The sequence below is a fragment of the Xanthomonas sp. NCPPB 2933 genome (assembly GCF_056725225.1).
The window spans coordinates 3,511,553-3,569,223 of record NZ_CM161518.1; the positions used below are offsets into that span (position 1 = coordinate 3,511,553).

A 57,671-nucleotide genomic window follows, 5' to 3' on the forward strand; every position below is an offset into this window, starting at 1 on the left:
ACCAGCATCGCCTGCGCGAAGTTGAGTTCGAAAACGGCCTTCAGATGCGGAATCAGAATGTCGTTGAGGCAGGTGAGAAAGCCCCACATGAAAAAGATCGTGGTGACGACCGACAACGCAACGCCGTTGTTGACCGGCGCCTTGTTGCCGCTTGGCACAGTGGATTGCGTGGAAAGGGAAACCATAGGAATTGCCTGGTCAGCGGCCTGAGGCCTTGGTGGGGGAATGAGCGGGGAAATCGGAATCGCCTGGGGGATGATGCGTCAGCACGGATGGCGAGCAGGCGCTGCTCGCGCGGATGTTCAATGCGACTGCGGCCGTCAAGCGCTGCGATGCGCGCTCCGGGCTGCCAATACGCTGCAGCACCAGCTGCGCGGCTTGCCTGCCGCGCGCACGCGGATCTGCGGCCAACGTAGTCAATGCCGGTGTAAACAAGGCGGCTTCGGCGATGTCGTCGAAGCCGGTCACTGCAAAATCGCGGCCCGGCACGATGCCGTGCATCGCCAGCGCGGCCATCAAGCCCAGCGCAACGCTGTCGTTGTAGCAAACCGCAGCGGTTGCAGCGTGGTCGGCGCCATCGAGCATGCGCGCGCCGCACAGCGCGGCGTCCTGACGATTCGGTGCGGATTCGACGTAGTGCACGGTAAAGCCAGCATTCGTCATCGAGCGGGTGTAGCCAGCGCGGCGCTGGCGGCAGGAACTGGATTCGGCATGGCCACCGAAAAACACGATGCGCCGATGGCCCTGCGCGATCAGATGCTCGCAGGCCAGAAACGCACCCTGTTCGTTATCCAGCGCCAGCAGATCCCACTGCGCGCCCTCCACTTCGCGGTTGAACAACACCACGTTGTGCTGGCGCCCCAGCACCTGATTCAGTGCCTGGGCCTGGCTGCCTTCGGCCGGCGACAGGATGATGCCGGCAGGCGTGTGCTCCATCAGCGAGGTCAGCACCGCCTGCTGGCGCTGCGTGGATTCGCCGGTGCTGCCGAGCAAGGTGACGTAGCCGGCCGCACCCAAGGCCTCATCCACACCTGCAGCGAACTCGGCGAAGAATGGATTGGACAGATCGTTGATGACCAGCGCGATGCTGGACGAGGTGCGGCAGCGCAGATTGGCCGCGGCACGGTTGTAGACGTAGTTCTGCCGATCCAGCTCGGCCTCCACGCGTGCGCGCGTGGTCGCATGCACCAGCGGGCTGCCGCGCAACACCAAAGACACGGTCGCGCGCGATACGCCGATGGCATTGGCGATATCGCGCAACGTCACTGCACCGCGTCGAATACGGCGCGCATCGTCGTCATCCGGGGCGGCCGGCATTGGCTTGGCACGCGTCATGTAGCCGGCTTTGCAGTGGAAGAAATGCGCATGTATCTGGCGTCGATTGGATCGATCCAATTAGGCCTTTTCCGGCCAATCAATGCATGCGGCAGTGCAGCATATTCAGTGCGTGCTGGCTGGACTGGCGAATGTCGTGCTACCTGAGCTGCAAGCCCTGTACCTGGCTTTCGCGGCAATTCGGCGGGCACGGCCTGGCCGTCGCCACACCAACTGCCATCACTGAAACGCGATCGACAAGCCGATCCCGCCCTGCCAATCCGGGCTCTCCGAAGTCAGCCCACGCAGCACCGACACATCCAACTGCATCGCATGCGGCAGCTGCCAGGCGCCGCCGGCACCAGCCACGCGCGAATGCTCGCTGCCGGTGTCGAAGCCCGCTTCCACATAGCTGCTGAAACGCTCGCCGGAAAAGAACGTGTAGTTGGGCGAGAAGGTCCAGGTGTGCCCGTCCTTGACGCGCGCATAGTTGACGTACAGCGCCAGCGCGCGCTCCTGCGCCAGATCCCACGACGCGGTCACGCCCAGCTCGCGCGCGTAGCCATCGCTGAAATCAGGACTGCCGGTCGGCACGCTGTAGCTGCCGAGCGCGGCCCAATGAAAGCTGTCCGAACGCGACGGCAGTGCGACCTTCAAGCCGATATGGCTGTCGCCACCGCCATGCACGCGCGCGCCACCGCCGTGCTGCCAGTTGTAACTGTCGCTGCCCAGCTGCAGCTCCACGTTCTGCAACAAGCCCAGACGCAGCAACGTATCGGCGGTGTACTGCGTAATCCGCTGCCCATCGGCGCGGTCGGTGCTCGCATCTGGCAAGCCCTGTTCCCAGGCAAACGCACCCGGCTGCAGCGTTTCGGCAGCGAACGGAATCCCGGGGCGATCGAATGCCGGCGCCTCGGCCGCCTGCGCGGCCGCCTGCTGACTAAGCGCGCACAGCACAAGCCCCAATAATCCAACCGACACAGCGTTGCGACGCCCATGCATGCACGGAACACGGCGCACTGCTGAGCGCATTGAGGCATCGGCACACGATGGCAGGGAATTCGAAGACATGGACATACGCGACACCATCGGCAGGAAGTGAGCTGCAACGCCACGGACACCGTGCCCGCATACGTCGACCAACAACGCCGCGCATGGTGCCGCGCGTGCCGTGACCGGCCTGTGTATCGCCAGCCGCGTGTTTGCTGCACTGCTCAACACGCATGCGGGCAAGCAGGGATCCAGCTGCGCAACGCCAAGGCATGCGCCAAAACAGATGGGCACCCATCAGGTGCCCATGTAACAACAAAACCATGTCGTGCAGCGTTACCAGACCAGGTCGTCGGGCACCTGATACTGGGGGTCCGCATACGGGTCGTCGCTTGCCGGTGCATTCGGATCCACCTTCAATGCGACCGAAGGTGCGAACACCGCTTCGGCTTCGGCCAGCAACTCGGCGGTGACCAGCAGATAACGCCCGTTGAGCTGCAACACACCCAGCTCGCCGGCGTTGAGCGCCTTGAGCTGATCGGCGGTCACGTAGATGCGCTTGATCTTGCCGCCATACGGAAAATGCCGGGCGATATCGGCATCGGCATGATTCAGGCCCTTGTCCTTGAGCAATTCTTCGAGCTTGGCCTTGGCTTCGCGACGCAGGCGAGCTTCTTCCTGCTTCAGTCGCTCGGCTTCGATCCGTTCGTCCTTCTCGCGCTGCGCACGGATTGCATAGGCCTTGGCCAGATCGATGTCTTCGCGCGTGCGTGCCGGTTTAGGGCCGCGACGCTCTGCATTGGCATGCTGCGGACGTGGCGAGGCTGCTGGCTTGCCATCGTTGCGACGATCAGGCCTGCCGTTGCTTGTGCGCTCATGCTTGCCATCGGTCGCCGCAGCGGCGTGCGGCCGCTGCGGTCCCCTGCCCTGGCCGCCCGGCGTGTTGCCGCCGGGCGCGGGCCTGCCACCGTTGCCATGGTGACGCGCGGCAGGCCGTGCGTCGGGTTTGCGTTCGGGCTTGGGGGCGGACTTGAAGCCCAACCCAAGCAACTGGTCACGTAAGGTATCGCTCATGGCGGTGGCAATCTGCAATCAATAGTGCGGAGGCGGCGGTTCGTCCGCTGCATCGGCAAACAACGTGGAGCGCACCTTGCCCAGATCCTCGAGCAGGTGGCGGATCAGCTCGGCATTGCGGGCGCCCGTCAAACGGGCGTCCGCAAGTGCTTCACTCAGTTCATTGAGCGCGTGCTCCTGAAAGGAGAGCCGCGTTTCCAGTTCAACCAACCGCGCGTCCAGTTCCTGGTCGCGCGGCGAGAGTTGCTCATGCATGCAACGAACGGCCTCGTCCGATGGCGTAGTAAGCCAGGCCGGCAGCTTCGATTTCCTGCGGGTCGTAAAGGTTGCGACCGTCAAATACGACGTCGTCCTTCAAGGCCTGCTTGATCTTGCCGAAATCCGGGCTGCGGAACTGCTTCCACTCGGTGACCACCACCAGCGCATCGGCGCCTTCCAGGGCCGCGAAGGCTTCGTCGCAGAAGGTCAGATCGTCGCGCTCACCGAAGATGCGCTTGGCTTCGTGGGTGGCTTCCGGATCGTAGGCACGCACGGTGGCGCCGGCTTCCCACAACTGCGCCAGCAAGCGGCGGCTGGAGGCCGCACGCATGTCGTCGGTATTGGGCTTGAACGCCAGGCCCCACACCGCGAAGGTCTTGCCGGCAAGACTGCCGCCAGCTTCGCCGCCGTAGTGACGCTGCACCAATTCGAACAAATGACCCTTCTGCGCGTTGTTGACGCTCTCCACCGCATTGAGCAGGGTCGGCTGCATGCCGTACTGCTCGGCGGTCTTGGCCAGTGCCTGCACGTCCTTGGGGAAGCACGAGCCGCCATAACCGGCACCGGGATAGATGAAGTGCCAGCCGATGCGCGGATCCGAACCGATACCGTTACGCACGTGCTCGACGTCCGCACCGACACGCTCGGCAATGTTGGCGATCTCGTTCATGAAACTGATCTTGGTCGCCAGCATCGCGTTGGCCGCGTACTTGGTCAGCTCGGCCGAACGCACGTCCATCTCGACGATGCGATCGCGGTTGCGATTGAACGGTGCATACAGACGGCGCATGCGTGCAATCGCTGCCGGCTTGGTGGCACCGATCACGATGCGATCCGGACGCATGCAGTCGGCAACGGCGTCGCCTTCCTTCAGGAATTCCGGATTAGAGACGACGTCGAACTCATGCTCCACGCCGCGTGCATCCAGTTCTTCCTGGATCGCCACGCGCACCTTGTCGGCGGTACCGACCGGCACCGTGGACTTGTTGACGACCACCGACGGGCCATCGATATGACGACCGACGGTACGCGCAACTGCCAGCACGTACTGCAGGTCGGCACTGCCATCTTCATCCGGCGGCGTGCCCACGGCGATGAAGGTGATTTCGCCGTGCGCAATCGCCTCGGCAGCGTCGCTGGTGAAGCGCAACCGGCCCGAGGCATGGTTGGCTTTCACCATCGGCTCCAGGCCTGGTTCATAGATGGGGATCACCCCTCGATTGAGACCATCAACTTTCGCCTGGTCGATATCCACGCAGATAACGTGATGACCTACTTCGGCCAGACAGGTACCGGTGACTAGACCAACATAGCCGGTACCAAAGATCGCAACTCGCATGGGGGGGGATACTCCTGTGGGGGATCAGGGAAGGATACCCATCAGTTCGACATCGAACGTCAACGTTGCGTCTGGTCCGATCGGCCCCCCCTGCGTGCCGTTCGGGCCATAGGCCAAGTTGGATGGAATCCAGAAACGATATTTCGAACCGACCGGCATCAGTGCGACGCCCTCGGTCCAACCTGCAATGACTTGATTCAGACCGAACTCGGCCGGCTGGCCGCGCTGGTAAGAGCTGTCGAACACCTGCCCGTTGAGCAGCTTGCCTTCGTAGTTCACGCGCACCGTATTGGTGGGCATCGGACGCTCGCCGCTACCCTGGCGCAACACCGTGTACTGCAAGCCCGAGGCCGTGGTGATCACGCCTTTTTCGGTCTTGTTCTTGGCGAGGAACGCATTGCCTTCTTCGCGATTCTTGGCACCGGCAGCGCCCTGCTTGGCAGAGGCGAAGGCCTGCATCGTCGCTGCGGCTTCCTGCTGGGTCAGACGCGTGGTGCCCTTGGCGAACACGGTACGCACGGCTTCCATCAGGATGCTCAGATCGATCTCGTCCTTGATGCCGGCCAACGACGGGCCGACCGCGCGATCGCCCAGCATCAGGCCGACGTTTTCCTTGGACGGCGCTGCAGGCGCGCTACCCGGCGCCATGCCCGGAACCTGCTGGCCGTTACGCGCTGCCAGCGCAGTGCGCAGGGCGGTATCGGTGGCCTGGGTCTGCTCATCGGACAACAACGGCTTGCCGCCCTTGAATGCATTTTCGATGGCGCGTTGCAGTGCGCTCACATCGATGTCCTGGGCAATCGGCTCGAACGAGCGCGCCACATCCATACCGATGGCGTAGCTGACGTTGTCGCGGGTGCTCTTCTCAGACGATGCATTCACAACTGGCTTCTCCTTGGTGGCCGCTGCGGCCGGTTGCTGCGACATCGCCGGCATCGATGCCGACATTGCCACCATCAGTAGCGACGCCGCCGCGCCGCGCTTTCCCATCTTCATTCGATGCACTTCCCGAAAGTGAAAAGACACGCCGACGCCGGCGCTGAATGCGCATTGTCGCATGTGCGCGCGGCGTTGCGAGAGCCGCGCTCAGCGCGACGGTGCCTTGAGCTCGCGTTCGATTGCCGCCAGCACGTTCGGATCGTCCGGTTTGATCTTGCTGGGGAACTGCGCCACCACGCGTCCATCGCGACTAATCAAATACTTGTGGAAGTTCCAACCCGGCGCAACGCCGGTGGCTTGCGTCAAGCGCTGATACAGCGGCGTCGCATCCTTGCCCAGAACATGCACCTTCTCAAACATCGGGAACTTGACGCCATAGGTCAGCGTGCAGAATTCCTGGATCTGCTTCTCAGATCCCGGTTCCTGCCCCTGGAAATCGTTGGACGGAAAGCCCAGCACCGAAAAACCGCGGCTACCGAAGCGCTTGTTCAGCGCTTCCAGTCCTTCGTACTGCGGGGTGTAGCCGCATTTGCTGGCGGTGTTGACCACCATCACCACCTTGCCGCCGTACGTACGGTTCAGGTTGATTGGCGCCTTGCCGGCCAGCGGCCGATAGTCCAGATCCAGCACCGGCGCACCGGCGGCCAGCGCCGAGGCGGAAAAAAAGCCAGCAAATACAACGATCAGCAAACGATTGAGCAACATGCGCGATCCCCTTGAATAGGTTCCGGCCCCTCGCAGATGCGGGGGGTGCCATCAGTTGGGTATGACAGACAGTTGACTGCCTGCGTGTCGGTGTTATAGTTAGATACAACACCAGTCATCCAACGCAGGGGAAAGCATGAACAGCACACGCTTCACGCGACCAGCTCCATTGCTGCTGCTCGGCAGCACCCTGTTCGCCATTGGTTGCCTGGGAGCCGCTTCCAGTCTGGTTACGGAGTCCGGCGCCGATTATGGCGTGTCGGAGGCGGTTACGGAAAACGCGACAACTCCCCCCGAGGAGCGCACCCGGCCCAGCCGGCATCTGCGCGCTTCGCTGTCGATGCCCTATTTCTCCTTCGCGCAGGTTCTGCGCCCACGGAGCTGATCATGAACGACATCCAATGGAGCGACGGCGCTCCCATCTACCGCCAACTCAAGGAACGGGTCATTGCCATGATGCTCGATGGAATCCTCAAGCCTGGCGACGCCCTGCCCTCGGTGCGCCAGGTGGCGGCGGACTACCAACTCAATCCCATCACCGTCTCGCGCGCCTACCAGGAGTTGGCCGACGAGAACCTGGTGGAAAAACGCCGCGGCCTGGGCATGTTCATGACTCCGGAAGCCGCACAGAAATTGCGCGGCAGCGAGCGCGAGCGTTTCTTGAATGAAGAATGGCCCGCAGTGCTGGAACGCATCCAGCGCCTGGGACTGTCCATCGACGATCTGTTGCCACAGGGAAAAACACCATGACCGCCGTCTCCTCCGACCATGTGGTCGACGCACGTGGCCTGCGCAAGGCCTACAAGCATCGGCTCGCGCTGGACAACACCAGTTTCACCATTGCCACCGGGCGCATCGTTGGATTGATCGGCCCCAACGGCGCAGGCAAGACCACCGCGCTCAAGGCAGTGCTGGGACTGACCGATTTCGACGGCGAGTTGAGCGTGCTCGGCATGGATCCGCGTACCCAGCGCAACGCACTGATGAACGAGGTCTGCTTCATCGCCGACGTGGCGGTGCTGCCGCGCTGGCTGCGGGTTGGCGAGGCGATCGATTTCGTTGCCGGCGTGCATCCGCGCTTCGATCGCGCCAAGTGCGAGCGCTTTTTGGCCAATACGCAGCTCAACCGCAAATCGCGGGTGCGCGAATTGTCCAAGGGCATGATCGTGCAGCTGCATCTGGCGCTGGTGATGGCCATCGACGCGCGCATCCTGGTGCTGGACGAGCCCACCCTGGGCCTGGACATCCTGTATCGCAAGCAGTTCTACCAGCGCCTGCTGGAAGACTATTTCGATGAGCAAAAAACCATCATCGTCACCACCCACCAGGTGGAAGAGATCGAACACATCCTCACCGATGTGATGTTCATCCGCGACGGCCGCATCGTGCTGACCGCCGACATGGAAAACGTGGCCGAGCGCTACACCGAAGTGCTGGTCAATGCCGAGCATCTCGAGGCTGCCAGAGCCATCAAGCCGATCGACGAGCGCAGCCTGCCATTCGGCAAGACCGTGATGCTGTTCGATGGCGTGCCGAAAGAGCAGCTCGCCCGCTTTGGCGAAACCCGCAATCCCGGCCTTGCCGACCTGTTCGTTGCGGTCATGAAGGGGACCTACGCATGAATGCACTCACCCACCAAGCTTCTCCCGCCCGCACCTTCGGCTGGCTGCTGAAACGGGAATACTGGGAACACCGTGGCGGCTTCGTCTGGGCGCAGATCATCACTGGCGGCATCGCGGTGTTCTTCGCACTGCTGGGCGCGGTGATCGGGGCGATCAGTGCCCGCCGCAACATGATCGGCGACAGCATGACAATGTCGGACATGGCCGAGTACACCCGCACGCTCGGCCAGGTCGGCGACGGCCTGCTGCTGGGCGGCATCGGCATCGCCTCGGTGGTGCTGGCGTTCGTGGTGTTCTTCTATGCACTGGGCAGCCTGTACGACGACCGCCGCGACCGCAGCGTGCTGTTCTGGAAATCGCTGCCGGTGTCCGACGTGCAGACGGTATTGTCCAAAGCCGCCTGGGCGCTGTTGCTGGCGCCGCTGATCGCCATCGCGATCGGCGTACTGGTCGGCCTGGCGCTGTGGTTGATCGCCATCGGCGGCGCGTTGATCGCCGGTGTGCCCAATCCATGGGGCTTGGCCACCCACTCGCATCCGTTCTCGTTGTTGTGGCTGATGCTGCAGACCGTGCCGATGAGCTTGCTGTGGTCGCTGCCGACCGTGGGCTGGCTGATGTTCTGCTCGGCCTGGGCCACCAGCAAGCCGTTCCTGTGGGCAGTGCTGTTTCCGCTGCTGGCCTGCGTGATGCTGAGCATCCTCTCGGCAATGCCGGGCGTATCGCTGCCGATCGGCTGGATCTGGTACATCGTCGGCTACCGCGGCCTGCTCAGTGCCCTGCCCGGCACCTGGTCGCCGCTTGCAGTCAGCGGCAACCTGGATAGCAGCGCGATGCAGAACCCCAGCGATCTGGTGCAGTGGGTGCTGCAGCACACAGATAGCAGGCTGGTCTACGGCAACCCCGACATCTGGATCGGCGCCGCCATCGGCGTGGTACTGATCGCCGCCTCCATCTATCTGCGCCGTCGGCGCTCCGAAGCCTGAGTAAAGGACACCCCATGCGTTCGCACCTGCATCTGAGTCTGGCCATCTTGTTCGCGTTGCCCGGCGCTGCGTTTGCCCAGGAGCAATGCAAATTCTCCGAGCCGCGCAACCTGGAGCTGAAACTGAGCGGAGTGAAGTCGGTGTTGTTCGAGGTCGCCTCCAACGACCTGCATCTGGATGCCTCGCCGGGCAGTAGCGGGCGTCTGAGCGGCCGGGCCTGTGCTGCACGCGCCGATCTGCTGAACGGCCTGACCGTCACCCAGAAGCGCGTCGGCGACAAGTTGGTGGTGACGCTGGACGACGCCCGCAGCATGCGCATCTCCGTCGGCGACAGCTACGCGTACCTGGATCTGCGCGGCAGCGTGCCCGACACGCTGCTGGTGCAGTTCGACGTGGGTTCCGGCGATGCGGAGATCTCCGGTGCGGCAGCGGTCAGTGCCGACGTCGGGTCTGGCGACATGGCGATTCGTCGCACCAAGGGCCGCGTCACCGCCAAGGTCGGCTCCGGCGACATCGAGCTGGAAGACATGGGCGCGTTGCGTGTCTTGGCAGTGGGCTCGGGCGATCTCAAGGCCACGCACGTGCGTGGCGCAGCAGAGGTCGGCAAGGTCGGCTCGGGCGACGTCAAACTGCGTGGCGTTGCCGGCAACGTCAAGCTCGGCACGATCGGCTCCGGCGATGTCGACATCGACGATGTGCAAGGCGATGTGGGCGTGGACGCGGTCAACTCCGGCGCACTGAGCGTGCGCAAGGTGCGCGGCAATGTCAGCGTGGCGCGCAAGGGTAGCGGCGATATCGACGTCAGCGATGTCACCGGCAGCACGCGCGTGCCAACCGACAACTGATCACTCATTGACGATGTGAGGGGAACTGCTGATGAAACTGTTGATTTCTGCTGTATTGGCGAGCGCGCTGTTGGTCGGTTGTGGCAAGTCCGAGCCCACGGTCAATGTATCGGGCCAGGCCAGCGGCAGTGGCGTGACCTTCAACGGCAAGAGCGTGACGCTCAAGCGTGACGGCCTGCCTGCAGCCACCATTGGTGTGGATGGCGCGCTCAGCATCGATGGCAAGCCGGTCACCTTGAACGATGCGCAGCAGCAGGCGATGCGCAGCTTCTACGCGCAGATCCAGGGCGTGGCCGAAAAAGGCATCGACATCGGCACCCAAGGTGCAGCGTTTGGCGCGCATGCGGCGGGCGAAGCGCTCAAGGGCGTGCTCAGCGGCAATACCGAGCAGATCGGCGACAAGATCGAAGCACAGGCGGACACCTTCAAGCACAACGCCATGCAGATCTGCGATCAGCTGGCCAAACTGCGCGCCGCGCAGGACGCCGCTGCGCAACTGGTGCCGGCGTTTGCGCCCTACTCCACCCTGACGCAACACGACGTCGACGATTGCCGCAAGTAAGACTGCCGCAAGTAAGTGCGGCAGTGACAGCCGCTGCGCAAGCGTTGGCAGACGCAGCGGCTTCCCGAATCGGATGGAGCGCATACCCATGCCGATTCCTGCACGCGAGTTGAGCGCCACCTTGGCCTGCGACATTTTGTCAGCCATGCCATGTAGCCCCGGCCCGGATCGCCTGACCGGGGCGGGATTACACTAGTGCGCTCCCCTCAACCCATCGACCCCATGAACAAGTTCGTGATGCTCTGCATGGCGCTGCTGCTGTGCACTCTCGCCGCCTGCGGCGATCAGTCGTCCCGGCGCGCCGAACGCGGCAAGCCGCGTGTTGCGATCACCACCCAATCGGTGATGATCCGCCGCCCACCGGCTGCCAATGCGGAAATCACCCCGGACGGCACGCTGAAGATCGACGATATCGCGCTACCGCAGAAAGAGCCGACGCGCGCCAAGTTGCAGCTGTTGTTCGGGCATCTGCAGATGCTGCGTCAGCAGGCCGTCAACGACGCCGGCGCGGATCCGGAATACAAGTCGATCAAGCTGACGGTCACCCCGGAAATACAGAAGCTCAGCGGCGAATTACTCAATGAGATCCCGTCGCTGCAGCCGTATCGCGAGAGCTTCGGCAACGTGCAGGCCGAGCGGCACTGACCAACGAGCGAAGCTGCGCACAAAGCGCAGATTCGCGCGAACCTTGGTAGGAGCGCACTTGTGCGCGACGGGGCCTTATCGATAACGCCCTATCGCGCACAAGTGCGCTCCTACATACACACAGCAGTGATCAGCCACCGCTTCCACTGCTGCCGGCCTGGATGCCGCCAAGCGTCAGCGCGGCCGGATCCAGCAAACGCCGCAGATCCGCTTCGCTGAGCCCGCTGTCTTCCAGGGCCACGTCCAGCACCGGGCGCTGTTCCTTGTAGGCGCGCTTGGCGATCGCGGCGGCCTTCTCGTAGCCGATGATCGGGTTGAGCGCAGTGACCAGGATCGGATTGCGATCCAGCGCCTCGCGCACGCGTTCCTGACGCACCTTCAGTCCGGCGATTGCGGTATCGGCCAGCAGACGCGACACATTGCCCAGCAGGGTGATCGAATCCAGCAGGTTGTAGGCGATCAGCGGCAGGGTCACATTCAACTGGAAGTTGCCAGTCTGCCCGGCCACGGTAATCGCGGTGTGGTGGCCGATGACCTGCGCGCATGCCATCACGGTGGCTTCGGGAATCACCGGGTTGACCTTGCCCGGCATGATCGAGCTACCCGGCTGCAGCGCCGGCAATTCGATCTCGCCCAGCCCCGCCAACGGGCCGGCATTCATCCAGCGCAAATCATTGGCGATCTTGATCAAGGCCACCGCCAGCGCATTGAGCTGACCGGACAGTTCCACCGCATCGTCCTGCGCAGCCAGGCCTTCGAACTTGTTGTCGGCACTCTCGAACTTGAATTTGCTCAGGCTCGACAAGGCCTTGGCCACCTTGCCGCCGAAACGCGGATCGGCATTGATGCCGGTGCCGATCGCGGTGCCGCCCAGCGGCAGACGCCGCAAACGCTTGAGCGCGTCGTCGATGCGATCCTGCGCCGAACTCAACTGCGCCGACCATGCGCCAAATTCCTGGCCGAAGGTCAGCGGCATCGCATCCATCAGATGCGTGCGCCCGGTCTTGACCACCTTGCTCAGCCCCTTGGCGCGTTTGTCGATGGTCTTGCGCAGATGCTTGAGCGCGGGCTGCAAATGCTCCTGCACCGCAAGCAACGCGGACACGCGAATCGCGGTCGGGATCACGTCGTTGGAACTCTGCCCCAGATTGACGTGATCGTTGGGATGCACCGCGTCCTTGCCGGCACGCGTGGCCAGCGTAGCGATCACCTCGTTGGCATTCATGTTGGACGAGGTACCCGAGCCGGTCTGATAGACATCGATCGGAAATTGCGCGTCATACGTGCCCTCGGCCACCTGCAAGGCGGCGTCCTGCACCGTCTTGGCGATAGACTTGGGCAGCAATCCCAGCTCGGCATTGACGCCGGCTGCAGCGGCCTTGATCAGGCCCAGCGCGCGAATGAAGCCACGTGGCATCGGCTGACCCGACACCGGAAAATTCTGCACGGCACGCTGGGTCTGCGCGCCCCACAATGCATCGGCGGGTACCTGCAATTCACCCATGCTGTCGTGTTCGGTCCTGAAACGTTCGCTCATCTGCACTCTCCGCACATCGTTGGATTTGTGGTCAAGGAAGGCTGGCAGCGGGCGTACCCGGGCTGGCGAGGCTGCCTACGATACTCGCTCGCAGCGTTGCGGCGATGTCGTCGCAAGCCGTGGGCTAGACTGCCCATCGATCAATACGAGGTACCACGCCGCCATGGGCGACGACCCTGACTGTAGAAACGCAGCACCTGCGTCTTTCTCTTCTGCGCACCGCAGCATCGCTTACGCGCAGCAGATAGCGCATAGACCTATCGCCGATGCACAGCACGCAGGCGTACGCCATGCTCGGTAATGTGCTGCTGCTGTTGGTGGCATTGTTGCTGGTGCTGTTGAATGGCTTCTTCGTCGCCGCCGAATTCGCGCTGGTCAAACTGCGTCACACGCAGGCGGTGGGTCTGGCGCAGAACAACGGTTGGCGCGGGCGTTTGCTGTTGGGGGTGCATGCGCATCTGGATGCGTATCTGTCGGCCTGCCAACTCGGTATTACCTTGGCCTCGCTCGGCTTGGGCTGGGTCGGCGAACCTGCGTTTGCGCATCTGCTGCAGCCGCTGTTCGACCTGCTCGGCCTGTCGCCGGAAGCGGCGCAATTCACCGCATTGGCCATTGCCTTCAGCCTGATTTCGTTTCTGCACATCGTGCTGGGCGAACTGGCGCCCAAGACCATGGCCATTCGCCGTCCGGAGCTGATATCGCTGTGGACCGCCGCGCCGCTCTACGTCTTTTACTGGGCCATGTATCCGGCGATCTGGGTCCTCAATACCAGCGCCAACCGCCTGCTGCGCGTACTTGGCTGGGGCGAGGTGGAGCACCAATCGCATCGCTATTCGCGCGAAGAACTGATGTTGATCGTTGGCCGCCAGGATCCCAACGCGGCCACGCCCGATCACGGACTGGCCTTGATGAGTCATGCGCTGGAACTGCCCGACCTGGTCGCCGGCGATCTGATGCGCCCGCGCGAGCACCTGCGCAGCCTGCGCGAAGGCATGACGCTGGAATCGGTGCTGGCCGAGTTCAGCGAGTCGCGCTACAGCCGCTACCCGTGGTTCGATGCCGAGGGCGAGCAGGTCTTGGGCATCCTGCATACCAAGGACCTGCTGGTGGCGATGGCGCGCGGCCAGGAACTGGACGATCTGCGCCCGCTGCTGCGCCCGGCCACCCTGCTGACCCTGGAAACCCCGATCCCCAGTGCGCTGGAACAGTTCCGCACCGGCGCCACCCATCTGGCGCTGTGCTTGGAGGACCAGGGCCGCATCCTGGGCTTCTTTACCCTGGAAGACCTGCTGGAAGTGATGGTCGGCGAGATCGAGGACGAGCATCGCCACGTGGTGCGCGATGCGCCGATCCGCAGCCAGGACGGCTCACTGCTGGTGGCCGGCAGCACCTCGATCTTCCGCCTGGAACGCCTGCTCGGCCGGGATCTGAGCGCGCCGGACCACGTCAATTCGGTCGGCGGGCTGATCGTGCACAGGCTGCAGCGGCTGCCCGAAGAAGGCGAAACCCTGCAGCTGGACGGCCACGCGCTGACCGTGCGGCGCATGGACGGGCACCGGATCCAGGCGATCACCGTCCGCCCGATCGGCGAAGCGAGTGCCGGGGCGGCGTAGAATACCCACCCCCGCCAGCCTCCCAGTGCCCTGCCCATGTCGGATTCCGCCCTGCTCGCCCTGTCCCCGCTCGACGGCCGTTACGCCTCCAAGGTGGATGCGCTGCGCCCGATCTTTTCCGAATACGGCCTGATCAAGGCGCGGGTCAAGGTCGAGATCGAATGGCTGCTGACACTGGCCGCCGAGCCGGGCATTGCCGAGCTGGCGCCGTTCTCGGCCGCCGCCACGCAGACCCTGCGCCGCCTGGCCGACGACTTCAGCGTGACCCACGCCGCACGCGTCAAGCAGATCGAGCGCACCACCAACCACGACGTCAAGGCGGTGGAGTACTTCATCAAGGAACAGCTCAAGGATGACGCCGAGCTGGGCCCGGCGCTGGAATTCGTGCATTTCGCCTGCACCAGCGAGGACATCAACAACCTCAGCTACGGCCTGATGCTGGACCAGGCGCGCCGCGAGGTGCTGCTGCCGACGCTGGATGGCATCGCCGCCAGCCTGCGCAGCCTCGCCCATGCCCAGGCCGGCCAGCCGATGCTGTCACGCACGCATGGCCAGACCGCCTCGCCCACCACGCTGGGCAAGGAAATCGCCAACGTGGTCGCGCGCCTGGAGCGTCAGCGCAAGCAGATCGCCGCAGTGGAACTGACCGGCAAGATCAATGGCGCGGTCGGCAACTACAACGCGCACATGGTGTCGTATCCGGACCTGGATTGGGCCGCATTCGCGCAGCGCTTCGTCGAAAGCCTGGGCCTGGTGTTCAACCCCTACACCACCCAGATCGAGCCGCACGACAACGTGGCCGAAATCGGCGACGCCAGCCGTCGTGTCAACACCATCCTGATCGATCTGTCGCGCGACATCTGGGGCTACATCTCGCTGGGCTACTTCAAGCAGAAACTCAAGGAAGGCGAAGTCGGCTCGTCCACGATGCCGCACAAGGTCAACCCGATCGACTTCGAAAATGCCGAAGGCAATTTCGGTATTGCCAATGCACTGTTCGAGCACTTTTCCGCCAAGCTGCCGATCAGCCGCTGGCAGCGCGACCTCACCGATTCCACCGTGCTGCGCGCACTCGGCACCGCGTTCGGTCATACCCAGGTCGCGCTGGATTCGCTGGCCAAGGGCCTGGGCAAGCTGACCGTCAACCCGGAGCGTTTGAACGCCGATCTGGACGCTGCCTGGGAAGTGCTGGCCGAGGCCGTGCAGACGGTGATGCGTCGCCACGGCCTGCCCAATCCGTACGAACAATTGAAGGCACTGACCCGCGGCCAGGGCATCACCGCCGCCTCGATGCAGGCATTTGTGGAAAGCCTGCAGTTGCCCGAAGAAGACAAGCAGCGCCTGCGCGCGTTGACCCCGGGCGCCTATACCGGCCTGGCCGAGCAACTGGCGCGCGCCATCTGATCTGACTGCCGCACCCGATCTGGCCGCATTGCGGCGACCCGCATCATTGCGTTGTATCCAGCTGTCAGGAGTATTGCCATGGCATTGCGCTCGCTGCTGTATGTGTCCCTGCTCGCGTTGGTGGCCTGCGGAAAGCAGGCCGCTCCCGAGTCTGCCGCTGCCGCGCCGCAAGCGCCGGCCACCTCGTTGATCGCACCGGTTCCATCGGTGCCTTCCGTGCCATCGGTCCCGAGCATGGACGGCGCCACCCAGGTCGCCAGCACGGGCGGGCGACCGACGCTGATGGTCACCTCGACCAGCGGCACGGTCAGCTGCGACGGGCATAACGTCGACCTGACCGGACAGAACGCCAATCTGACCTTCAAGGGCGATTGCGGCACGATCGCGGTGCTGGGTGAGCATGCGATCGTCCAGATCGAGCGCGCCGAAGCGGTGCGCATCGTTGGCGAGGCTGCCCAGGTCACCCTGGCCAGCGATGCCAAGACCGTCGAGCTATTCGGCCGCAAATCCACACTCAAGGCCGGACGCATCCACACGCTGCGGGTGCCTGGCGACGACAATCAGGTACAGGCGCAGGCGATCGCTGCAGCCACGCTGCACGGCCGCGGCAACCGCATCACCCAGCAGTCCGGCACTGCCGTGGTCAACGACTACGGCAGCGACAACCAGATTTCCACCCGCTAAACCGCCGATACCCCCAGCAACCAGCACGTTCCGGCGATGCCTCGCGTGGCCGTGACTGCACTGAAACCTTAATGCAACACGCCAGCAAGGCATCGCGCAGCGGGCTGGGCGACAATAGGCCACTTCGCCGGCCGCACAGCGCCGGCTTTTCCCAGTCGGACCCGTCACACCATGAAAAAGACCGCCGCAAAAAAGACCGTCGCCAGAAAGGGCGCGCCGCTGCCTTTCGAGATCCATGCCACCCGCGACCAGCCGCTGGGCATGCCGGTCGAGCGCTTCCTGCGCAACTACTGGCACAAGCACCCGCTGCTGATCCGTAACGCGTTCCCGGACTTCCAGTCGCCGCTGCAGCCCGAAGATCTGGCCGGCCTGGCCTGCGAAGACGGCGTACTGGCGCGACTGATCAGCCACGACCGCGCCACCGACGACTGGAATGTGCGCACCGGCCCGTTCCAGGAAACCGACTTCCCCGGCCTGCCCGACCACGACTGGACCTTGCTGGTGCAGGACGTGGACAAGTGGGACGCCGATGTGCGCGCCTTGCTGGAGCAGTTCCGCTTCCTGCCGCGCTGGCGTATCGACGACATCATGATCAGCTTCGCCGCCACCGGTGGCTCGGTCGGCGCGCATGTCGACCATTACGACGTGTTTCTGTTGCAGGGCCAGGGCCACCGCCGCTGGCAGATCGACGCGCGTGCGCAACAGGGCCGCAAGGCCGCGCCGCTGGCATTCCGCGACGATGTCGAGCTCAAGCTGCTCAGCGCCTTCAAGCCCACCCACAACTGGGTGCTTGGCCCGGGCGACATGCTGTACCTGCCGCCGCTTGTGCCGCACCACGGCGTGGCCGAAGACGCCTGCCTGACCTTCTCCATCGGCACCCGCGCGCCGTCATCGGCCGAGCTGATCGGCGACTATCTGGACACCTTGATCGCCGACGCCGACGAGGCCGTGCGCTATCACGACGAAGACCTCAAGGTGCCGGCCGATCCGTACGAGATCGATGTCACTGCGATGAACCGCGTGGTCGAAGCGCTCAACGCGCTGCGCATGAACGACCCGGATCGGCTGGGCGACTGGTTCGGTCGCTTCATGACCACTTACCGCGCCTCCGGCGACGTGGTACCGGCACCAGAACCCATTCCGCGCGAGGCGGTCGAGCAGGCGCTGGAAGAAGGCGTGTTGCTGCATCGCCATCCGTGGTCGCGACTGGCCTGGCGGCGTGCCAAGCGTGGCGCCACGCTGTTCTGCAGCGGGCTGGAATTTGCATTGTCGGCCAAGGACGCCGCGCGCCTGGCCGCCGCCGAAGAAATTGACGGCGCGCTGTATGCCCAGTTGTCGGTGCGCGGCCGCGAGGTGGTGCTGGAACTGCTGGCGCAGGGCCATTACCAGCGCGCCCACGAGGAGAACGACGACGACTTCGAGGACATCGACGACGACCAGGCACACGTGCTGAGCCTGTCGGCCGACCACGACGATGCCGAGACCGACACGCAGGATGCGGACGAGGAGATCGACGCCGAGGCCGACGTCGAGCAGGTCGCAGACGCCGCGGACGGCCCGGCCGAAGCCGGTGACGCCGGGCAAGGCGAAGACGCCGCTCAGAACGGCGACAGCGACGACGACGAGGCATCGGACGCAGGCGACACCGACGCGTCGCCCAAGCGCGCATGAACCACCACGCCAGGCCGCAGACCGTCTCGCTGGATCCGGCACTCGACGCCGCGGCGCTGCGTGTACTGCGCCTGGCGTGCACCACCGGCACCGCTGGCACCACCAGCGATGCCGAATGGGACGCACTGGATCCCCTCAGCCTGCACTTGGCCATGCGCACCGACGACGGCCAGCTGATCGCCGCGGTGCGGCTCACACCCGACCGACGCATCGACCGGCTCGGCGTGCTCCCCGACTGGCGCCGCCGTGGCATTGCCGACCAATTGCTCGCCGCCGCAGTCGACACCGCCCTCCAACGCGGCTGGCCCAGCCTGAGCGCACACGTCAACGCACATGCCGAAGCGGTGTTCGCACGCCTCGGTTTTCTGCCCGAAGCCTCCCCCGAATTTCGTCCTGATCGCGCCTTCGATACGCAGGGCGCAGCAGGCACTGCCCTGCACCGCCGCCTCGACGGCCCGATGGCAGTCGAGCATCTGAGCGCGGCCCTGGCCGCCACCACCGGCCTGCTGTGCGCGGCGCGCCGTCAGGTGCTGATCTATACGCGCGCACTGGATCCGCCGCTGTTCGACAACGCTGCGGCACTCGATGCGCTGCGTCGCTTCGCCACCGCCCGGCATGACAAACGCGTGCATGTGCTGGTGCAGGACACTGCAAGCGCCAACGCCAGTGGCAGCGCGCTGTTGCGGCTGGCCCAGCGCCTGCCCAGCGTGTTTCGCTTCCGCGCGGTCAGCGATCCGGTCGATGGCAGCTACGCGTCGGCCTATGTGGTGGGCGATGACGCCTACTACTTTCGTCCAACAGGCCACCGCTTCGACGATGGCGAAACCTGGCTGTCGGGCGCCGCGCGCAGTCGTCAGCTGGAGCGCGAATTCGCGCAGATATGGGAGCGCAGCGCGCTTTGGAGCGAACCGCGCGCGCTCGGCATCTGACGCCGCAGCGCCCTTCGCACGTAGGTGCGAGGCCGGTCGACCTACCCGTCCGGTCAGCTCGCAGACGCCCTGTCATTAGCGCAAGGGGGTATAATTTTTCGAGATTTGATACCGACCGATAGGGCATCTTGCCCTGCCGCTTCCGCACAATCATCCCTCACAGCAGACCCGACTTACCATCGTGGATAATCTCCTAAAGCAGTTCGCACAGTCATCGCAGCTCGCCGGCGGCAACGCCGCCTATATCGAGGATCTGTACGAGCAGTACCTCGTCGCCCCGGACAGTGTCGATCCGAAGTGGAAGAGCTATTTCGACGACTTCAAAGGTCGCGATGCCGGGGATGTGCCGCACTCGGCCGCCATCGCCCACATCCTCACTGCCTCCAAGCAGGCAGCCAATGCCGGAACCGGCGCGGGTGCCAGTGACGAGCGCGAGCGCAACGTCGGCCGCCTGATCACTGCCTACCGTGCGCGTGGTCACCTCGGCGCGCAGCTCGACCCGCTCGGCCTCACCCCGCCGGTCAATCCGCCAGATCTGGACCTGCCGTTCCACAGCCTCTCGCAGGCCGATATGGACAGCGAGTTCAGCACCGGCGGTGTCGGTGGTCAGCCGCGGATGAAGCTGAAGGACCTGCTGGCCCGTCTGAAGGCGACCTACGCCAGCACCATCGGCGCGGAGTTCATGCACATCCAGGAATTCGACCAGCGCCAGTGGATCTACAAGCGCCTGGAAGATGCCGGCGGCAAGATCGCCGGCGACGCGGCCAGCCGCAAGCGCACGCTGGAGCGGCTCACCGCCGCCGAAGGTCTGGAGCGCTACCTGCACACCAAGTACGTCGGTCAGAAGCGCTTCTCGCTGGAAGGCGGCGATGCGCTGATCCCGATGATGGACGAGATCATTCGCCAGTCCGGCAACGATCAGGTCAAGGACATCGTGATCGGCATGGCCCACCGCGGCCGCCTCAACGTACTGGTCAATACGCTGGGCAAGAACCCGCGCAAGCTGTTCGACGAGTTCGAAGGCAAGTTCGAGCACGCTCACGACGACCGCGCGCACACCGGCGACGTCAAGTACCACATGGGCTTCTCGGCCGACATCGCCGTTGGCACCGACAAGCAGGTGCATCTGGCGCTGGCGTTCAATCCCTCGCATCTGGAAATCGTCGACCCGGTCGTGGTCGGCAGCGTGCGTTCGCGTCAGGAGCGCTTCGGCGATGCCGAGCGCAAGACTGTGCTGCCGATCCTGATCCACGGCGATGCCGCATTCGCCGGCCAGGGCGTGGTGATGGAGCTGTTCCAGATGTCGCAGGCGCGCGGTTTCGCCGTTGGCGGCACCGTGCACATCGTCATCAACAACCAGATCGGCTTCACCACCAGCGCCCGCGACGACGCCCGTTCCACGCTGTACTGCACCGACGTGGCCAAGATGATCGGCGCGCCGGTGTTCCATGTGAACGGCGACGACCCGGACGCGGTGATGTTCGTGTCCAAGCTGGCCTATGAATTCCGCCAGCAGTTCAAGAAGGACGTGGTCATCGACCTGGTCTGCTACCGCCGTTGGGGCCATAACGAGGCCGACGAACCGGCAGCGACCCAGCCGGTGATGTACCAGACCATCCGCAAGCACAAGACCACCCGCGAGCTGTACGCCAACAAGCTGGAAAGCGATGGCGTGCTGAGCGCCGACGAAGCCAAGGCGTTGGTCGACGGCTACCGCAACAAGCTCGATTCGGGCGAGTACACCACCGAACTGGCCACGCGCAAGCCGGACGAATTCGCCATCGACTGGTCCAAGTATCTGGTCGGCACCGCGGCCGATCCGGTCGATACCCGCGTCAAGCGCGAACAGTTGGACCGCCTGGCCAAGCTGATCACCACAATCCCGGAAGGCGTGGAGCTGCACGCACGTGTGGCCAAGATCTACGACGATCGCGTCAAGATGGCCGCCGGCCAACAGGCCGGCGACTGGGGCTTTGCCGAGAACCTGGCCTACGCAACGCTGCTGGCCGAAGGCCACAAGCTGCGCCTGGTCGGCCAGGATGCCGGTCGCGGTACGTTCTTCCACCGTCACGCGATCCTGCATGACCAGAAGAGCGACAGCTATTACATGCCGCTGCGCCAGTTGGTCGAAAACCCCGAAGACGCCACCGTGATCGACTCGCTGCTCAGCGAAGAAGCGGTGATGGGTTTCGAATACGGCTACTCCACCACCGACCCGAACGCGCTGTGCGTGTGGGAAGCGCAGTTCGGCGACTTCGCCAACGGCGCGCAGGTTGTGATCGACCAGTTCATCGCCGCCGGCGAAGCCAAGTGGGGCCGCATCGCGGGCCTGTCGCTGTTCCTGCCGCACGGCTACGAAGGCCAGGGCCCGGAGCACAGTTCCGCGCGTCTAGAGCGCTTCCTGCAGCTGTGCGCGCTGGAGAACATGCTGGTCTGCGTGCCGACCACCCCGGCGCAGTGCTTCCACATGATCCGCCGCCAGATGCGCATGACCACCCGCAAGCCGCTGGTGGTGATGACGCCCAAGTCGCTGCTGCGCCACAAGCTGGCGGTGTCGAGCCTGGAAGAACTGGCCGAGGGCGAATTCCAGCATCTGATCCCCGATGCCAAGGCCGATGCCGGCAAGGTCAAGCGCGTGGTGCTGTGCTCGGGCAAGGTCTATTACGACCTGCTCGAAGACCAGACCAAGCGCGGCCAGGACGACGTCGCCATCCTGCGCGTGGAGCAGCTGTATCCGTTCCCGCGTGCGCAGCTGGCCGCCGAGCTCAAGGCCTATGCCAACGCCACCGATGTGGTGTGGTGTCAGGAAGAACCGCAGAACCAGGGTGCGTGGTACCAGATTCGCCACCATCTGAACTTCTGCCTGACCGGCGCTCAGAGCCTGCATTACGCTGGCCGTGCCCGCTCGCCCTCGCCTGCCGCCGGCCACATGGCCGACCACATCGTCGAACAGCAGAAGCTGGTCGCCGATGCGCTCCTCAATCCGTTCAACGACCAAGTCGCTGAATAACTCCTCTTCCCCAAAGAACGCACACACTAGGACGCTCCCCGAATGGCCACCGAAGTCAAAGTTCCGGTACTGCCCGAATCCGTTTCCGACGCCACCATCGCCAGCTGGCACAAGAAGGCCGGCGAAGCGGTCAAGCGCGACGAGAATCTGGTCGACCTGGAAACCGACAAGGTCGTGTTGGAAGTTCCTTCGCCCGTCGACGGCGTGCTGAAGGAAATCAAGTTCGAAGCCGGCAGCACGGTCACCAGCAACCAGATTCTGGCGATCATCGAAGAAGGCGCTGTGGCTGCGGCCGCACCGGCCGACGAGAAGAAGGCTGAGGCACCGGCACCGGCCGCTGCTGCGCCGGCCGCCGCTCCGGCAGCTGCCGCCGCTGCACCTGCAGCTGCGTCCAAGTCGTCTGCCGATGCCCTGCCCCCGGGTGCGCGTTTTGCTGCGATCACCCAGGGCGTGGATCCGGCACAGGTCGACGGCACCGGCCGTCGCGGCGCGGTGACCAAGGAAGACATCGTCAATTTCGCCAAGGCCGGCGGCGTGGGCAAGGCCTCTGGCGCCCGTCCGGAAGAGCGCGTGGCGATGACCCGCGTGCGCAAGACCATCGCCAAGCGCCTGATGGAGTCCAAGAACTCCACCGCGATGCTGACCACCTTCAACGAGGTCAATCTCGCCAAGGTGTCGGCCGCGCGCAAGGAGCTACAGGACGAATTCCAGAAGGCGCACGGCATCAAGCTCGGTTTCATGAGCTTCTTCGTTAAGGCCGCTGCCAACGCGCTGCAGCGCTTCCCGCTGGTCAATGCCTCGATCGACGGCGACGACATCATCTATCACGGCTACAGCGACATCTCGATCGCGGTATCGACCGAGAAGGGCCTGGTCACGCCGGTGTTGCGTAACGTCGAGCGCCAGTCGTTCGCTGAAGTGGAACAGGGCATCGCCGACTACGCCGCCAAGGCGCGCGCCGGCAAGCTGGGCCTGGACGACCTGCAGGGCGGTACCTTCACCATCACCAACGGCGGCACCTTCGGCTCGCTGCTGTCCACCCCGATCATCAACCCGCCGCAGAGCGCCATCCTGGGCATGCACGCGATCAAGGAACGTCCGATCGCCGAGAACGGCCAGGTCGTGATCGCGCCGATGATGTATCTGGCGCTGTCCTACGACCACCGCATCATCGACGGCAAGGATTCGGTGCAGTTCCTGGTGGACATCAAGAACCAGCTGGAAAACCCGGGCCGGATGTTGTTCGGCCTGTAAGCCTTGCAGCCCCTCTCCCATCGGGAGGGGGGTTGGTTTGAGGGGACGGCCGCACTTGCATCGCACGGTGTCCGCCCCAAACCCAAGCAGCACCAGTCGGCAGCGCCATCTCCGCTCCGCCGCACCCTCATCCGGCGCTACGCGCCACCTTCTCCCGACGGGAGAAGGGAAAGGCAAAGGACTTTAGAAATGGCTGAAAACTACGACGTCGTCGTCATCGGTGCCGGTCCGGCCGGTTATCACGCCGCCATCCGTGCGGCCCAGCTGGGCATGAAGGTCGCCTGCATCGACGCGGCACTCGGCAAGGACGGCAAGCCCGCCCTTGGCGGTACCTGCCTGCGCGTGGGCTGCATTCCGTCCAAGGCGCTGCTGGATTCCTCGCGCCAGTTCTGGAACATGGGCCATCTGTTCGGCGACCACGGCATCAGCTTCAACGACGCCAAGATGGACGTGCCCACCATGATCGGCCGCAAGGACAAGATCGTGAAGCAGTTCACCGGCGGCATCGCGATGCTGTTCAAGGCGAACAAGATCACCCCGTACTACGGCTTCGGCCAGCTGCTGCCGGGCAACATCGTCAAGGTCGCCCAGCACGAAGGCGGCGAGATCGAGCTCAAGGGCACCAACGTGATCCTGGCCCCGGGCTCGGAGTCGATCGAGCTGCCGTTCGCCAAGTTCGAAGGCGACACCATCGTCGACAACGTCGGCGGCCTGGACTTCACCGCCGTGCCCAAGCGCATGGCAGTGATCGGCGCCGGCGTGATCGGCCTGGAACTGGGCAGCGTGTGGAAGCGTCTGGGCGCCGAGGTCACGATCCTCGAAGCGCTGCCTGACTTCCTGGCCCTGGCCGATGCCGAAGTGGCAAAGACCGCACTGAAGGAATTCAAGAAGCAGGGCCTGGATATCAAGCTCGGCGCCAAGGTCAGCAAGACCGAAATCACCGGCAGCGGCGATGCCAAGCAGGTGGTGGTCAGCTACACCGACGGCGCTGGCGAACAGACCCTCACCGTGGACAAGTTGCTGGTGGCAGTGGGCCGCAAGGCTGCGACCAAGAACCTGCTGGCCGACGGTACTGGCGTCAAGCTCAACGAGCGTGGCCAGATCGAAGTGGACGCGCATTGCCACACCGGCGTCGATGGCGTGTGGGCGGTCGGCGACTGCGTGCGCGGCCCGATGCTGGCGCACAAGGGCTTCGAGGAAGGCATTGCGGTGGCCGAACTGATCGCCGGCCTGCCCGGTCACGTCAACTTCGACACCATTCCGTGGGTCATCTACACCGAGCCGGAGATTGCCTGGGTCGGCAAGACCGAGCAGCAGTTGAAGGCCGAGGGCGTCGCCTACAAGGCCGGCAGCTTCCCGTTCGCGGCGATCGGCCGTGCGGTGGCCATGGGCGAGCCGGCCGGCTTCGTCAAGGTGATCGCCGATGCCGAAACCGACCGCGTGCTGGGCATGCACCTGGTGGGCGTGGGCGTGTCCGAGCTGGTGCACGAAGGTGTGCTGACAATGGAGTTCAACGGCTCGGCCGACGATCTGGCCCGCATCTGCCATGCGCACCCGACGCTGTCCGAAGCGATCCACGATGCCGCAATGGCAGTGAGCAAGCGCGCGATTCATAAGGCGAACTGATCGGGAGTGGTGGATTCGGGATTGGGGATTCGCAACGGCGGCTCCCGGTCCCGACCCCTTCCGGCAATGACATGGCGCCGGGTGAAAACCCGGCGTTATGTTTTTCAAGCCTGGCAAGAACTTCAGACACATCAGCGCGGGCCTGTGCCGACAGCACCACGTGCAATCAGCGCAACGCCGCCCTCGCTTCAACCAATCCCCAATCAACTCCCGAATCCCATGAAATCCATCTGCGTCTACTGCGGTTCCAATGCCGGCAACAAACCCGCCTACGCCGAGCGCGCCACTGCGCTGGGTCAGCGCATCGCCGAGCAGGGCTTGCGCCTGGTCTATGGCGGCGGCAACGTGGGCCTGATGGGCACGGTGGCCAATGCGGTGCTGGCGGCGGGCGGCGAAGTCACCGGGGTGATTCCGCAGCAGCTGGCCGATTGGGAAGTGGCGCATCGCGGGCTGACTACGCTCGAAATCGTCGGCTCCATGCACGAGCGCAAGATGCGCATGTTCGAGCTGTCCGATGCCTTCGTCGCCCTGCCCGGCGGCTTCGGCACCATGGAAGAGATCTTCGAGATGCTGACCTGGCGCCAGCTGGGCATCGGCAACAAGCCCTGCGCGTTTCTGGATATCGAGGACTTTTACGCACCGCTGATCGGCATGATCGATCGCATGGTGGAAGAGCGCTTCCTGCACCCGGACCAGCGCACCGACCTGTGGTACGGCAACGATCTGGCGCAGATGCTGGAGTGGATGCAGCACTACACGCCGGCGCAGGCATCCAAGTGGATCGACGAGAAGCGCCGCTCCACACTGGTGTAATCGACTGCTGTCATTGACCGATGTGATCGGGCTGCACGAGGTGCGCCGTGCAACCGCATGTGCGCGCAAGCTGCCAGCTTGCAACCTTAGTCACACTGGCCGCAGCGATAGGCATCACCGGCTCGCATAGAATGGCGACGATGCTCGATACCCTCGCCGCTGACGCGCACCACAGCCTGGACATCAAGCACAGTCGCTTTCTGGCCAACGCTGCTGCATTGGACGCTCCCGCGCATGCGCTGGAGATCGTGCAGCGCGTGTCTGTTGCAGATGCCACCCACAACTGCTGGGCGTACCGGTTTGGGCAGGAGTACCGCTCCAGCGACGACGGCGAGCCCAGCGGCACTGCCGGGCGGCCGATCCTGGCCGCCATCGATGGCCAGGGCTTTGATCGCGTGGTGGTGGTGGTCACACGCTGGTACGGCGGCATCAAGCTGGGCGCCGGTGGGCTGGTACGTGCCTACGGCGGCGCGGCGGCCGAATGCCTGCGGCTGGCGACACGACAACCATTGATCGCGTTGTCGCTGCTCGACCTGCAGTGCCAGTTCGACGACCTGGGCCTGGTGCATGCCGCACTGAGCGCATTCCATGCCGACAAGCTGGATGAACATTTCGACGCCAATGGCGCCGCGCTACGCGTGCAATTGCCTGCCGATCAACTGGCCGGCTTGAAAACCCGTCTGTGCGACGCCACTCGCAACCGTGTCCACCTCTCAACACCGGAAGCCGCATGAACCAGCCAGCCGCCGCCAGGCCCAACCCATTGCGGAAGCTCGGCAGCCTGCGCACCTTGTGGCCGTTCGTACAACGCCAGCGCGGGTTGTTCGCCGCCTGGTTGATCGCGCTGGCAGTATCTTCGGCCGCCACGCTGAGCCTGCCGGCAGCGGTCAAGCAGATGATCGACCACGGTTTCTCCGGCGGTTCGCAGATCAATCAGGCCTTCGCGCTGTTGTTTGCAGTGGCGGTGGTGCTGGCACTGGCCACGGCCGCGCGCTTTTACTTCGTTGCGTTGCTGGGCGAAAAAGTCGTCGCCGATCTGCGTGGCCGGTTGTACGCGCATCTGATCGGGCTGGACGCCGGCTTTCATGATCGCAGCCGCAGCGGCGAGCTGGTCTCGCGCCTGTCGGCCGACAGCGAGCTGCTGCGTGGGGTGATCGGCACCACCATGTCGGTAGCCTTGCGCAGCTCGGTGACGGTGATCGGCAGCATGGTGATGCTGTTCGTCACCAGCCCGCGGCTGGCCGGGTTCACGCTGATCGGCATCCCGCTGGCGGTGCTGCCGATCGTGTTGGGCGCACGCCGCCTGCAGAAGATCTCGCGCGCCAGCCAGGACCGTGTGGCCGACGCCAACACGCTGGCCGCCGAAACGCTGGGCGCCGTGCGCACCGTGCAGGCACATGCGCGCGAGGGCTACGAAAGCCACCGTTTCAGCCAGGCCTTGTTGGCGGCAATCGAAACGGCGCGGCTGCGCATCCGTACCCAGGCCACTGTCACTGCGGTGGCGATCATGCTGATCTTCGGCGCGATCGTCGGGGTGCTGTGGCTGGGTGCGCACGATGTGATCGGCGGGCGCATGACGCCCGGCACGCTGGGGCAATTCGTGTTGTACGCGTTGATCGGCGGTGGTTCGGTCGGCGCATTGGCCGAGGTCTGGAACGAGTTGCAGCGCGCTGCCGGCGGCATGGGCCGCGTTGGCGAATTGCTCGACGAGCAACCGGCCATCGTCGCGCCGGCCACGCCGCAACCATTGCCGCAGCCGCTGCGCGGCGCGATCCATTTCGATCAGGTGGTGTTTCATTATCCGCAGCGCCCCGATGCGCCTGCCCTGGATCACTTCGATCTGCATGTCCTTCCCGGCGAAACCGTAGCGCTGGTCGGGCCCTCCGGCGCCGGCAAGAGCACGGTGCTGTCGATGTTGCTGCGTTTCCACGACCCGGTCAGCGGCAAGCTGCGCATCGACGATGTGGATCTGCGCGACACCGACCCGGTGCTGCTGCGCGAACGCATTGCCTTGGTGCCGCAGCAACCCACGCTGTTTGCCGCCAGCGCCGCCGACAACATCCGTTATGGGCGCCTGGAAGCGAGCGATGCGCAAGTGGAAGCCGCTGCCGTTGCCGCCGAAGCCGATGTCTTCATTCGCGCCCTGCCGCAGGGCTATGCCAGCGAACTGGGCGAACGCGGCGCACGCCTGTCCGGCGGCCAGCAGCAGCGTGTGGCGATCGCACGTGCATTGCTCAAGGACGCGCCGATCCTGCTGCTGGACGAGGCCACCAGCGCGCTGGACGCGCAGAGCGAGCGTGCCGTGCAGCAGGCGCTGGACCGGCTGATGGAAGGCCGCACCACGCTGGTCATCGCCCATCGCCTGGCCACCGTGCTCAAGGCCGACCGCATCGTGGTGATGGATGCCGGCCGCATCGTTGCGCAGGGCACGCATGCGCAATTGATTGCCGAAGGCGGCCTGTATGCAGAGCTGGCGCGGCTGCAGTTCATCGATCAGTGACGCCTGGATGCGCTGTTGCCTGAGTGACATGGCGGTACGTTTCGCTCACCGGCGCATCGCTGGTGGTGCGCTCCGAGCACTCCCGAAGTAACGCTGTGACGGTAACGAAGTGACGCATGCCCCGCCCTAGAACCACCATTCGCCAGCTCAGTTATTTCGTCGCGCTCGCCGACACCGGAAGCTTCACCCGCGCCGCCGAGCAGATGGGCGTGTCGCAACCCTCGCTGTCGCAGCAGATTCGCGCCTTCGAAACCATCATCGGTGCAGCACTGTTCGAACGCGGCGTGCCGGCGATCCTGACGCCGCTGGGACGCGATCTGCTCGACCGCGCGCGCAGCATCCTGCTCGACATCACCGACCTGGAAGAAGTGCGCGCCACCTCGGCCGACACGCTGATCGGCACCATCCGGCTGGGCGTATCGCCCACGCTCGGCGCGTACCTGATGCCGAGCCTGGTCGCGCGCCTGCACCGCGAGCACCCGGCGCTGCGCGTGCATGTGCGCGAAGGCTTGCCGACGGTGCTGGCCGCAGGCCTGGCCAGCGGTCTGCATGACGTGATCCTTGCGCAATTGCCGGTCGCTGGGCGCGGCCTGCATAGCGAGCGGCTGTTCCGCGAACCGCTGCACGTGACCATGGCCGCAGATCACCCGTTGCGTGCCAAAACCTTCATCACACCAGCCGATCTGCGCGGCGCCAACCTGCTGACCCTGATGCCGGAATACCGCCTGGCCGAACAGATCGCCGCGATCGCCATGGACGTCGGCGCCACCGTCCTGCGCGATTACGAAGGCACCAGCCTGGATGCGATCCGCCAGATGGCCGGGATGGGCATGGGTCTTGCACTATTGCCAGACCTGTATGTGCGCCAGGAAATCCGCGAGGGCGACGACGTCGTCGTTCGGCCGATCAAAGGCGGACGCTACTATAGGGAGATCGGGCTGTTGTGGCGGCAAGGCGCAGGACGCGCGCCGGCCTTCGGGTTGATCGCCGATCTCCTGCGTGCGGTGGCCGCATAGGAAAATCCTATGCGTCGAATAAGCGCTGCGGCCTTGTTCGTTACCTGCAACTCGTCAATGCTTCATTGAACTCATCAACGGAAATCGAATGGCGGGCAAGCAGATCGGATGGCGGGAAGCGGGAGCCTGGCTGGCGGAGATCGTCGGGCCGGACATGCCGTATGTGCGTCTGGCCATGGTGTATGGCGTGGCGATCAGCCTGCTGTCGCTGGCCACGCCGATCTCGGTGCAGTTGCTGATCAACAGCGTAGCCAACACCGCGCTGCCCGCGCCGCTGTGGACGCTGTCGAGCCTGCTACTGGGGCTGTTGCTGCTGGTGGCCGGCCTGAGCGCGATGCGGGTGTGGGTCATGGCGCTGTTCGAGCGCCGCCTGTTTGCGCGCGTGGTCTCGGAGATCACGGTGCGCGCGGTGCATGCGCAAAATCCGTTCTTCGCCGATCAGAACCGCGGCGACATGTTCAATCGTTACTTCGATCTGGTGGTGGTGCAGAAAGCCGTGCCCAGTCTGGCGATCGGCGCTTTCACCATCGTGCTGCAATCGGCGGTCGGGCTGATACTCACCAGTTTCTACCATCCGTTTTTCCTCGGCTTCAACGCATTGTTGCTGCTGGTCATCTTCGGCATCTGGATGATCTGGTCGCGCGGTTCGATCCGCACCGCGGTCGATCTGAGCCATGCCAAGCACGAGGCCGCACGCTGGCTGGAAAGTGTCGGCGGCTCGAACGGTTTCTATAAATCCAGCCGCCATCTCAATTTCGCGATGGACCGCTCCGAAGCCGTCACTGCAGCTTATGTCGACCGGCACCGGCGCCATTTCCGCTACAGCTTCACGCAGACGGTGGCGTTTTTGCTGGTCTACGCGGTAGCCAGCGCAGCGTTGCTGGCGCTGGGCGGCAACCTGATCCTGCGCGGCGAGCTGTCGATCGGCCAGCTGGTCGCGGCCGAACTGATCCTCAGCGCGGTCTTCTACGGCATCTCGCAACTCGGTGGTTATCTGGACGCGTTTTACGACCTGGTGGCGAGCTCGGAAGAGCTGTCGCTGCTGTTTGCGATCCCGCAGGAACGCGCCGTGGTCGCGCGTGGCAAGACGCCCGGCAACAGCGCCGTGCGTCTGGATGGTGTGGTGATCGACGGCGCACGTTTCGATTTTTCGCTGGCCGCTGGCGAGCAGCTGGTGACGATCGCCGATGGCGGTGCGGAGCGGCTGCTGGCGATGATCCTCAAGCGCCACGTGGTGCCCGATCGCGGGCTGGTGATGGTGGGCGGCGCAGACATGGCCACTTTCGACATGTATCTGCTGCGCTCGGAAGTGACGGTGCTCGACCGGCCGACCATTGTCGAGGTCACCATCCGCGAATATCTGGCGCTGGCGTCTGCCGATGTGACTTCGGAGGCGATGCTGGAAGCGATCGATGCAGTTGGGTTACGCAGCCGCATCGCCGCACTTCCGCAAGGTCTCGATACGCGCCTGGCCGCATCGGGCTACCCGCTATGGATCGGCGAAGTGATGGCGTTGAAGCTGGCCAATGCGCTGCTGGTGCGCCCACGCGTGCTGATGCTGGCGCAGTTGTACGATCTGATTCCCGCCGATCGGCTGACCGATGTCTTGCGTCGCCTGAAAGAGGCCGGCACCACAGTGCTGCTGTGCACCGGCCGGCCGGAAGACATCACCCTGGATGGCTGGTTCCACCTGCAGCCCGAGCGGCAGCAGCGCTTTGCCACGCGCGCCGAACTGATCGCATCGACGCAGGAGGCGAACGATGCAGCACGCTCCTGATCGCAACACGCACTTCCCCACCCTGGCGGCGATGCGCCCACCCAGCATCGCCAAGGCGCTGGCGTGGATGCTGCTGATCGGCATTGCCATTGCCAGCGCGATCCTGGCGCTGGCGCCGTGGGTGCAGACCGCCAGCGGCAAGGGCCAGGTGGTGGCGCTGGATCCGGGCGACCGCCAGCAACAGGTCACCGCCTTCGTGCCCGGCCGGGTCGAGCGTTGGTATGTGCACGACGGCCAGCATGTCTCGCGCGGCGATCCGATCGCGCGCGTCGGCGATCTGGATCCGGACCTGCTCACTCGCCTGGCCAGCGAACGTGCACAGGTGCAGGCCGAAATCGCCGCGATCCAGCAATCGCGCGCGGTTGCCAGTATCGACGTGGCACGTAGCAGGCAATTGCTCGCCGAAGGGCTGGCCGGCCGCCGCGACTTCGAGCTGACCCAGATCAAGGTCGCCGAGGCCGACGCCAAGCTGGCCGAATCGCGCGCCAAGCTGACCCGCATCGATATCCAGTTGAATCGTCAGTCCGCGCAATTGGTGCGCGCACCGCGCGACGGCCGCGTGCAGCAGCTCAACGCCGCCAGCGGCAGCGCGATGGTCTCGCCCGGCACGGTGCTGGCGGTGATCGCGCCGGAGCGGGTGGAGCGCGCGGTCGAGCTGTACATCGACGGCCGCGACGTGCCGCTGATCCGCCCAGGCCGCCCGGTGCGGCTGGAGTTCGAAGGCTGGCCGGCGATCCAGTTCAGCGGCTGGCCGTCGGTGGCGCATGGCATGTTCGACGGCCGCGTGCGCGCGATCGACCCCAACGCCGCGCCCGATGGCTTGTTCCGCATCCTGGTCGAACCGCAGCCGGGCAAGCCGGCCTGGCCGGCACGCGAGTTCGCCCGCCAGGGCGGCAAGGTGCGCGGCTGGGTGCAGGGCGAAACGGTGAAGGTCGGCTACGAACTGTGGCGCCAGCTCAACAACTTCCCGCTGGAATTCGGCCGGCGCCCGGCAGCGGCGACGCAGGATGAGGGCAAAGCCAAACCGGCAGCGTCCAAGGCCGAAGACGACGAGACCGGCAAAAAATGATCCGCCGTCTTGTCTTCTTGCTGATCGCGTTCGCGCCGGGCGCGGCGGCGGCCCAAACCACTGCGCTGACCCTGGACGAAGTGCTGCGGTCCTCGGCCCGATCTGCGCCGCAGATTGTCGAATCGCTGGCCAAGGTCCGTCAGGCCGAAGGCAAGGGCATCTCGGCCGATGGCGCGTTCGATACCGTGTTCGATATCGACGGCCGTTCGCGCGAGGCTGGCTATTACGACGGCAGCGCGATCGAAAGCACCGTCAAGCGGCCGTTCGATAACAACGGCGGCTATTACTACGGCGGTTACCGCTCCTCGCGTGGTTCGTTCCCGGTCTACGAAGACAAGTCCTACACCGACCGCGGCGGCGAAGTGAAAGTGGGCGCGCTGTATGCGCTGTTGCGCGATCGCGTGGTCGACGAGCGCCGCACCAAGCGCAGCGTTGCCAGCGCCGACATCAATGTCGCCCAGTACGAAGCCGAAATGGTGGCCATTGGCGTGCAGCGACGCGCGGTGGACGCGTACCAGAGCTGGGTCGCGGCGGGCCTGAAACTGCGCGCGTATAACGACCTGCTGCAACTGGCCGAGCAACGCCGCAACGCGATTTCGCGGCAGGTGACGCTGGGCGCGCGGCCGACCATCCTGCTGACCGAAAACGACCAGAACCTGGTACGCCGACGTGCGCTGGTGGTGCGTTCGGAGCAGGACTTCGCCAACGCGGCCAATGCCTTGTCGCTGTATCTGCGCGACGACACCGGCATGCCACTGATCGTCTCCAGCGAGCGCCTGCCGGCCGATACCTCCGCACTGGAAGGCCTGGCCGGCGCCAGCAAGATCACCGCTCCGGTAGAGCGCCCGGATTACCGCGCCGTGCTGACCCGGATCGATCAGGCCACCGCGCGGCTGATGCTGGCGCAGAACGATCTCAAACCCCGCCTGGATGTGAGCCTGGAAGTCAGCAAGGATCTTGGCGAACCCGGTGTGGGTGGCCCGAACCGCTCGCCCACCGATGCCATCATCGGCTTCCGTTTCAGCGTACCTCTGGAAAACCGTGCCGCCAAGGGCCGCGTTGCCGAAGCGCGCGCCGAGATCGAAGCGCTGGATCAACGCAGCCGTTACCTGCGCGACCAGATCTCGGTGGAAGTCGAGTCGGTGGTCATCTCGCTCAACGCCGCCGAGCGCCTGGCCAAGATCGCCGACGAAGAACGCAGCCTGGCCGACCGTCTCGCTGCCGCCGAGCGGCGCCGCTTCGAGTTGGGATCGGGCGACTTCTTCCTGGTCAATCAGCGCGAAGAAACCGCCAACGACGCACGCGTGCGTTTGATCGATGCACAGGCGCGGATTGCCTCGGCCCGCGCGGAGCTGGCAGCGGCCACGGCTGATCGGGATGCATTGCAGCTGAGTCGTTGAGCCGGCGTCGTTCGAACTTTTCCGCATCGCGCAATGACGCCCGGGTAACACGTGCCTGCGCATGCTCGCCTCCACCGGCCCGGCGCCGGTCGTGCGGTCCCTGGCGGTTCGCACTGCGACCTTGGAATCTTTCGGAGGTGCGTATGTCTTTTCGGCAATTTCCCGCAGTCGGTGCAGATGGCGAGTCTTACGTCATCATCGAATTCCGCGACGAGCTCGCATCCCCCAACGCGCAGCAATCCCGCACGAACGCGCACGCTGCGCCACGTTACGAACTCTCCGATGGCCGCCACCTGCAACGGCAAGGCCAACGCTTCGTCACCCATGGTGGCGAGCTGCGGCTTTCGACGTCCTGAGATGGCACTGGTCATTTTTTGACCACCCAAGCCGCAGCCGTTGCAGCGCAATGGCTGCGCGCAGTTATCCACATGCTTGTGCAGATTTCATCCACACCCTGTGTGGATGAAATGTATGTTGTGGGTGCGCGGCATTGCGCCAAGCGCCAATCAACCAAGCGACAATCACTCGCGACGTCGACTCCTCGCCTACGACTGCAGTCAAACCACCCATGGTTGCTGCTCACATTCCGGCAGCCCGATACCAACATCGACATCTACCAACCGCACGCCGGCACTACCGTTACCCAACGCGATCGGAGCGCTCCAGCACCCGCCCGATCCCGCTGCGATCGATCTCGCTGGCAGCTTGCGCCAACGCAACGCGGTCGCTGTTCGGCTCGAACCCAATCCGGAAATGCAGCTCGCCCACCGGCGTGCGCGAGGAATGGATCGACGACAGATTCACCCCATGCTGCTCGAACACATGCAGCAGCGCGCGCAGCGAGCCGGGTTGATCCTCCGGCAGATACACGCTCAGCGTCAACGGCTCGGTGAGATCGGCCAACAGGTAGCCAACACGCTCGTAGGTGTAGTTGCCCGCCGCAAGCGACTCGCGTTGCAGTGCCTGTGCGTTGTCGTCCAGAAATCGACCGCGAAACTGCGCACGCGCCGCGTCGTCGCCTTGCGCGACCAGGGCGCGCAATTCCTGTAGTTGCAGCAGTAGGCGATCGAGCATCTCGCCCACGTACGGATTACCGAACTGGATGTCTTCGTAGATCGACGGATTGAGCGAGAGAATGCGCGCGATCACTGCAGTATCCAGCTCGAACGAGGCCGAGCGATACGGCATCAGCGCGCGCAGTTCGCCGAGCAGCGGCGCGTAGTCACGCAAGGTGCCGGCCTGCGCCAGATGGGTGGCGTGCACCATCGCCTGCACCAGGGCCATCACGCGGTCGTGGTGCTCGGGCGTGGCGTACACGCATTCGGCCTGCAGCGCAGTACATAGCGTTTGCACCCACGTGGACCACTGCTGCAGGCGGGCTTCGCAGACCACCATCACCCGCCCCTTCAAGGTCGGCGACTTGGGCGGTGCGGTCATCGGATGCAGACCGACCACCTCGGCCTGCGATGCCAGCATCGCAGCGACCGGCGCCTGCTTGATCGAGGTGACATCCATCCACAACTGCGACGCCGCGCGCGGCCCGGCAAGTTCGACATAGCGCTCGATCAATGCGGCGGTGTGGCGAATCGGCGCAGAAAAAATCAGCACATCGGCACGCTGCGCCAGGCTCGCCTCGTCCATACCGCCGACCTCGGCCGGATCGAAGCCGATCACTTCCAGCCCCATGCGCATGCGAAGAAACTGCGCCAGCCATCGACCGTAGGCGCCGGCAATGCCGATGATGCCGATCACCGGCTGCGCGATCATGCCAAGCGCTCGACGGCAAAGCGCGGTGCACCCGCCAGCGCGGCCGGAGCGGCAGCCAACACATCGAACTCCTCAAAGCCTGCAGCCAGCGTCGCTTCCAGTGCGCTATGCACACCGCTGAGCGCATGCCCCACCGCCTGCTCGAACGCCACATCGCGCAGCAGGAAACCGATCAGCAACGCCATCAACACATCGCCGGTGCCGGCAACATCCACCGGCAAATGCGGCGTGGCCCAGCGATACACCGCCTCGTTGCTGACCGCCAACGTCACCAGCTCGCCAGCCGCACCGGCCACGCTGTGCGCAAGCACCCATTGCGGGCCGCGCGCCAGCAATGCGCGCGCGGCGACGATGGCATCGTCCTGTTCCAGACTCGGCAAACCGGTCAATCGCCCAAGCTCGAAGGCATTCGGCGTCACCAGCCAGGCATGCGGCAACAGCCGCTCGGCGAACACGCGTTCCAGTCCGGGTTCGACATACGGGCCGGTGTGCGTGTCGCCGATGACCGGATCCAGGCAGTAACGCAGCTGCGGCGCCTGCGGCAAGGTCTGCTCCAGCCAGTCGGCAAAGACTTCGCCATTGGCCAGACTGCCGAAATAGCCCGATACCAGAATGCGCGCGCGTTGCGGCAGTCCACGTTCGCTCGCACCCAGCAACAAATCGGCCAGCCAATCGGCCGGCAGAATACGCCCGCGCAAGGTGGCGTAAAACGGCGCATTGCTCAGCAGCGTGGTGGGCACTTCCGCCACCCGTAGCCCGAGCGCGCGCAACGGCGGCACTGCCGCGCTGTTGCCGGCATGCCCATAGACCAGTTGCGATTGCACCGAGATCACATCGATCGGCGAAGGACCATCCGGGCGCTGGCGGCGACCGTGGACGAGGTGGCTGTCGGGGGCATTGTTCATCGCCGCATTTTACGCCAGCGCCACCGCGCGCCCAGCGTCGATCGATGCGACCGTCGTCCGCTCGCCACTGCGCGCACCGCCGCCAGATCGGTCTGTGCGCTGGCAGCAGTCGCTATCGCCCTTACCTCTGTGGGCTCCCGCCGCACAAACGTAAATGCCGGCCCCTAGGGCCGGCATTCATAGGGAGAACCTCGCTCAGCCGTGCAGGTCTCCGGGCATTCGGAAGCGGGCATCCGCTCCCACGAATCCCGAATCGCCACACTGGCGCACTACCCCGGCAGGCCGGGCCACACCGCCCTTACGATTCCCCAATCCCGACTCCCGACTCCCGGCCTCAGGACGTCATCCGATCCCAGAACCCCTTGACGCCATCGATGAACGTGGCCGACTTGGGCGAATGCTTGCGTGCATCCTCACCGGTAAAGGTGGACTCGAACTGCTGCAGCAACTCGCGCTGATCGGCGGTCAGATTGACCGGCGTTTCGACCACCACGCGGCAGTACAGATCGCCTTCGGTGCGACTACGTACCGAACGCACGCCCTTGCCGCGCAACCGGAACAGCTTGCCGGTCTGGGTCTCGGCCGGAATGCGGATTTCTGCCTCGCCCCCCAGCGTTGCCACACGCACGGTGTCGCCGAGCGCGGCCTGCGAAATGCGGATCGGCACTTCGCAATGCAGGTCGTCGCCATCGCGCTGGAAGATCGCATGCTCGCGCACGCGCACTTCCACATACAGATCGCCCGGCGGTGTGCCGGCGGGGCCGGCTTCGCCCTCGCCTGCCAGACGGATGCGGTCGCCGGTATCCACACCGGCAGGCACCTTGATCGACAGCACCTTGTCTTCTTCCACCCGGCCGGCGCCGTGGCAGACCTTGCACGGATTCTGGATCAGCGTGCCACGCCCATCGCAATGCGGGCAGCTCTGCTGCATCGCAAAGATGCCGCGCTGGATACGCACCTGGCCACGTCCGTGACAGGTACCGCACACCTCCACCTTGCCGTCTTCCGACCCGCTGCCGTGGCAGGGATCGCATTCGATCAGGGTCGGAATCTCGATGCGTCGCTCGATGCCGGCAACGGCTTCTTCCAGATCCAGTTCCAGCACGTAACCGACGTCGGCGCCACGTCGCGCAGCGCGCGGACCGGCGGCGCCACCGCCGAAAATATTGCCGAAGATATCGCCAAAGATATCTCCCATGTCCGGGCCACCCGGCCCACCGCCACCACCGCCCATGCCGTGCTCGAACGCAGCATGGCCATGCGCATCGTAGGCGCGGCGCTTGTTGCCGTCCGACAGCACTTCATAGGCTTCCTTGCACTCCTTGAACATCGCCTCGGCAGCAGCGTCGCCCGGATTGCGGTCCGGATGGTGCTTCATCGCACAGCGCCGATACGCCTTCTTCAGCTCCTCGTCGCTGGCGCCACGGGTCACGCCCAGCACTTCGTAGTAATCGCGTTTGCTCATAAGCCGGTATTGGGGATTCGTGATTTGAGATTCGTTGAAACGCGAAAGCGGACAGCGTGTGCTGGTCCGCCTTGGCGACGCGACGCGTAGAGGATATCGGGGTGGGGACTCATACGCACGGCGGCGTACGACTCCCCACTCCCGACTCCCAAATCACGGCTTACTTCTTGTCGTCCTTGACCTCGGTGAACTCGGCGTCCACCACGTCATCGGCCGCCTTGGACGCCTGCGCGTTGCCGCTGGCTGCATCGGCGTTGCCGCCCTGCTCTGCCGCGGCGGCTGCCGCGTACAGCGACTGGCCGGCTTCTTCCAGGGTCTTGCTGCGCGCTTCGATCTGCGCCTTGTCGTCGCCCTTCATGGCCTTTTCCAGATCCGACAGCGCCGCTTCCACCTTACCGATCACATCGCCGCCAACCTTGCTGCCATGCTCGGTGATCGCGCTGCGGGTGGCGTGGATCAGGCCATCGGCCTGGTTGCGGGTCTGCACCAGCTCCTGGAACTTCTTGTCTTCTTCGCGGTTGGCTTCCGCGTCGGCGACCATGCGCTGGATCTCTTCGTCCGACAGACCCGAACCGGCCTTGATCTCGACCTTCTGTTCCTTGTTGGTCTTCTTGTCCTTGGCCGACACGTGCAGGATGCCGTTGGCGTCGATGTCGAAGGACACCTCCACCTGCGGCATGCCGCGCGGCGCCGGCTCGATGCCGGACAGGTCGAACTTGGCCAGCGACTTGTTGAAGCGGGCCTGCTCGCGCTCACCCTGCAACACGTGCACGGTGACGGCCGACTGATTGTCTTCGGCGGTGGAGAAGGTCTGCGAGGCCTTGGTCGGGATGGTGGTGTTCTTTTCGATGATCTTGGTGAACACGCCGCCCATGGTTTCGATACCCAGCGAAAGCGGGGTCACGTCCAGCAGCAGCACGTCCTTGACGTCGCCGGCCAGCACGCCGCCCTGGATCGCGGCGCCAACGGCCACGGCTTCGTCCGGGTTGACGTCCTTGCGCGGTTCCTTGCCGAAGAAATCGGCAACCGCCTGCTGCACCTTCGGCATGCGGGTCTGACCGCCGACTAGGATCACTTCGTTGACGTCGCTGGCACGCAGGCCGGCATCGTTCAACGCGGTGCGGCACGGCTCGATCGACTTCTTGACCAGGTCTTCCACCAACGCTTCGAGCTTGGCACGGGTCAACTTGATGTTGAGGTGCTTCGGGCCCGATGCATCGGCGGTGACGTACGGCAGGTTCACTTCGGTCTGCTGGCTGGTCGACAGCTCGATCTTGGCGCGCTCTGCGGCGTCCTTCAGGCGTTGCAGCGCCAACGGATCCTTACGCAGATCGATGCCCTGATCCTTGTTGAATTCGTCGACCAGATACTCGATGACGCGGTTGTCGAAGTCTTCGCCGCCCAGGAAGGTGTCGCCATTGGTGGCCAGCACTTCGAACTGCTTCTCGCCATCGACTTCGGCGATTTCGATGATCGACACGTCGAAGGTGCCGCCGCCCAGGTCGTACACCGCAATCTTGCGGTCGCCGCCGTTCTTGTCCAGGCCATAGGCCAGGGCTGCAGCGGTCGGCTCGTTGATGATGCGCTTGACGTCCAGACCGGCGATGCGGCCGGCGTCCTTGGTGGCCTGACGCTGGCTGTCGTTGAAGTACGCCGGCACCGTGATCACGGCCTCGGTGACCTTCTCGCCCAGGAAATCCTCGGCGGTCTTCTTCATCTTTTCCAGCACGCGCGCAGAGATTTCCTGCGGCGCCATACGCTTGCCATCGCTGGTCTGCACCCAGGCATCGCCATTGTCGTGGGCGAGGATGCCGTACGGCACGTGCGAGATGTCCTTCTGCACTTCGGCATCGGTGAACTTGCGGCCGATCAGGCGCTTCACCGCGTAGAAGGTGTTCTTCGGGTTGGTGACCGCCTGGCGCTTGGCCGAGGCACCGACCAGCACTTCGCCGTCCTTGGTGTAGGCGACGATCGAAGGCGTGGTGCGATCGCCCTCGGAATTTTCGATGACGCGGGCCTTGCCGCCGTCCATGATCGACACGCACGAGTTCGTGGTGCCGAGGTCAATACCAATGATCTTGCCCATGGATACGCTCCTGATGATTCTGTAGCTGTTTCCGGCGACGCCGGGTCTGGCTGAGATGTGGGGGTGGTGCGCAGGTGTTCAAGCCACCTGTACGAATCTGCGTTCCGCGTCCGCGCCGGCCAGTTCAGCCGGCAGCAGCCTTCAGTCGTGCTTGGCCACGACCACCAGGGCCGGGCGCAGCAGGCGATCGTTGAGCAAATAGCCTTTCTGGAACACCTGCACCACGTGGCCCGGCGCGATGCCCTCGGCCTCGCCCTGGCTGATCGCCTGGTGCTGGTCCGGGTTGAACGGCTGGCCGACCGGATCGAGCAGGGTCAAACCATTGTCGGCAGCGACCTTGAGCAGCTGCTTGTAGGTCATGTCCAGACCATCGCGCAGCGGGCTAGGTTGGCTGCCGGCAGCGGTCAGGCCCGCATCCAGGCTGTCGAACACCGGCAACAGCTCGCCCAGCAGCTTCTCGTTGGCGAACTTGCGTGCATTGTCGACATCGCGGGCGATGCGCTTGCGTTGGTTTTCCAGATCGGCGCGCTCGCGCAGGGCGTCGGCCTTGACCAGCGCGATCTCGCTGCGCAGCGATTCGATCTCGGCCTTGAGCGGATCGGTCTCGGGTGGGTTCTGGGACAGGTCTTCGGAGTCGAATTCGGAGTGGTCTTGGTTCATGTGCACAGTTCCCGGGCCGGCGGAACGCCCGCCCCAACGTCACCCCGTATGTGGGCGCCCGCGCGCGTTTCAAGCAAAACGATCGCCCCGATCGACTCCGGTTATCGCGATGCGGGTGGTTCCATGGCCGCGCCCAGCACCTGGGCGGCGGTCTGCACCAGCGGAATCAGGCGGTCGTAGGCCATGCGTTTGGGCCCGATCACCCCCAGCACGCCCAGCACCTGGCCATTGGCGGCATACGGTGCGGTGACCAGCGAGACGTCTTCCAGCGACACCATGCCGGTCTCCTCGCCGATGAAGATGCGCACGCCAGGGGCCTGGATGGTGCGTTCGAGCAGCTGCAGGATCTCGCGCTTGCTGGCGAAGGCCTCGAACAGCTCGCGCAGCCGGTCCAGGTCCGACAGGTCGTGCACACCCATCAGCCGGGTCTGCCCGGCCATCACCATGTCGTCGGCCTCGGCCGGCACCAGCGCCTCGCTGGCCAGGTCCACGCTGTGCGCCAGCAGCTGCTCCATCTCGTTCTTGGCCACGCGCAGCTCGCGCAGCAGCGAGGCGCGGATATCCGATAGCGCGCGCCCGGCAAACTGCGCATTGAGGTAATTGGCCACCCGCTCCAGCTCGGCCGGCTCGTAGGCGCGGCGCGGCTCGATCACCCGGTTCTGCACCTCGTTGTCGGCAAACACCAGAATCGCCAGCACCCGCCGCGCATCCAGCGCCACGAAATCGATGTGCCGGAAGGCGAACTGCTCGCGCCGCGGCGCGCTGACCACGCCGACGAAGTGGCTCATCGCCGACAGCATCTGCGAGGCGCTGCCCAGCAACGATTGAGTCCCGTTGCCGCTGGCAAGCTCGGCGCGCAGGCGGCGCACTTCTTCCTCGCCCGGCGGCTGCATCTGCACCAGGCTGTCGACGAACACGCGGTAGCCGTGCGCGGTAGGAATGCGCCCGGCCGAGGTGTGCGGAGAGCTGAGCAGCCCCACATCTTCCAGGTCGGCCAGAATATTGCGGATGGTGGCCGGGCTGACATCCAGCCCCGCATGCTGGGCCAGCGTCTTGGAGCCCACCGGCTCGCCGTCGCGGATGTAGCGGGCAATCAGCGTGCGTAGCAGCTGGCGTGCGCGGGGGTCGAGCGTTGGGGACTGTGACGCGCGCATGGGATCATCCGGTGAGACTGGGCATAGATAATCTCTGGCCCCGTGATTGGCAAGGGTCTCATTCCCTCGCCGCCCCTCCCACCCTAAGCTTGCCCAAAGCGTTCACACTCGATCCCATGCTCAGACACCTCTCCATCAAGGATTTCGCCGTCGTCCGCGCCACCGAACTGGAATTCGGACCGGGCATGACCGTGGTCTCCGGCGAAACCGGCGCCGGCAAGTCGCTGATGGTGGACGCGTTGGGCTTTCTGTCCGGCCTGCGCGCCGATAGCGGCGTGGTCCGCCACGGTGCCGACCGCGCCGAGCTCTCGGCCGAATTCCAGCTGCCCAGCGAACACCCCGGCCTGACCTGGCTGGCCGACAACGAACTGGACGACGACGCGCAATGCCAGCTGCGCCGCATCATCCGCGCCGATGGCGGCTCGCGCGCCTGGATCAACGGCCGCCCGGTCACCTCTTCGCAGCTGTCCGAGCTGGCGTCACGGCTGGTGGAAATCCACGGCCAGCACGAGCACCAGGCCTTGATGGCCCGCCACAGCCAGCTCACCCTGCTCGACGCCTACGCACGCAACAGCGCGCAGCGCGAACAGGTGCGCCAGGCAAGCCGGCAGTGGCAGGCGCTGCTGGACGAGCGCGATGCGCTCTCGGCGCAGGGCGATGTCTCCGACCGTATCGGCTTCCTCGAACACCAATTGGGCGAACTCGAACGCGAAGACCTGGACCCGGCCGCAATTGCCGCGCTGGACATCAATCATCGTCGTCAGGCGCATGCCACCGCGCTGATCGGCGCCTGTGAAAGCGTCGTCCAGCAGCTCAACGGCGACGATGGCGCATCGGCGCTGGGCCTGCTGCAAGGCAGCCGCCACGACCTGGCCCGCGTCGCCGAACACGAGCCGCGCCTTGGGGAGGTGGACGCACTGCTGGACAGTGCCGCAATCCAGATCGACGAAGCGCTGGCCCTGCTCGACCGCGTACGCGACGACCTGGACGCCGACCCGGCCCAGTTCGAAGCCATGGAACGCCGGCTCGGCCGTCTGCACGATCTGGCGCGCAAGCACCGCGTGACCCCGGACGAACTGGCCGCGCAGCGCGACCGCATGAGCCAGGAAGTGGAAAGCCTGCGCGGCGCAGACGAACGCCTGCAGCAGCTGGACAAGCACATCGCCACCGCAACCGACGTCTGGCGCAACGCCGCCGCGGCCCTCAGCGCCAGCCGCACTACCGCGGCAGACTCCTTGTCGGCCGCCACCACCACGCTGATCGGCGAGCTGGGCATGGGCGGCGGGCAGTTCCTGATCCAGTTGCAGCCGCAGGACACCCTGCGCCCGGATCCCAACGGCGCCGAGCGGGTGGAATTTCTGGTCGCCGCCAACGCCGGGCAACCGCCGCGCGCGTTGCGCAAAGTCGCCTCCGGCGGCGAGCTGTCGCGGATTTCGCTGGCGATCGAAGTCGCCGCACTCGGGCTGGACAGCGTGCCGACCATGGTCTTCGACGAAGTCGATTCCGGTATCGGCGGCGCGGTGGCCGACATCGTCGGGCAAAAGCTGCGCGCTCTGGGCGAAGAGCGCCAGGTGCTATGCGTCACCCACTTGCCGCAGGTCGCCGCCAAGGGCCACGCGCATTACCGGGTCAGCAAGGCGCCGGTGGACGGCATGACCCAGAGCGCGGTCGAACTGCTCGGCCCGCAGGCCCGTCAGGAAGAACTGGCGCGCATGCTGGGCGGTGTGGAAGTGAGCAAAGAGGCTCGCGCGGCCGCACGCAAGCTGCTGCAGAGCGCGTAATCGGCCCGGTTGCCGGGCGACACGCTCGGCGTTGTCGAGGCGGCTACCGTCTGCAAACGCACAAGGCGGCCGAAGCCGCCTTGTCGTTGCCGCCGTGCTGCGCGCCGGGTTTAGCGCACGCGCTTCTTGCGCACGTACAGCACCAACGAATGCTCTTCCAGCTCGTAACCGTGCTGGGCGGCGATCTGGCGCTGCAACGCCTCGATCTCTTCGCTTTCGAACTCGATCACGTGGCCGGTATCCACATCGACCATATGGTCGTGGTGGCCACCGCGATCCAGCTCATAGACGGCCTGGCCGCCTTCGAAATTGTGCTTCAGCACCAGGCCGGCAGCCTCGAACTGGGTCAGCACCCGATACACGGTGGCCAGACCGATTTCGTCGCCGTGGTCGAGTAGCTGGCGATAGATGTCTTCTGCGCTGAGGTGATGGTGATTGCTCTTTTGTTCGAGCAATTCCAGTATCCGCATCCGCGGATGGGTCACCTTGAGCCCGACTTTGCGCAGGTCGTGGGTTTCCATACGTTCTCCGTTCATTGGCGATTTAGCGCCAGCTGCCTTCAAACGGGTCGCGGCGACCGGGGGGAGTGTATCATCGGCGTGATTTCCTCAGCACTTAATCCCCGATGCGCAATCTCCTGCTGGTCGCCGCCGTTGCTCTTTCCACCGCTGGCTGCGGCATCATCTACAAGCAGCCGATCTACCAGGGCAATCTGATCAAACAGAATGCCGTGGAGCAACTCCAGGTCGGCCAGAGCAAGCAGCAGGTCAGCGCGTTGCTGGGCACTCCTTCGATCCCCGACCCGTTCCATGCGCAGCGTTGGGACTACACGTCCACCCAGCGCGTAGACCGTCTGGCGCACACCGAGGTCAAGAACTTCGTCGTGTACTTCGAAAACGAGCAGGTTACCCGTTGGGAGGGCGATTATTTCCCGGCCCAGGACGAGCAGCTCGCCAAGTCGGCACCCAAGCAGTTCGGCCGCAATCTGGCGCGCGACAAGAAGAAGCAGCGCGGCCGTTAGATGCGGCTGCTCGGCGATTTTGCGATCGTCTGAGTGTTGGCAGGACCAGAGAACGCATCCCTTTAAACGGATGCGTTTTTTAGTTTTATCCGGTCGGAAACCGGCTCCGGGCGGCAGTCCCGGCCAGGCGATGACCGCGATGGAGGAGGACGTGTTGGATCAAGGACTGCAGCGCAGGCCCTGACACCGACTGCGCGTTTTGTCGGCTGCGTCGTGTCCACAGGCGCTTGTCCGAACCAACGGCTACGTTCGGCTTCTCGGGACAGTTGCCGGAAGAGTTCGCTGTGCCGCACCGCGCACGTGCGTCGCAGCGCTGGCAAACGACTAGGCGTTGGGGCCGGCTTTTTTGCTGGGTCCGGCACGGCGGCGACGCGCCTCTTTCGGATCCAGCAACAGCGGCCTGAGCAATTCGACCCGGTCGCCATCGCGCAGCACCTGATCCGGTCGCGCAATTACCCCGTGAATCGCCTGTGCTGCGATCGGCTGATCCACCGCCAGACCAGAAGCGGCAATCGCCTCGGCTACCGTGGCGCCGTCAGGCAGATCCAGTTGCATCGAGCTGTATCGATCCGGCCAGGCCAGCACCACTTCGACCTGCATGGCTTACACGTCGCCGCGATCGGCGACCCGCACGAAATCGTTGACCATGCGATCGGCCAGCCCCTGAAAGCCCAGCGCCAGCGCCGGACCCAGCAGCCGCGAGCTGGTCTCCACTTCCATCGTCAAACTGACCTTGCAGGCGTTTTCGCCCAGCGACTGAAATTCCCACAGGCCTTCCAGACGCTTGAACGGGCCGTCGCGCAGATGCATGACGATGCGTTCCGGGCGCTCAAGCCGATTTTCGGTAGTGAACCAGGTGCGGAACGATCCCAGCCCCAGATCCAGGCGCGCCACGATATGCGCCTGGTCCTGCTCAAGCACATGGGCAGCATCGCACCAGCCGAAACGGCGCGGATAGGCGGCGACATCATTGACCAGATCGAACATGCGGGTGGCGCTGTGTTCGACCAGTGCGCTGCGACGGATGGTAGGCATTCTCTAACTTGTGAAAGACAGAAGATCGTTTGAAGACACCGAATCGGCGACAATAGCGGCATGAGCAAGAAACCAGCCAAGGATAAAGCAAACGGCGCGACGGCCACGAAAACCATCGCGTTGAACAAGCGTGCGCGCCACGAGTACCACCTGGAAGAGCGCTACGAAGCCGGCCTGGCCCTGCAGGGCTGGGAGGTCAAGGCGATTCGCGCCGGACGCGCCAATATCATCGACGGCTACGCGTATGTGCGCTCCGGCGAGATTTTCCTGATCGGCGCGCAGATCACACCGCTGATCCAGGCCTCCAGCCACACCGTGCCGGTGGAACGCCGCGACCGCAAGCTGCTGCTGCATCGTCGGGAAATCGACAAGGTGCTGAGCAGCGTCGAACGCGATGGCTACACCCTGGTGCCCACTGCGCTGTACTGGAGCAACAACAAGGTCAAGCTGGAAATCGCACTGGCCAAGGGCAAGCAGAATCACGACAAGCGCGACGCCGCCAAGGACCGCGACTGGCAGCGCGACAAGCAGCGCGTGATGCGGCGGCATAATCGCGATGCGTGAGGGGCCGGGATTGGGGATTCGGGAGTAGGGATTCGTAACGGCAGTTACTGCTTGCTGTTTCAGATGTAGCGACATCTTTGTGCCATCCACACCAGGCGAGCCACCAGTATCCTGACGTGCTTTTGCCAATCCCCAATCCCGACTCCCGAATCACGTCCTCCCAAGCATCCGCATCAGATTAGGCACCCCCCTGCCCTGCACATAGCGATCGCGTTGCAGGTCGGTACTGGTCTCCAGCAGCAGTTGCTTGACCCGATCCGGAAAGCCGATGAACTCGCGGCGTGCGGAAAGAAATCCGGCCAGCACGCCGGAGACATGCGGTGCGGCCATGCTGGTACCGCTCATCTCCACCATCAGGCTGGCCGCATCGTTCGGGTCGAAGTCGTAATAGGCCGACAGGATCTTTTCGCCTGGTGCGACCACATCGGGCTTGCCGCGGCCATCGGCGGTCGGGCCGCGCGACGAAAAATACGAGACGCCGTAGTTATGCGGGCTGCTCTTGTGCACCGAGCCGACCACGATGGCGTCCTCCAGATTGCCCGGGTCGCTGATCGACAGATCCATGTTGGCCGGATACGCATCGCCATCGTTACGCATCAACCAGGCCATGCCCTCGTTGCCAGCGGCAACGACAACCAGTACGCCTTGCCGCCATAGCCGGCGCAACTCATTGCACAACGGCGTAAAACCGCAGCCGTAACTCTCCGGGTCGAAGTAGCCGCCCAGGCTCAGGTTGACCCCGTGGATGACCAACTCGCCTGCGCGCTCGTTGATCGCAGCCACTTGCTGCACCGCCTTGATCATCCACGAATCGCGGCCGTTTCCGGCGTCGTCCAGCACCTTGAATCCATACAACTGCGTGTCCGGCGCCATGCCGGCGAACTCCTGTGGTTTACCGGGATTGCCCTCCACGTCCGCGATCACCGCGCGAGATTGGCCGGCGATGATGCCGGCGATGATGCCGGCGATATGGGTGCCGTGCCCATGCCGATCGAGCCTGGCGAATGCATCGCCATCTGCGCGCGTCAATCGTTTAGGCGCGCCACGCCGCGTGCAATCCCATTGCGCCACCACACTGTCACGCTCGCCCCTCACGAAGAAATGCGGATGACTGGCCGCGATGCCGGTGTCCAGCACCGCCCAGCCGATCTGCTGACCGCGCGCGCGATACGCGGTGCGCGCAGCATCGGCATGCAAGACGTTGCCGGAGACGTTGATCAGCGCGCGCTTGCCGGCATCGCGCCACACGCGCCGGAATCCGAGTGCACGGTAGCGATCCTGCAGCGATTCGATCTCGAAGCGCGTCAGCCGCGCCGAGACGAAACGCTGCAGGCCGTCTTCCAGTTCGATCGCCTCATCCAATGCGTCGCCGCTCAAGCCAGTGCTGCGTGCTGCGGTCTCGCGCAACTGCGCCAGCAGCAGCGCACGCGTGGCGGCCGGGTCGTTGCCGAGCAGGCGACGATCCAGTTCGATCAGCACTTCGTGCCGATGCTCGGACCCATGCGCTTCCAGCTGCTCGCTGAGATCCTTGATCAGCACCGCGTTGGATACCGGCTGATCGAAGCCCATGCCGACGGCCTCACGCACCGCCGCACGCACCTGCGGAATCGACAGATAGCCCGAGCCCGAATGCGGGTTATGCTGCCAATCCGGATTCAAGCGCGCGTCCGAGAGGTTTTCGAAACGTCCCTTGGCATTGGCGATGTCGTCGCTGAGATCCGGGTCCAGCGCGATCGGGTCGCGTGTTTCGGCCACGTTGATCCAGCGCCGCACGCACTCGGGAAACGGCAGCTTGCGCGTGCCGGTCCAGCGTTTGAACATGCTGCGCACTTGCGGCAAGCCCAGCGGCGAGCCCAGGGTCAGGAACAAGCTGACCTCGCACTCGGCGGCCTGCAGCTGGCGCAGCACATCGAAGGCGATCATCGAGCCCTGGCTGTGCGCAACCACCACGAACGGCCCGCCGCCCGAGCGCAAGCGCTGCGCCAGGCTTTCGCGCATCAACGCCGCACGCTCGGGCACGAAGAACAGATCGTGCACGTCCTGCAGCAATGCGGCAGAAATCAGCCGAAGCAGCACGCGGTTGATCGCATCGATCGGGCCTTTCGCCTGCACGTCACCAACGGCAGGCGTGGCGGACGCCGTGTCCAGCTCGTCCAGCAAGCGATGCAGATCGCTGCGTTCCTGCTCGCTCTGCGCCAACGCATCGGCCAGCAGATGCAGATCCTGCTCGCCTGGCACCAACCCAAGCGTACTCAAGGCGCGCTGCACACTCTGATTGAGCGCAGGGCCGACATCGCGCGCCTCGCAACTGCCGGGCTCGGCGACCGGATACCGCTCGCGATTGACCCAGTACGCCAGGCGCGTGCGCTCGCCCATCGGCCGCCCGAACAAGGCCTTGTCCCATTGGCAGCGCAACACCTCGGCCGGCGGCTTGTTGCCGATGCCATGGATGTAGATCACCGTGCGCGCCTTGTCGTGCACGCGGCTCTTCGCCGTGGTCTGCGGCTGCGCGCTGCGCGCTGCACGTTTGCGCGCGGGTTGATCGGCAGTGGCCGCTGGTTTGCGGGGCGCTGCACGCGCCGGCCGTGGACGTGGGGGCTTGCTGGTCGCCATCGCTTCGCTCCTTCGTTTACAGATTGTTCCGTTCGGTACGGGACTGAAGCCACTGTAAGCGCTGCGTATCTCACCACTTGTGACAGGGCGCGCCGATCCCTACACTGGGCAGGTCAGCGTTTTGATGCTTTCCCCGGGGGTGCACTGGTTTCGACGGGGGTCGCGAAGTCGCTTGGCGCATGCCGAGGGGGCAGCTTTCCTCGTTAATCCAGCAGCAAACTTTTAGTTGCCAACGATGACAACTATGGTTCGGACTACGCTATCGCCGCTTAACTGGCTTTAGTTTTAGTTCTACAGCCGCCTAAGGCGAACCCCCGAACCTACTTGTGCCCGTGCTCGTAGATGTAGGGTCATTATCACGGAACCGTCGGTAGTGGCTGCCTGTCAGCTACCGGTTAGATAAAGCAGGCTGGTTTCCAGGTGCGCTTTGCCAACCGTGCTGCCTGGAAATGAGATCTAACGGAGGGCTAAGCATGTAGTGCTGGGGATGGAGTGCTTCCGGACGGCGGTTCGATTCCGCCCACCTCCACCAAACAACGGTCCTAAGACGACCGACTAAGGCCGGGACTCTCGATGCAGAGGGTTCCCGGCCTTTTTCATGGGCGCTGCAAAGTCGTCGGATCGATGGCCCATCCAATGAAGCACGGCTGTCTACGCTGCGTATTGCGTCAGATAGTGACGTGGCCCATCTGTTCGGGGGCCATGGTCGGCGCGACCGCGATCTGTGGCGAGCTCGCCTCCACGGGCAAGGCATCGCCGCGCAGTCGGTCAAAAAGCTGCAGTAATTCGGTGGCCTCTTGCTGCAGCAGGACCAGGCGCTCTTGTTGGGCTCTTCCATCTCACGCTCCTCTGGAGACACTCCCCAGCATCTGATGCAGTGAGAGCAAACCTCGTGCCAGCGTAGTGGCTGCAGGCATCCGTGAGCTGTAGTTGCACCACACAGAATCCGTGACATAAGCGCGGCGCGCCGAGCACAAGCACAATCGACGGGCAGCAGCATCCAACGAATGACCAAGACGTGTTGGCGGCGCCAACGTGCCACGCGATACCGACGCACCGTTCTCGACACGCGCCTCACTGTCACTACCGGAATTCTGAACGAACGGCCAAACGAGGTGAAGCGTAGGCACGCGCTTTGCATCAGCCTCTACCAGACGATCAGTGTTGGGGAACACGGTGTTGACCAAAAAAGCAAAACGCCATGCCGCCGGGGCTTTACTGCTCGGCGGGGTGATCTTCGTGCTGATCGGTGTGGGCGGTTATTTCACCACGCAGCGTTCGCTCTCCGACGCCGGCTGGGTGACGCATACGCAGGAAGTAATCGCCGCCATCGATGAAATCCAGGCCGGCATGCTGTCGGCGGAGTCGTCTGTGCGTGGCTATGTGCTGACCGATAACGAGGCGTTTCTAGGCGTGTATGCCGATGCGATCGGACGCCTGCCCGAACGCATCGTGCGCCTGGAAGCGCTGGTACAGGACAACGTGGCGCAGGAGCGCAATGTCGTGCTACTGCGGCGGTTGATGGACACGCGCCTGGTGCAGATCAACGACTTGCTGCACAGCTACCGCGCAAACGGCCTGGATGGCGCACGTGCTTCGATTGCGCGCGGGGTGTTTCAGACCTCCTCCACGCTGCGTCGCCAGGTGCAGACCATGACCGAGCTGGAACGCCGCCAATTGGTGACCCGTACCGAGACCAACCAGACCAGCGCGCAGTGGGTGCTGCGTAGCACCGTGATCGGCATCATCAGCGGACTGTTGGTGATGCTGCTTGCCTACCGCCTGCTGTCGCGCGAACTGGAACGACGCGTGCGTGCCGAGGACGAGGCCAGCAGCACCAGCGAGCGACTGGTGGAGTCGTTCGCCGCACTCGAACGCACTTCCGCCGGACTGGAGGCGCTGTCGCGCTATTCGGGGCTGCTGCAGAACTGTCGCGATGCCGAAGAAGCGCTGGAAATCACCGCGCGCACGATTGCGCCGTTGATCCCCGGTGCCTCTGGCGCGGTCTACCTGCTGCGCGCCTCGCGCGATCGCGCCGAGCCGGTGGTCACCTGGGGCGCGATGGCTGACGACGACAGTGCCAGCATTGCGCCGCACGACTGTTGGGCGCTGCGTCGCGATCGCACGCATGTGGTGGAGGACATCAGTCAGGGCATGGTCTGCCAACATGCCGGCGCCAATCTTCCGGCGCATGCAAGCACGGTCTGCATTCCGTTGTCGGCGCAAGGTACGCAATTGGGCATGCTGGCGTTGCGCAGCGAGGATCCGCGCGAACTGACCTCGTTGACCGTGGCCGAAGCGGCCGCAGAACAACTCTCGCTGGCGCTGCACAACCTGCGTTTGCGCGAGACGCTGCGTCAGCAATCCATCCGCGATCCGCTGACCGGTCTGTACAACCGCCGCTATCTGGAAGAGGCGCTCAACCACGAACTGGCACGCTGCACGCGCCGGGCGCTGCCGTTGTCGGTATTGATGCTGGACGTGGACCATTTCAAACAGTTCAACGATCTGCATGGGCACAGTGGTGGCGATCGCGTGCTGGCGGCGATTGGCGAATTCCTGCTGACGCAGATGCGTGGCGAAGACATCTGCTGCCGCTATGGTGGCGAAGAATTGACCATCATCCTGCCGGAAGTGGATCTCCCCACCGCCAGCAAGATGGCCGAGAAGTTGCGCGTGGGCATCGAGGCCTTGCAGGTCATGGCCGACGGGGTATCGCTACCCAAGATCACCGCATCGTTTGGTGCGGCCAGCTTCCCCGAGCATGCAGGCAATGCAACGCAACTGCTGCGGCGTGCGGACGAGGCGCTGTACCGGGCCAAACAGGCTGGGCGCAATCAGGTGGTGAGCGCGGGCGCTTCGACTGCGGCATTGTAATCGTCGATCAACTGCAACAAGGCGCACTGTCGCCAGGAATGCGATCTGCTGATGCTGCCTCGCGGCCGGGTCGCGCCTACCTGGCTGCCGTACCCTCGTATTGCCAATCATGCAGAGCAAGACTCAAACGCAGGCCTGCCCGTCTTCGTCGGTTGGAATCAGGCCGGCGCCGGCAAGCATTGCATCGACGCGGGTCCGCACGTAGGCGGCCTCTTCGGGCTCGACGCTGCTCAGCAGGGCTTCGGCGCGTGCCTGGAAATCGAGATAGTCGAAATCCGCATCTTCATCGGCCGACAGCTGCGGCAATGCATCCTGCAACGCATCCAGGCGCGTCTCGAGTTCTTCGCGGGTAGGCATGGCAGACTCCAATGGCAAAGCGGACACGGTTGCGGCAAGGCCGTCAACAAGGTGCGAAGTCCTGCCCTGCAATGCTTCATCTTCCTACCCGATGCAGCGGCACTGCACGCTCAATTTCCACAGTGCGCAGCCGATAATGATGCCGACTCCTATAGAACCTTCCCTGTGATCCTCCACCTGCGGCGGGATTTCCGCCTCGGCATCGTCAAGATGCTTGGGCCAATCACCGCGCTGTTGCTCTGCCTCTATGCGGTGTACCTGGCCATGACCGGTCAGGTCGTCGCCTGCCTGATCACCGCAACGCTCGGTGTGCTTGCGGTATGGCGCGGCTGGCAGATGCGCAGTGCCGACCGCACCGGTGTGGGCGGGGTGTGGCTGGCATCGATCAATGTGAGCGGGTGCCTGGTGGCGTGCTGGACCGGCGGCGATGGCGCGCTGCCCTGGCTGTTTCCGGTGCTGGCGACCAATTATTTTCTATGCGGACCGCAACGTGCGGTGCTGCTCAGCCTGCCGCTGTTGGCGGCACTGTTGTTGTTGCCCGGTTTGATCGTCAGCCCTGGTCAAGGCGTGTCGACGGTCGTGGTGACCTTGGTGACGCTGACGGTGGGGTATGCGTTTTCGCTGCGCATGCAGGACGACCGCGTGCATCTGGAAGAGCTGGCATCGCTGGATGCGCTCACTGGTTTGCCCAACCGACGCATGCTCGAACGCGCGCTCACCCATCAGATCGATCAGCGGCAACCGCATGATCGGCTCAACAGCCTGATCATCCTGGACCTGGATCATTTCAAGGAGGTCAACGATCTGTACGGGCATGCCGCGGGCGATGCCGCACTCTCGGATCTGGCCACCATCCTGCGCTACGAGGTACGCGATCCGCATCAGGTGTTCCGCTTCGGCGGCGAAGAATTCGTGGTGTTGTTGCGCGCCGGCTCGCTGCAGGAACTGGAAGCGGCGACCGAGCGCCTGCGCAAGGTCATTCGCAATGGCCTGCGCGGCCCGGGTGGACGGATCACGGTGTCGCTGGGTGCGGCCCGCCACGATGGCGAGACGCATTGGCAGGACTGGTTTTCACGCGCCGATGCGGCGCTGTATCTGGCCAAGAACGGCGGCCGCGATAGCGTGCGGGTTGCCGACTGACCCACCGGTTGCGGGGCGACACCTTGGCCGCCCCGCATGCCTGCTTCAACGATTGACTACAGCCACCGGTACCGCAGGTGCTTCACCCTGCTTCCAGCCGCCCAGCGCTTTGTAGACACCGACCACACCAACATTCACCGCCGCTTCGGCCTGTGCCAACGCATCGTCTGCGGCCAGTTGGGTGCGTTGTGCATCCAGCAGCGTGAGGAAGTCTTCCGAGCCCTCGCGGTAGCGGATCTGCGCCAACTGTTCGGCACGCCGTGCGGCATTGGCCTGCTCCACCACGATCGCCAGACGCGCCTGCTGGCGGCCATAGCCGATCAGTGCGTTCTCGGTGTCTTCCAACGCCAGCAATACGGCCTGCTGGTATTGCGCCAACGCGCCTTCGGCCTGCGCCTTGCTGGCACGCAGGCGCGCACGCACGGTGCCGAAGTCGAACGCTGCCCAGCTGATCGACGGGGTGATCGACCAGGCCTTGCCACTGCCCTCGGTCAGCCTGGCCGCATCGCCGGACAGGAAGCCGACAAAGCCGCTCACGCTGATGCGCGGGAACAGGTCAGCAGTCGCAACGCCAACCTGCGCGGTGGCTGCCGCCAGGCGACGTTCTGCACTGCGCACGTCCGGTCGCTGACGCAGCAGCCCGGCGGTGTCGCCCAGCGGCAACGCACGTGCGAACGCGGGCGTGGTGCGCGGTACCAGGGTGGCATCCAGCGCGTCCGGCGCCTGGCCGAGCAACACGGCCAGACGGTGGCGGTATTGCGCCTCGGCGGTTTCCAGCAACGGAATATCCGCCTCGATCGCCTTCAGCCGCGCCAGGCTGCTCTGCACTTCCAGCTCGCTACCGGCGCCCAGGTCCCAACGCGTCTGCGTCAGTTTCTGGGTGTCGTGCAGATTGGTCAGCGTGCGCTTGGAGACATCCAGCTGCTTCTGCGTACCGCGCAACTCGAAGTAGTTGCGGGCCACTTCGGCTGCGACCGTGACCTGCACGTCGAGCAAACCGGCTTGCTCGGCTTCCAGATCGGCACGTGCCGCTTCCGACGCACGCCGCTGACGACCGAATAGATCCAGCTCCCAGGCCGCATCCAGACCCAGGGTGGTCTGTTCGGTGAGGAAACGCTGATTGCCGGCAATCACCTGCTGTTGTTCGCGCCGATCGAAGCTGCCCTGCGCAGTGATGTGCGGAGCTTGGTCCAGACGACGTTCGACGAACACCGCACGCGCCTGCTTGACGCGCGAGACGGCGATGCGCAGATCGTGGTTGGCGAACAAGCCATCGCGCACCAGTTGCTCCAGCACCGGGTCGTCGAACTGCGACCACCAGTTGCCGACCGGCGACTCGGCGCTGTAGGCCGCGTCCTGCGCGCCCTGCAGCGTCACCGCGGCGGGTGGGTCGGGCCGGTAATCCGGGCCGACCGCACAACCGCTGAGCACCAGCGCGGCCAGTGCCACGCTCAAGAATGTCCTCACCATGGCAACACGTCTCCCAAATACGTAAAGCTGCCGGTGGCGCCGTGCGCGTCGAGCAGCGCCATCTGCACGCTGCTGTGCGCGCCCTGCTCCACTTCGATCTCACCGTTACCAGCGTTCATATCGGTTTTGACATAGCCCGGATGCACGCTGTTGACCTTGATGGCGGTGTCGCGCAGCTCATAGGCCAGATGCACGGTCCAACTGTTCAGCGCGCTCTTGGAGGCGTTGTACGCAGGAACCTTGGCGTCGTAGATCGGCGAGCCGGGCTGGCTGTGCAAGGTCAGCGAGCCGAGCTGGCTCGATACGTTGACGATGCGCCCGGCCAGCGAACGTCGCAGCAGCGGCAGAAACGCCTTGGTCACGCCGACCACGGCGAACAGATTGGTGTCGAAGGTGCGCTTCCACACCTCCAGACTCTGCTGCGACGGCGTGCGCTGCATGTCGTCGATCATGATGCCGGCGTTGTTGATCAGGATGTCCAGGTGGCCATGACGCTGTTCCACCGTGCCCACGGCTGCGGCGATACTGATGTCGTCGTTGACGTCGAGCTGGATGGCTTCCACCGGCAGGCCCTCGGCCTGCAGCTTGAGTGCGGCAGCGACCGCGTCATCGCGCTTGCGGCCGGCCAGCAGCGTGTGCACGCCTGCCTGGGCCAATTGCCGAACGGTTTCCAGGCCGATGCCGCGGGTGGCACCGGTGACCAGTGCAATTTTGCTGTTGCTCATTTCAAAATCCTTCGAATGGATGGAATGCACCGCGGCGCTTACGCCTTGACGGGATCATGCGAGACGGCAGCCGATGCGGCGGGTTGTTCACCACGGGTCACCCACTTGCGCAGGGCCACGTAGAACACCGGAGTCAGGAACAGGCCGAACAGGGTCACACCGAGCATGCCGGCGAACACAGTGATGCCGGTGACCGAGCGCACTTCGGCGCCGGCGCCATGACCGAACACCAGCGGCACGGTGCCGGCGATGAAGGCGATGGAGGTCATCACGATCGGGCGCAGACGCAGGCGGCAGGCTTCCAGCGCGGCTTCGACGATGCCCTTGCCGTGCATCTCGAGTTCGCGGGCGAATTCCACGATCAGGATCGCGTTCTTGCACGCCAGGCCCATCAACACCACCAGACCCACCTGCACGAACACGTTGTTGTCGCCACCGGTGAGCCACACGCCGAACAAGGCGGATAGCAAGGTCATCGGTACGATCAGGATCACTGCCAGCGGCAGGGTCCAGCTCTCGTACAACGCGGCCAGCACCAGGAACGCCAGCAACACCGCCATCGGGAACACGATCAACGCCGAGTTGCCCTGGATGGATTGCTGATAGCTCAGATCGGTCCACTCGATGTTCATGCCGTTGGGCAACACCTTCGGCGCCATGCCGGCCAGCGTCTGCATCGCCTGTGTGGACGAGAGCACGCGCGGATCCGCTTCGCCGATCAGATCGGCAGCCGGATAGCCGTTGTAGCGGATCACCGGGTCCGGGCCGTAGGTCTGGCCCAGCGTGACCATGCTGCCGATCGGCACCATCTGCCCGCGATCGTTGCGGGTGCGCAGATTGGCGATGTCTTCAACACTGTCGCGGAACTGTCCATCGGCCTGGGCGATCACCTGATAGGTGCGACCGAAGCGATTGAAGTCGTTGATGTAGGACGAACCCAGATAGGTCTGCAGCGTGTCGAACAGATTGGTCAGCGGCACGCCCTGTGCTTTTGCCTTGTCGCGATCGACCTTGGCGTCGAGCTGCGGCACGTTGGCCTGATACGTGCCGATCGGGAACTGCATGCCCGGCGTTTGCGAGATCGCACCGGACATCGCATTGACCGCACTCTGCAACTGGCCATAGCCCAGACCGGCACGGTCCTGGATGTACAGCGAGTAGCCCGAGCCCTGCCCCAGACCCAGAATCGGCGGCGGCATGAACGCAAACGCAAAGCCCTGCTGGATCTGGCTGATGCGTGCGTTGATCTCCGCGTTGATCTGCTCGGCCGTGCGGCTGCGCTGGCTAAACGGCTTGAGGGTGAGGAACACCGTGCCGGTGTTGGGCGTGTTGGTGAACTGCAGCGGATTCAGGCCCGGGAACGCAATCGCGTGGTCCACGCCTTCTGTCTGCAGCGCGATCTGGGTGATCTGACGGATCACCTCATTGGTGCGCTCCAGCGATGCGCCTTCCGGCAGTTTGGTACCGGCGATCAGGTACAGCTTGTCCTGGGTCGGAATGAAGCCGCCCGGCACCACCTTGAACATGAAACCGGTGGCCACCAGCAGCAGCAGATACACCATGAACACCGCACCGCGCTTGCCCAGCGCACGCGACACCGCGCCCTGATACTTGTTGGAGCTGGTGTTGAAGAAGCGATTGAACGGACGGAACAACCAGCCGAACAAACGATCGATCAATCGCGTCGGGCCATCCTTGGGTGCGTCGTGGGCCTTGAGCAACATGGCCGCCAATGCCGGCGACAGCGTCAACGAGTTGATCGCCGAGATCACCGTGGAGATCGCGATGGTCACCGCGAACTGCTTGTAGAACTGGCCGGTCACGCCCGACAGGAACGCCATCGGCACGAACACCGCGCACAGCACCAGCGCGATGGCGATGATCGGCCCGGACACTTCGCGCATCGCCTGATGCGCAGCAGCCAACGGGCTCAGGCCTTCTTCGATATTGCGCTCGACGTTTTCCACCACCACGATCGCGTCGTCGACCACGATGCCGATCGCCAGCACCAGCCCGAACAGGCTCAGCGTGTTGATCGAAAAACCCAGCAGATACAGTGCGGCAAACGTACCGACCACCGACACCGGCACCGCCAGCAACGGGATGATCGAGGCGCGCCAGGTCTGCAGGAACAGGATCACCACCAGCACCACCAGCAGCACCGCCTCCAGCAGCGTGCTGACCACCGCACTGATCGAGTCGCGCACGAACACGGTCGGGTCATACGCAGCCGACCACGCCATGTCCTGCGGGAACTGCTTCTCCAGCTCCGCCATCTTGGCGCGTACCGCATCGGACAATTCGATCGCGTTGGCACCCGGCGACTGGAACACGCCCATGCCCACCGCGTTCTGGTTGTCCAGCTGCGAGCGCAAGGTGTAGTTGCCGGCGCCCAGTTCCAGACGCGCCACATCCGACAGGCGCACGATCTCGCCGCTGTTGCCGCTGCGGATCACGATGTTGCCGAACTCT

51 protein-coding genes and 1 other RNA gene (2 of these 52 running past the window's edge) are annotated in these 57,671 nt (G+C 64.5%); 29 read left to right on the forward strand and 23 right to left on the reverse strand.

Features of this window, described 5'->3' with window-relative positions; translation table 11 throughout:
* From fucP to AC1PLU_RS14415, 8 genes are all read right to left on the reverse strand, one after another.
* On the reverse strand, positions 1-185 hold the 5' end (the start) of the coding sequence (gene fucP / locus AC1PLU_RS14380) for an L-fucose:H+ symporter permease (protein ID WP_006451864.1). It extends 1,126 nt beyond the left edge of the window; only the first 185 of its 1,311 coding nucleotides appear in the window; its start codon is at positions 183-185; the stop codon falls past the left edge of the window.
* 13 nt (positions 186-198) lie between these two features.
* Positions 199-1,335 (reverse strand): LacI family DNA-binding transcriptional regulator, encoded by a 1,137-nt coding sequence (locus AC1PLU_RS14385; protein ID WP_481094458.1) that lies wholly within the window; start codon positions 1,333-1,335, stop codon positions 199-201.
* A 219-nt stretch (positions 1,336-1,554) separates the two neighbouring features.
* Positions 1,555-2,403: a transporter gene (locus tag AC1PLU_RS14390; protein WP_481106584.1), complete on the reverse strand. Its 849-nt coding sequence runs from the start codon at positions 2,401-2,403 to the stop codon at positions 1,555-1,557.
* A 237-nt stretch (positions 2,404-2,640) separates the two neighbouring features.
* A complete protein-coding gene (locus AC1PLU_RS14395) occupies positions 2,641-3,378 on the reverse strand; it encodes a DUF2058 domain-containing protein (protein WP_481094456.1) in 738 nt (245 codons plus the stop codon).
* Between the two features lie 18 nt (positions 3,379-3,396).
* The gene (locus tag AC1PLU_RS14400) at positions 3,397-3,633 is read right to left on the reverse strand and encodes a SlyX family protein (protein ID WP_006448709.1); all 237 of its coding nucleotides are present in this window, start codon (positions 3,631-3,633) and stop codon (positions 3,397-3,399) included.
* Positions 3,626-4,975, reverse strand: a complete 1,350-nt coding sequence (locus AC1PLU_RS14405) for a UDP-glucose dehydrogenase family protein (protein WP_023903568.1) — start codon at positions 4,973-4,975, stop codon at positions 3,626-3,628. The genes AC1PLU_RS14400 and AC1PLU_RS14405 overlap by 8 nt, the downstream gene beginning before the upstream one ends.
* A gap of 24 nt (positions 4,976-4,999) precedes the next feature.
* Positions 5,000-5,971, reverse strand: coding sequence for an FKBP-type peptidyl-prolyl cis-trans isomerase (locus AC1PLU_RS14410; protein ID WP_043889125.1), 972 nt, complete (start codon positions 5,969-5,971; stop codon positions 5,000-5,002).
* A gap of 90 nt (positions 5,972-6,061) precedes the next feature.
* Positions 6,062-6,619: a glutathione peroxidase gene (locus AC1PLU_RS14415; RefSeq protein ID WP_481106585.1), complete on the reverse strand. Its 558-nt coding sequence runs from the start codon at positions 6,617-6,619 to the stop codon at positions 6,062-6,064.
* 136 nt (positions 6,620-6,755) lie between these two features.
* Between AC1PLU_RS14415 and AC1PLU_RS14420 the strand changes: the two genes are divergently transcribed.
* From AC1PLU_RS14420 to AC1PLU_RS14450, 7 genes are all read left to right on the forward strand, one after another.
* The gene (locus AC1PLU_RS14420) at positions 6,756-7,004 is read left to right on the forward strand and encodes a hypothetical protein (RefSeq protein ID WP_043889124.1); all 249 of its coding nucleotides are present in this window, start codon (positions 6,756-6,758) and stop codon (positions 7,002-7,004) included.
* 2 nt (positions 7,005-7,006) lie between these two features.
* Positions 7,007-7,369: a GntR family transcriptional regulator gene (locus tag AC1PLU_RS14425; protein WP_003483692.1), complete on the forward strand. Its 363-nt coding sequence runs from the start codon at positions 7,007-7,009 to the stop codon at positions 7,367-7,369.
* On the forward strand, positions 7,366-8,241 hold the full coding sequence (locus AC1PLU_RS14430; RefSeq protein WP_104550552.1) for an ABC transporter ATP-binding protein: 876 nt from the start codon (positions 7,366-7,368) through the stop codon (positions 8,239-8,241). The genes AC1PLU_RS14425 and AC1PLU_RS14430 overlap by 4 nt, the downstream gene beginning before the upstream one ends.
* The gene (locus tag AC1PLU_RS14435) at positions 8,238-9,224 is read left to right on the forward strand and encodes an ABC transporter permease (RefSeq protein ID WP_023903563.1); all 987 of its coding nucleotides are present in this window, start codon (positions 8,238-8,240) and stop codon (positions 9,222-9,224) included. Before AC1PLU_RS14430 ends, AC1PLU_RS14435 begins: the two co-directional genes overlap by 4 nt.
* Positions 9,225-9,238: 14 nt before the next feature.
* Entirely contained in the window at positions 9,239-10,069 is an 831-nt protein-coding gene (locus AC1PLU_RS14440) for a DUF4097 family beta strand repeat-containing protein (protein ID WP_481094454.1), read from the forward strand.
* A 31-nt stretch (positions 10,070-10,100) separates the two neighbouring features.
* Positions 10,101-10,631, forward strand: coding sequence for a DUF2884 family protein (locus AC1PLU_RS14445; protein WP_481094453.1), 531 nt, complete (start codon positions 10,101-10,103; stop codon positions 10,629-10,631).
* A gap of 222 nt (positions 10,632-10,853) precedes the next feature.
* A complete protein-coding gene (locus AC1PLU_RS14450) occupies positions 10,854-11,276 on the forward strand; it encodes a hypothetical protein (RefSeq protein ID WP_481094452.1) in 423 nt (140 codons plus the stop codon).
* A 130-nt stretch (positions 11,277-11,406) separates the two neighbouring features.
* Here the strand turns inward: AC1PLU_RS14450 and AC1PLU_RS14455 are convergent, their stop codons facing one another.
* Entirely contained in the window at positions 11,407-12,813 is a 1,407-nt protein-coding gene (locus tag AC1PLU_RS14455) for a class II fumarate hydratase (protein ID WP_023903559.1), read from the reverse strand.
* 266 nt (positions 12,814-13,079) lie between these two features.
* Here AC1PLU_RS14455 and AC1PLU_RS14460 point away from each other — a divergent pair, with 266 nt between their 5' ends.
* The 16 genes from AC1PLU_RS14460 (at position 13,080) to AC1PLU_RS14535 (ending at position 33,935) form a co-directional block, all read left to right on the forward strand.
* On the forward strand, positions 13,080-14,426 hold the full coding sequence (locus AC1PLU_RS14460) for a hemolysin family protein (protein ID WP_481106586.1): 1,347 nt from the start codon (positions 13,080-13,082) through the stop codon (positions 14,424-14,426).
* A gap of 36 nt (positions 14,427-14,462) precedes the next feature.
* Positions 14,463-15,830 (forward strand): adenylosuccinate lyase, encoded by a 1,368-nt coding sequence (purB, locus tag AC1PLU_RS14465; RefSeq protein ID WP_481094450.1) that lies wholly within the window; start codon positions 14,463-14,465, stop codon positions 15,828-15,830.
* Between the two features lie 78 nt (positions 15,831-15,908).
* Positions 15,909-16,514, forward strand: a complete 606-nt coding sequence (locus AC1PLU_RS14470; protein WP_481094449.1) for a DUF3060 domain-containing protein — start codon at positions 15,909-15,911, stop codon at positions 16,512-16,514.
* Positions 16,515-16,685: 171 nt separating this feature from the next.
* Complete coding sequence (locus tag AC1PLU_RS14475) at positions 16,686-18,185, forward strand: ribosomal protein uL16 3-hydroxylase (protein ID WP_481094448.1); 1,500 nt, start codon at positions 16,686-16,688, stop codon at positions 18,183-18,185.
* Complete coding sequence (locus AC1PLU_RS14480) at positions 18,182-19,114, forward strand: GNAT family N-acetyltransferase (protein ID WP_481094447.1); 933 nt, start codon at positions 18,182-18,184, stop codon at positions 19,112-19,114. Before AC1PLU_RS14475 ends, AC1PLU_RS14480 begins: the two co-directional genes overlap by 4 nt.
* A gap of 181 nt (positions 19,115-19,295) precedes the next feature.
* Positions 19,296-22,124, forward strand: coding sequence for a 2-oxoglutarate dehydrogenase E1 component (locus AC1PLU_RS14485; protein ID WP_115036664.1), 2,829 nt, complete (start codon positions 19,296-19,298; stop codon positions 22,122-22,124).
* 42 nt (positions 22,125-22,166) lie between these two features.
* The gene (sucB, locus tag AC1PLU_RS14490; RefSeq protein ID WP_183086828.1) at positions 22,167-23,378 is read left to right on the forward strand and encodes a dihydrolipoyllysine-residue succinyltransferase; all 1,212 of its coding nucleotides are present in this window, start codon (positions 22,167-22,169) and stop codon (positions 23,376-23,378) included.
* 189 nt (positions 23,379-23,567) lie between these two features.
* The gene (lpdA, locus tag AC1PLU_RS14495) at positions 23,568-25,004 is read left to right on the forward strand and encodes a dihydrolipoyl dehydrogenase (RefSeq protein ID WP_481106587.1); all 1,437 of its coding nucleotides are present in this window, start codon (positions 23,568-23,570) and stop codon (positions 25,002-25,004) included.
* Positions 25,005-25,223: 219 nt separating this feature from the next.
* On the forward strand, positions 25,224-25,817 hold the full coding sequence (locus AC1PLU_RS14500; protein WP_481106588.1) for an LOG family protein: 594 nt from the start codon (positions 25,224-25,226) through the stop codon (positions 25,815-25,817).
* 131 nt (positions 25,818-25,948) lie between these two features.
* The gene (locus tag AC1PLU_RS14505) at positions 25,949-26,551 is read left to right on the forward strand and encodes an IMPACT family protein (protein ID WP_043889120.1); all 603 of its coding nucleotides are present in this window, start codon (positions 25,949-25,951) and stop codon (positions 26,549-26,551) included.
* Positions 26,548-28,317, forward strand: a complete 1,770-nt coding sequence (locus tag AC1PLU_RS14510) for an ABC transporter transmembrane domain-containing protein (RefSeq protein WP_006449469.1) — start codon at positions 26,548-26,550, stop codon at positions 28,315-28,317. The genes AC1PLU_RS14505 and AC1PLU_RS14510 overlap by 4 nt, the downstream gene beginning before the upstream one ends.
* Before the next feature lie 116 nt (positions 28,318-28,433).
* Positions 28,434-29,333 carry a hydrogen peroxide-inducible genes activator gene (locus AC1PLU_RS14515; RefSeq protein WP_006449468.1) on the forward strand — a complete coding sequence of 300 codons (900 nt, stop codon included), beginning with the start codon at positions 28,434-28,436 and terminating at the stop codon, positions 29,331-29,333.
* 88 nt (positions 29,334-29,421) lie between these two features.
* Complete coding sequence (locus tag AC1PLU_RS14520) at positions 29,422-31,110, forward strand: ATP-binding cassette domain-containing protein (protein ID WP_115036656.1); 1,689 nt, start codon at positions 29,422-29,424, stop codon at positions 31,108-31,110.
* Positions 31,094-32,179, forward strand: coding sequence for an efflux RND transporter periplasmic adaptor subunit (locus AC1PLU_RS14525; protein ID WP_115036654.1), 1,086 nt, complete (start codon positions 31,094-31,096; stop codon positions 32,177-32,179). Before AC1PLU_RS14520 ends, AC1PLU_RS14525 begins: the two co-directional genes overlap by 17 nt.
* On the forward strand, positions 32,176-33,579 hold the full coding sequence (locus AC1PLU_RS14530; RefSeq protein WP_481094441.1) for a TolC family protein: 1,404 nt from the start codon (positions 32,176-32,178) through the stop codon (positions 33,577-33,579). The genes AC1PLU_RS14525 and AC1PLU_RS14530 overlap by 4 nt, the downstream gene beginning before the upstream one ends.
* Positions 33,580-33,722: 143 nt before the next feature.
* Positions 33,723-33,935 carry a hypothetical protein gene (locus AC1PLU_RS14535; protein ID WP_481106589.1) on the forward strand — a complete coding sequence of 71 codons (213 nt, stop codon included), beginning with the start codon at positions 33,723-33,725 and terminating at the stop codon, positions 33,933-33,935.
* Between the two features lie 283 nt (positions 33,936-34,218).
* Here AC1PLU_RS14535 and AC1PLU_RS14540 read toward each other — a convergent pair whose 3' ends face one another.
* From AC1PLU_RS14540 to hrcA, 6 genes are all read right to left on the reverse strand, one after another.
* Entirely contained in the window at positions 34,219-35,346 is a 1,128-nt protein-coding gene (locus AC1PLU_RS14540) for a prephenate dehydrogenase (RefSeq protein ID WP_481106590.1), read from the reverse strand.
* Positions 35,343-36,251: a pyridoxal kinase gene (gene pdxY / locus AC1PLU_RS14545; RefSeq protein WP_481106591.1), complete on the reverse strand. Its 909-nt coding sequence runs from the start codon at positions 36,249-36,251 to the stop codon at positions 35,343-35,345. The genes AC1PLU_RS14540 and pdxY overlap by 4 nt, the downstream gene beginning before the upstream one ends.
* Before the next feature lie 334 nt (positions 36,252-36,585).
* The gene (gene dnaJ, locus AC1PLU_RS14550; RefSeq protein ID WP_481106592.1) at positions 36,586-37,716 is read right to left on the reverse strand and encodes a molecular chaperone DnaJ; all 1,131 of its coding nucleotides are present in this window, start codon (positions 37,714-37,716) and stop codon (positions 36,586-36,588) included.
* A gap of 160 nt (positions 37,717-37,876) precedes the next feature.
* Entirely contained in the window at positions 37,877-39,802 is a 1,926-nt protein-coding gene (gene dnaK / locus AC1PLU_RS14555) for a molecular chaperone DnaK (protein WP_481106593.1), read from the reverse strand.
* 141 nt (positions 39,803-39,943) lie between these two features.
* Positions 39,944-40,462 (reverse strand): nucleotide exchange factor GrpE, encoded by a 519-nt coding sequence (gene grpE / locus AC1PLU_RS14560; RefSeq protein WP_023903539.1) that lies wholly within the window; start codon positions 40,460-40,462, stop codon positions 39,944-39,946.
* A 101-nt stretch (positions 40,463-40,563) separates the two neighbouring features.
* Positions 40,564-41,616: a heat-inducible transcriptional repressor HrcA gene (gene hrcA / locus AC1PLU_RS14565; protein WP_481106594.1), complete on the reverse strand. Its 1,053-nt coding sequence runs from the start codon at positions 41,614-41,616 to the stop codon at positions 40,564-40,566.
* Positions 41,617-41,732: 116 nt separating this feature from the next.
* Between hrcA and recN the strand changes: the two genes are divergently transcribed.
* The gene (gene recN / locus AC1PLU_RS14570; RefSeq protein WP_481106595.1) at positions 41,733-43,397 is read left to right on the forward strand and encodes a DNA repair protein RecN; all 1,665 of its coding nucleotides are present in this window, start codon (positions 41,733-41,735) and stop codon (positions 43,395-43,397) included.
* Positions 43,398-43,507: 110 nt separating this feature from the next.
* On the opposite strand, the gene fur is transcribed toward recN, so the two are convergent.
* Entirely contained in the window at positions 43,508-43,918 is a 411-nt protein-coding gene (gene fur, locus AC1PLU_RS14575) for a ferric iron uptake transcriptional regulator (RefSeq protein ID WP_006449456.1), read from the reverse strand.
* 104 nt (positions 43,919-44,022) lie between these two features.
* Here fur and AC1PLU_RS14580 point away from each other — a divergent pair, with 104 nt between their 5' ends.
* Positions 44,023-44,418, forward strand: coding sequence for an outer membrane protein assembly factor BamE (locus tag AC1PLU_RS14580; RefSeq protein ID WP_006449455.1), 396 nt, complete (start codon positions 44,023-44,025; stop codon positions 44,416-44,418).
* Positions 44,419-44,742: 324 nt separating this feature from the next.
* Here the strand turns inward: AC1PLU_RS14580 and AC1PLU_RS14585 are convergent, their stop codons facing one another.
* On the reverse strand, positions 44,743-45,018 hold the full coding sequence (locus tag AC1PLU_RS14585) for an RnfH family protein (protein WP_023903535.1): 276 nt from the start codon (positions 45,016-45,018) through the stop codon (positions 44,743-44,745).
* A gap of 3 nt (positions 45,019-45,021) precedes the next feature.
* Entirely contained in the window at positions 45,022-45,453 is a 432-nt protein-coding gene (locus tag AC1PLU_RS14590) for a type II toxin-antitoxin system RatA family toxin (protein ID WP_006449453.1), read from the reverse strand.
* Between the two features lie 60 nt (positions 45,454-45,513).
* Between AC1PLU_RS14590 and smpB the strand changes: the two genes are divergently transcribed.
* Positions 45,514-46,017 carry an SsrA-binding protein SmpB gene (gene smpB, locus AC1PLU_RS14595; protein ID WP_006449452.1) on the forward strand — a complete coding sequence of 168 codons (504 nt, stop codon included), beginning with the start codon at positions 45,514-45,516 and terminating at the stop codon, positions 46,015-46,017.
* Between the two features lie 150 nt (positions 46,018-46,167).
* On the opposite strand, the gene AC1PLU_RS14600 is transcribed toward smpB, so the two are convergent.
* On the reverse strand, positions 46,168-48,630 hold the full coding sequence (locus AC1PLU_RS14600; protein WP_481106596.1) for a S8 family serine peptidase: 2,463 nt from the start codon (positions 48,628-48,630) through the stop codon (positions 46,168-46,170).
* Positions 48,631-48,765: 135 nt separating this feature from the next.
* On the opposite strand from AC1PLU_RS14600, the gene ssrA reads away from it, so the two are divergent.
* Together ssrA and AC1PLU_RS14610 are read left to right on the forward strand one after the other, a co-directional pair.
* Positions 48,766-49,162: a transfer-messenger RNA gene (ssrA, locus tag AC1PLU_RS14605) on the forward strand.
* Positions 49,163-49,806: 644 nt separating this feature from the next.
* Positions 49,807-51,507, forward strand: coding sequence for a sensor domain-containing diguanylate cyclase (locus AC1PLU_RS14610; protein ID WP_481106597.1), 1,701 nt, complete (start codon positions 49,807-49,809; stop codon positions 51,505-51,507).
* 123 nt (positions 51,508-51,630) lie between these two features.
* On the opposite strand, the gene AC1PLU_RS14615 is transcribed toward AC1PLU_RS14610, so the two are convergent.
* Positions 51,631-51,936 (reverse strand): hypothetical protein, encoded by a 306-nt coding sequence (locus tag AC1PLU_RS14615; RefSeq protein WP_115036604.1) that lies wholly within the window; start codon positions 51,934-51,936, stop codon positions 51,631-51,633.
* Positions 51,937-52,029: 93 nt separating this feature from the next.
* On the opposite strand from AC1PLU_RS14615, the gene AC1PLU_RS14620 reads away from it, so the two are divergent.
* A complete protein-coding gene (locus tag AC1PLU_RS14620; RefSeq protein WP_023903522.1) occupies positions 52,030-53,004 on the forward strand; it encodes a GGDEF domain-containing protein in 975 nt (324 codons plus the stop codon).
* Positions 53,005-53,049: 45 nt separating this feature from the next.
* Here the strand turns inward: AC1PLU_RS14620 and AC1PLU_RS14625 are convergent, their stop codons facing one another.
* The 3 genes in view from AC1PLU_RS14625 to AC1PLU_RS14635 are tightly spaced (at most 38 nt apart) and all read right to left on the reverse strand, a layout consistent with a single transcriptional unit that may run on beyond the window.
* Positions 53,050-54,474: an efflux transporter outer membrane subunit gene (locus tag AC1PLU_RS14625; RefSeq protein ID WP_023903521.1), complete on the reverse strand. Its 1,425-nt coding sequence runs from the start codon at positions 54,472-54,474 to the stop codon at positions 53,050-53,052.
* Positions 54,468-55,199 carry an SDR family oxidoreductase gene (locus AC1PLU_RS14630; protein ID WP_006451892.1) on the reverse strand — a complete coding sequence of 244 codons (732 nt, stop codon included), beginning with the start codon at positions 55,197-55,199 and terminating at the stop codon, positions 54,468-54,470. The genes AC1PLU_RS14625 and AC1PLU_RS14630 overlap by 7 nt, the downstream gene beginning before the upstream one ends.
* Positions 55,200-55,237: 38 nt before the next feature.
* Positions 55,238-57,671 carry the 3' portion of an efflux RND transporter permease subunit gene (locus AC1PLU_RS14635; RefSeq protein WP_006451893.1) on the reverse strand. Its footprint extends 740 nt past the window's final position, so 2,434 of the gene's 3,174 nt are visible here — the last part of the coding sequence; the start codon falls outside the window, past its right edge; it ends in the stop codon at positions 55,238-55,240.

Coding starts and splice junctions, on each gene's coding strand:
- AC1PLU_RS14385 (WP_481094458.1), bottom strand. CDS start 1,335: ATGACGCGTGCCAAGCCAATGCCGGCCGCCCCGGATGACGACGATGCG.
- AC1PLU_RS14390 (WP_481106584.1), bottom strand. CDS start 2,403: ATGGTGTCGCGTATGTCCATGTCTTCGAATTCCCTGCCATCGTGTGCC.
- AC1PLU_RS14395 (WP_481094456.1), bottom strand. CDS start 3,378: ATGAGCGATACCTTACGTGACCAGTTGCTTGGGTTGGGCTTCAAGTCC.
- AC1PLU_RS14400 (WP_006448709.1), bottom strand. CDS start 3,633: ATGCATGAGCAACTCTCGCCGCGCGACCAGGAACTGGACGCGCGGTTG.
- AC1PLU_RS14405 (WP_023903568.1), bottom strand. CDS start 4,975: ATGCGAGTTGCGATCTTTGGTACCGGCTATGTTGGTCTAGTCACCGGT.
- AC1PLU_RS14410 (WP_043889125.1), bottom strand. CDS start 5,971: ATGAAGATGGGAAAGCGCGGCGCGGCGGCGTCGCTACTGATGGTGGCA.
- AC1PLU_RS14415 (WP_481106585.1), bottom strand. CDS start 6,619: ATGTTGCTCAATCGTTTGCTGATCGTTGTATTTGCTGGCTTTTTTTCC.
- AC1PLU_RS14420 (WP_043889124.1), top strand. CDS start 6,756: ATGAACAGCACACGCTTCACGCGACCAGCTCCATTGCTGCTGCTCGGC.
- AC1PLU_RS14425 (WP_003483692.1), top strand. CDS start 7,007: ATGAACGACATCCAATGGAGCGACGGCGCTCCCATCTACCGCCAACTC.
- AC1PLU_RS14430 (WP_104550552.1), top strand. CDS start 7,366: ATGACCGCCGTCTCCTCCGACCATGTGGTCGACGCACGTGGCCTGCGC.
- AC1PLU_RS14435 (WP_023903563.1), top strand. CDS start 8,238: ATGAATGCACTCACCCACCAAGCTTCTCCCGCCCGCACCTTCGGCTGG.
- AC1PLU_RS14440 (WP_481094454.1), top strand. CDS start 9,239: ATGCGTTCGCACCTGCATCTGAGTCTGGCCATCTTGTTCGCGTTGCCC.
- AC1PLU_RS14445 (WP_481094453.1), top strand. CDS start 10,101: ATGAAACTGTTGATTTCTGCTGTATTGGCGAGCGCGCTGTTGGTCGGT.
- AC1PLU_RS14450 (WP_481094452.1), top strand. CDS start 10,854: ATGAACAAGTTCGTGATGCTCTGCATGGCGCTGCTGCTGTGCACTCTC.
- AC1PLU_RS14455 (WP_023903559.1), bottom strand. CDS start 12,813: ATGAGCGAACGTTTCAGGACCGAACACGACAGCATGGGTGAATTGCAG.
- AC1PLU_RS14460 (WP_481106586.1), top strand. CDS start 13,080: ATGCACAGCACGCAGGCGTACGCCATGCTCGGTAATGTGCTGCTGCTG.
- purB (WP_481094450.1), top strand. CDS start 14,463: ATGTCGGATTCCGCCCTGCTCGCCCTGTCCCCGCTCGACGGCCGTTAC.
- AC1PLU_RS14470 (WP_481094449.1), top strand. CDS start 15,909: ATGGCATTGCGCTCGCTGCTGTATGTGTCCCTGCTCGCGTTGGTGGCC.
- AC1PLU_RS14475 (WP_481094448.1), top strand. CDS start 16,686: ATGAAAAAGACCGCCGCAAAAAAGACCGTCGCCAGAAAGGGCGCGCCG.
- AC1PLU_RS14480 (WP_481094447.1), top strand. CDS start 18,182: ATGAACCACCACGCCAGGCCGCAGACCGTCTCGCTGGATCCGGCACTC.
- sucB (WP_183086828.1), top strand. CDS start 22,167: ATGGCCACCGAAGTCAAAGTTCCGGTACTGCCCGAATCCGTTTCCGAC.
- lpdA (WP_481106587.1), top strand. CDS start 23,568: ATGGCTGAAAACTACGACGTCGTCGTCATCGGTGCCGGTCCGGCCGGT.
- AC1PLU_RS14500 (WP_481106588.1), top strand. CDS start 25,224: ATGAAATCCATCTGCGTCTACTGCGGTTCCAATGCCGGCAACAAACCC.
- AC1PLU_RS14505 (WP_043889120.1), top strand. CDS start 25,949: ATGGCGACGATGCTCGATACCCTCGCCGCTGACGCGCACCACAGCCTG.
- AC1PLU_RS14510 (WP_006449469.1), top strand. CDS start 26,548: ATGAACCAGCCAGCCGCCGCCAGGCCCAACCCATTGCGGAAGCTCGGC.
- AC1PLU_RS14515 (WP_006449468.1), top strand. CDS start 28,434: ATGCCCCGCCCTAGAACCACCATTCGCCAGCTCAGTTATTTCGTCGCG.
- AC1PLU_RS14520 (WP_115036656.1), top strand. CDS start 29,422: ATGGCGGGCAAGCAGATCGGATGGCGGGAAGCGGGAGCCTGGCTGGCG.
- AC1PLU_RS14525 (WP_115036654.1), top strand. CDS start 31,094: ATGCAGCACGCTCCTGATCGCAACACGCACTTCCCCACCCTGGCGGCG.
- AC1PLU_RS14530 (WP_481094441.1), top strand. CDS start 32,176: ATGATCCGCCGTCTTGTCTTCTTGCTGATCGCGTTCGCGCCGGGCGCG.
- AC1PLU_RS14535 (WP_481106589.1), top strand. CDS start 33,723: ATGTCTTTTCGGCAATTTCCCGCAGTCGGTGCAGATGGCGAGTCTTAC.
- AC1PLU_RS14540 (WP_481106590.1), bottom strand. CDS start 35,346: ATGATCGCGCAGCCGGTGATCGGCATCATCGGCATTGCCGGCGCCTAC.
- pdxY (WP_481106591.1), bottom strand. CDS start 36,251: ATGAACAATGCCCCCGACAGCCACCTCGTCCACGGTCGCCGCCAGCGC.
- dnaJ (WP_481106592.1), bottom strand. CDS start 37,716: ATGAGCAAACGCGATTACTACGAAGTGCTGGGCGTGACCCGTGGCGCC.
- dnaK (WP_481106593.1), bottom strand. CDS start 39,802: ATGGGCAAGATCATTGGTATTGACCTCGGCACCACGAACTCGTGCGTG.
- grpE (WP_023903539.1), bottom strand. CDS start 40,462: ATGAACCAAGACCACTCCGAATTCGACTCCGAAGACCTGTCCCAGAAC.
- hrcA (WP_481106594.1), bottom strand. CDS start 41,616: ATGCGCGCGTCACAGTCCCCAACGCTCGACCCCCGCGCACGCCAGCTG.
- recN (WP_481106595.1), top strand. CDS start 41,733: ATGCTCAGACACCTCTCCATCAAGGATTTCGCCGTCGTCCGCGCCACC.
- fur (WP_006449456.1), bottom strand. CDS start 43,918: ATGGAAACCCACGACCTGCGCAAAGTCGGGCTCAAGGTGACCCATCCG.
- AC1PLU_RS14580 (WP_006449455.1), top strand. CDS start 44,023: ATGCGCAATCTCCTGCTGGTCGCCGCCGTTGCTCTTTCCACCGCTGGC.
- AC1PLU_RS14585 (WP_023903535.1), bottom strand. CDS start 45,018: ATGCAGGTCGAAGTGGTGCTGGCCTGGCCGGATCGATACAGCTCGATG.
- AC1PLU_RS14590 (WP_006449453.1), bottom strand. CDS start 45,453: ATGCCTACCATCCGTCGCAGCGCACTGGTCGAACACAGCGCCACCCGC.
- smpB (WP_006449452.1), top strand. CDS start 45,514: ATGAGCAAGAAACCAGCCAAGGATAAAGCAAACGGCGCGACGGCCACG.
- AC1PLU_RS14600 (WP_481106596.1), bottom strand. CDS start 48,630: ATGGCGACCAGCAAGCCCCCACGTCCACGGCCGGCGCGTGCAGCGCCC.
- AC1PLU_RS14625 (WP_023903521.1), bottom strand. CDS start 54,474: ATGGTGAGGACATTCTTGAGCGTGGCACTGGCCGCGCTGGTGCTCAGC.
- AC1PLU_RS14630 (WP_006451892.1), bottom strand. CDS start 55,199: ATGAGCAACAGCAAAATTGCACTGGTCACCGGTGCCACCCGCGGCATC.